Here is a 57,117-nt window from a genome sequence, read left to right as displayed (position 1 = left end):
GGATTTCACTCGTCATCGTGATTGCCCTGTTCTGGTATTTCAACGCGACTATGCACGGCAAGGCTCTGGTCGCCACTTCACACAATCCACTGGCCGCTCAGCTCGTTGGCATCAACACGATGGGAGTGCTGACGCTTTCGTTCGCCCTTTCGGCGGCGCTAGGTGCGATCGGGGGCGTGCTGCTCGCCCCGCTCACTTTCACTAGCTACAGCGCCGGCACCATGCTTGGACTCAAAGGCTTCGTCGCCGCCGCCTTCGGTGGCCTCGGTAGTTCGGTCGGAGCGGTCGTGGGCGGATTAGCCCTCGGAGTGATCGAGGCGATGACGGCCGCGTACATTTCCGCCGCCTATAAGGACGCGGTCGCCTTCGTCCTGATCATCCTGCTTTTCCTTCTCGCACCGCACGGCCTATTCGGTGCCAAGACCTCGGATCGCGTATGAATATCTCACGACGCTTCGCCGGGCTCGGAGTCTTGGTTGCTGGGCTCGCGATCTTTCCCCTGCTGGGACCCAACGCCTTCGTCTACGATATGGCGATCCGAACGATCATCAACGCGGTCGTCGTGATCGGGTTGAACCTGCTGTTCGGCTACACCGGACAGATCAGTCTTGGTCATGCCGGCTTTCTCGGCCTGGGCACATACGCTTCCGCGATCTTGACGACGCATGCCGGCTTGCCGCCGCTTGTCGCGCTTGGAATGGGCGCAGCAGGTACCGGCATCCTGGCCTTCGTGATCGCACGGCCGATCTTGAGCCTGAAGGGTCACCATCTGGCCATGGCAACGCTCGGCATGGGCATCATCGTCTCCATCGTGCTCAACAACGAGATGCAATACACGGGCGGGTCGGACGGCATGTCCGTTCCGGCATTGGCGATCGGCCAATGGCAACTGAGAGGTGACCGCAACTGGTATCTTCTGGTCTCCACGCTGTTGCTGATCGCCGTCTGGGCGGCGACAAACCTCGTGCACTCGCCCGCTGGACGTGCCCTACAGGCGATCCGTGGCTCGGAAGTAGCCGCCCGTGTCGCCGGCGTCGACGTCACCAGCGTGAAGGTAAAGGTATTCGTACTTTCCGCCATTGTAGCGAGCGTCATGGGGAGCCTCGAGGGGCACTATCTGGAATTCGCGACGCCCGATAGCGCGGGCTTCGTGCGTTCGATTACGCTGATGGCGATGGTAATCGTGGGCGGTATGGCATCTATCGCGGGCTCATTGATCGGCGCGGTCATGCTGACCGTGCTTCCGCAAGCTCTTTCAGCCTTCGAGGGCGGCGAGACAGTGGTGTTCGGCATCATACTGGTCGCAACTATGATCTTCATGCCCAATGGCCTCGTGCCGACGGTGCGCGATCTAGTGGCGAGGGTCCAGACATGAACTCGCTCGAGGTCAGAAATCTATCGAAGCGATTCGGCGGTGTTACGGCAGTCGACGATCTGTCGTTCACGGTCGAACCCGGATCCATTTACTCGATCATCGGGCCCAACGGAGCCGGCAAGACGACTGTCGTCAACTTGCTCTCGGGAATCTATCTACCTACTGCGGGCACCATCACCATGATAGGTGAGCCTACCTCGGGTCGATCGCCGGACAAGCTCGCCAGACTGGGTCTTAGCCGCACGTTTCAGAACCTCCAGATATGCATGAACATGGACGCCATCTCCAACGTGATGATCGGCGGTCATATCCGTTTGGATCCAGGCTTCGTGAGCGCGCTGTTGCATTTGCCGCATATCCGCAAGCAAGATGCGGATTTGCGCGCAGAAGCGGACGCACTGATGGCCTTCGTTGGTTTGTCCCAGTACCGGAAAGCGCAGGCATCGCAAATGCCGTATGGGGCGTTGAAACGCATTGAAATAGCGCGGGCGCTGGCTGCGAAGCCGCAGATACTGCTTCTCGACGAGCCGGCCGCCGGGCTCAATCACGTCGAAACGGAAGAAATCTCCGTCTTAATCGAACGAATCGCGGCGACAGGAGTGACCATCGTTCTCGTCGAGCACGACATGAAGCTGGTGATGCGGGTATCGACGCGCATTTTGGTCCTCGACTACGGCAGGAAGCTTGCCGAAGGCCGACCGGAAGACGTGCGGGCTGATCCGCAGGTCATTGCGGCTTATCTCGGAGCTGCCGCATGAGCGTTATTCATCAGTTGGCATCCGCCATGCCCTCCACAGAAGACGAGCCGCTGCTCGAAGTTAGCGGGCTCAAAGCTCGATACGGACCGATCGAAGCGCTTCATGGACTCGATTTCTCCGTGGCGAGGGGACAATTGGTCGCGCTGGTGGGTGCCAACGGCGCCGGCAAGACGACGCTCCTGCGCGTCCTCTCCGGCGTGCATCGTGCGGCAACCGGGACGATCCGCTTCGAGGGCGCCGAGATCTCGCGGCTTGCGTCCCACAAGCGCGTGGCACTCGGAATCTGCCAGGCTCCGGAGGGACGCCAAGTCTTCGGTCCGATGTCCGTCGAGGACAACATCCGTCTCGGTGCCTATCGCCGGCAGAACGGTCAAATCGACCAGCGCATGGAGCAGGCCTATTCGCTCTTCCCTGTGCTGAAGGTGAAGCGCAAGTTGCCGGCCGGAACGCTTTCGGGCGGTCAGCAACAGATGCTTGCGATCGCGCGCGCCCTGATGGGCGAGCCAAAGCTGCTGCTGCTCGATGAACCGTCGCTCGGACTTGCGCCGCTTCTCGCGGCGGAGATCTTACGCGTGGTGGATCGGCTGCGACAGGATGGCATAACTATTCTCCTGGTCGAGCAGAATGCGCGCGCTGCATTAGCGATCGCCGACGTCGGTTACGTCGTGGAGACCGGCCGGATCGTCAAGTCGGGATCCGGATCCGACTTGCTGCAAAGCGATGACGTGAAGCGCGCGTATCTCGGAATGTAGCGTAGAGGCTCAGGTGATAGACATCGACCATCGTATCATCAAAGCGGGACTCAGGTCGTTCTCCAAGCACCAAGGATGATGAAAAAGGGAGAAAATTCGGCGTGACCAGATTGGACAAACAGACACTGGAGAATGTCGGCCGGTCTTGGGTGGAGGGATGGAATAAGCACGACGCCGACGAGTTCGCGCGCCTCTTCAGGGAAGATGGTGAGTACATGGATACGGCCTTCGGCGCGTTGCGTCGCGGCCGCGACTTCATGAGACGTCATCATCAACTCTGGCATCGAGCCATTTCCGGCTTTCGAATGGTCCCCGAGAGAATCATAGCCGGTGATTCTGTCGTGGTGGTTCAAGCAGTCGGTGAGGGGACCTTCGACGGCGAGAGCCTCGGCGGAGGCAAAGTAGTCGCAACGGGCAAGACCTTTCGTGCTCGTCTGTGCGCCGTATTGGCCATCGCAGACGATGGCAAAATAGCCAGGTGCTCGGAATACTACGACAGAAGCCTGATGCCTGACGGTCAGCAGGCCCCATTTCACGATCTCGACCACATCTAGGAACCGAAGGAGCGATAACATGCCGGCTTCGAAGCTAGGAAAGGTCAATCGGAAGGCGCCCGACGTTTCGCGGTTTCCTGTCCTCGATCCGCTGCAACTCGGCCATTTGCGTCATATTCAGAATCTTGCCAGTCAGCCCGACGGCGAATGGTCCAAAATGGGTATCCCGGACCCTGGGCAGGAATGGCTGGACTCCTATCGCTATCAGCTTGCGCAGATGGCTTATGCGATCGGCTTGGCCCATTACCACCGATTGCCGGCGGCGCCCGCAGCATTTCGCGGCACTTTCGACAGGCTGATCCACAAGATGCTGCGCCGCGAGGTCTGGGGCTACTGGAAGGACACGAGCCAGTCGGGGCTGTACGTCAATCCGGACATCAAAGAGCTGCGACAGGGATGGACCGATCCGGTGGTCCGCGAGAACATTATGTATAGCGGACATTTGTCGGCCATGGTGGGCATGTATGGCATGCTGTTCAACGACGACAGCTACGATCAGCCCGCCGCATTGACCTTCGTGCATAACCCGATCTTCTGGGGGATGGGGCCTGAAAAGTTCGAGTATAGTCGCAGCTCACTCACCGAGGTCATCTACTGGCAGATGGTCGAAAACGGCTGGCTGGGCGTAGCCTGCGAACCGAACTGTATCTTCATCGTCTGCAATCAATTTCCCATGCTTGGTTTCCGTTTCTCGGACGTGCGCAAAGGGACCTCGGTGGCCGACGAAGCAACGCGGAGCTACCGCGCGGCTTGGGACAAGAAAGGCATCTTCTCGGCGGAAGGATGGTTTCACGGTTGGTGGCGCGTCGAGCAAGATGATTTCGTGCCGCCGAAAAGCGTCGGTTGGACAGCATGGGGCGGTGCAGTCATGAACACATGGAACCGCGATTTCGTACACGGCATCTATCGGGATCAATTGCGGGGAGTCCTGAAGTACGGTCGTGACGGCCTAGTATCGCTTTACCCGAACTCCGTGGTGCCGCAAGTGCGCAAGGCGCTCGATAACGGTCGTTCGGTCGATGGCATCGAGGATCGCGCCTATCCATGGCCAATGCCGGATTTTGGTTACGTCGCCATGCTGCTCTCCGAAATGGGGGATAGCGACCTGAAAGGTCTGCTCGCGCATGCCGACCGACACATGTCGCCGACCTGGAGCGACGGCGGCCTCTACTATCCGCGCAGCGATCAATCCTATGATGAGGATGGCAACCTCATCCGTATGGATCGGCTCACCGGCAACGCGATGCTGGCCTACGCTCGTCTCAACGTGCCGGACGGGCTTTGGGCTCTTTATAACAAGCCTTGGAACGGTGAGCATTTTGCTCTTCCGGCCCTGCGGCGGATCACGTCCGCTGTCGACGTAACGCGCGCAGTGTACGATCAAGTTGAGAGATGTCTGGTCGCGACGCTTCAACCGAGAGACGCAGGTGCGCTAGATGTTGACCTTGACATTGGACCACTGGCGCCGAATGCGAGTTGGACCCTCTTCATCGACGACGTCGCTGTCTCCGACAGTCGCGACGGGGCGCTCGTGAGTACGGATTCCGTGCACGTCGCAGCGCGCGACCAGACTCTTGCCGTGGGCGTCCGGCTGGAGAAGCCAACCACGCTCATTCTTGAGATTGGCGATGTCTGACTGTTGTATGGGAGAATCGGGCAGCGGTCAGACCGTCCGGGTCGGAGGTTCCTTCGATCTGATCGATCATTACGGCAACCCCGTAACCGATGGTAGCTATCGCGGCCAATTCATGTTGCTGTTCTTCGGTTTCACCCATTGCCGGGCCGTGTGCCCGGCGGCTCTTTTATGTCTATCGCGGGTCATCGACCGGCTCGGGCCGTTGGCCACGCACCTCCGACCGCTCTACATCACGGTCGATCCGGAGCGCGATACTCCGGCTGTCATGAAGGCCTTCCTGGAAGGCAAATTCCCGCATTTCACCGGCTTGACCGGCTCGCGGGACAACATCGAGCACGTCAAAAGGCTCTATAAGGTCTTCGCGAGGCGCGCGGCGGATCCGGATGACGCGGCCGGGTATCAAATGCCCCATACGGCTTTCACGTATCTGGTCGGACCTGACGGCAAGTATATCACGCATTTCACCGATCCGAGCGACGAGGACGAATTGGTTCAACGTATCGGCAGGCACATCCGCTGCACATCTGCTATTTGCGGAAATGTCTAGCGTTCGTGCCGAAGCCAGGTGGAGAGGAGGGCATCGAGCACCTCTTCCGCCATCTTGATCGGGCTGGACCATTCGAGAGTGTGGGTGTGCAGGGTGAAAGCGACGATTCCGTGGGTCGCGGCGATCAGAGTGTCGGTCGCCACGCGTGGCGAGCACGGGGGCGTAGCGTATGGAGCAAACAGGTCGTCTACCAGCTGCCGATAGAGTGAGTAGGACCGGAGCACTACAGCCGAACGTCCGAACGGCGACCGGCCCGGCTTGGCGGACTGTTCAGGACGAATTGAGAACAGGACCCTGAACTCTTCGGGTCGTTTCAGCCAGTGCCGGATGGCAGCGAGGAAGACCGTCCGCAACCGCTCTTTCGGGTCAGCAACCCGCTTCGCTATCCTTTCCAGATTGTCCACCACGCGGGACATGTCCTGTTCGCGTACCGCGATGAATAGCTCGTGCTGATCCCTAAAATACTTGTAGACCGTCCCTGGTGAGTAACCGGCCTTGGCTGCAATCTTGCGCAAAGAGACTGTCGATGGATCCTCGACAGCAAACAAGTGCCGTCCGACAGCGATCAGATTATCTCTGACATCCTTTTTCTGTTCGTCAGTCCGCGCCCGCGCGCCTGGCGCAGGCCGTCTCCCGAGGACAGGTCTATTTTCGTTGGTCGATTGTTCGCGCTTCATGTTTGGGCTCTTGCAGCAGGGTCTCGGCTCGCAATCAGGAACTTGCTCGATTTACCTGTAGAAGCTGTCTTTGCAAATGGCAGTTCGGGGCCGATTTGCCTCGAAGCGCCGACCAAAACAGCCCGCTGGACGCACCGGACCATCGTTCGGCTCCGTTTGACATCACTTGCGAGCGTGGAAGGCGGAATAGGACGATCAAGTATCGCGAGAAGTTCGTCGACGGATTTGAAAAAAAACTTTGCCAAGGCTGTACAATGGGACGATGGCAAGCTGATCGTGAGGGGCGGCTGATGTAGTTGGTGGCTCGGCGAATTCGATCCGCGTTCGATCAGATTGTCTCACAGCGTAATCCCGCGCCCGCTTCGCACCGAGAGCTGAAGGCTGACCGATAAAGCCTTTTTTCGACGGGCATCCGCTCCTCGAAAACAAACCCATGAGCCGACGCCTACTCGGCGCGCTGCCCGTTACGCGTCGAGCAACGCTCCGTTTCCCGTTAGGGCGACCGTCCCTACGCGGCGGTATGGATCGTTCCGCGACGAGCGTCCCTTACCGTCAGCCAGATCGCCGAGATTAGGAAGTAGAAGGCGCCAAAGGCAGCATAGGGTGCGATGTCGGCGATGCTAGGCACGTTCGCGCCGCCCGCTACGTGAATGAAGAACACTCCAGCCAGGGCGGATTGCGCGCCGCTCAGAATCATCGCCCATTGTGCTCCATAGGATTTCCAGCGGCGGACGCCCGTCGCAAGTTGAAATGCGCCGGACAGGACGGCCCACACACCGAAGACGGCCAGAACGGCGTTCATGCTTTGCGTAAGCGCTGCGGCGACACCGAACATCGTGAGTGCACTGACCACGAGATTGAGCGTCTGGCTCGGGTTGCCGACGAGGCCGCCGTTGCTCGCCGCATCCACATAGTTCGCGGCCGCGTCCCAAGCCGGGTAGACAATCAACATGACCGCAGCGACTTGCGGAACGTGGCGTCCAAGGGTGAAGGCAAGAGCTACCCAGATCAGCGAAAAGGCCGCGCGAACATAGTAATATCCCTTCAACCAACCGGACGCCGAGACGGTCGGAACTTGCGATCGTTGACTTTGCATGTTTGATAACTCCGCTATTTGTCTTCCTACTAGTAGGTAGGATGGCGAGTGTCAATAGCCGCAAACCACGACGCTTTCAGCGATTGACACTCTACCAACTAGAAGGTAGCGATGCCAGCATGAGTAACCTATCCACCACCGCAGACGACATCCTTGCTTGCGCGCGGACCCTGATCATAGCCGGTGGCTACAACGGCTTCAGCTACGCCGACATTGCGGAGGTTGTCGGCATTCGCAAGCCAAGCATTCATCATCATTTCCCGACCAAAGCGGATTTGGTGCGTACGCTGATCGCTCAATACCGGGAGGAGGCCGTCGCCGGTATCGCACACCTGGAACGACAGGCTTCCGATCCGCTCGAACTGCTTCGGAGCTATACGGGTTATTGGGCGGCCTGCATCAGAGACGCCAGCGCGCCATTCTGTGTGTGCGCTCTCTTGGCGAGCGAACTTCCTGTTCTCCCGGCGGAAGTGGCCCTCGAAGTAAGAGCCCATTTCCGGGCGCTCTCAGCTTGGCTGACCTCGGTCCTCGCGCGTGGCCAGCGAGAGGGAAGATTTGCGCTGACTGATGCTCCCCGAATTGAAGCGGAGGCCTTCATGGCGACCGTTCACGGAGCAATGCTGTCGGCGCGTGCCTATGACGATCCCAAGATATTCGGCGCTGTCACCGATCGGCTGATCGATCGACTTTGTAACAGACAGTGAGAGCCGGTTTGAGCTCTCGCGACGAAGCGGCTGCTTAGCATTCCCAGGGCGCACTTCGTGGACCGGGGGGTAAAGCCGCCCGATCGCACGCTCTATCCGGCGAATTTCTGACGCTGCGAAGCTGCCCACTCGGCCCCGAGCTTCGCGAACAGTGGTCCGGGATGGCTAATCCGGCGACCGGCCGGAATTCGGGTCAGGTGATCCGTCGAAGGGAACGCTGGCACCGCTTCCAAGTCGCCGATCGCTTCGAGCGCCTTTTCCGCAGCATCCGGAACGATCGGCCAGGCGGCGCGCGCGCAAATGCCGATGAGATTCACGGCGGTTCTAATCACCGAAGCGGCCTCGTCCGGATCTGAAGCGATAAGCGACCAGGGTGCTTTTGCGACGAGGTAGGCGTTCGCCGTCTTCCATATCGTGCGTACGGCATCCGCGGTGCCGCGCAGGGCCAGAGCTTCCTGGCGCTCGCGCAACTGACCGACCAAGGCCTCGATCCGGGCGGAGAGTTCGCCATCGACCGGATCGGAAACGCCGCCGGGGACCACGCCGTCGTATCGCGAGACCACGAAGCTCAAGACGCGCTGCACGAAGTTGCCGAATGTGTCGGCAAGATCGTGATCGACGTCAGTCGCGAACCGGGAGAATGAAAAATCGACATCGGATGTTTCCGGTGCGTTGGCCGTCAGCCACCATCGCCATCGGTCCGCCGGCAGCAATTCAAGTGCCTGATCGAGAAAGATGCCGCGACCCGAACTGGTCGAGAACTTGCCGCCCTCATAGTTGAGCCAGTTCACGCCCTTGATAACGTCGACGGTGGTCCAGGGCTCGCGGGACCCCAGCAGGGTGCAAGGGAAGCTGACGGCGTGAAACGGTATGTTGTCCTTTCCCAGGAATTGCACATATCGAACGTCCGACGCGTCCAGCCACCACGATCTCCAATCCCTCCGCTCGGGGTCGGCGTCCGACCACTCCTGAGTCGCTGCGATGTACGCGATCGGCGCATCGAACCAAACGTAGAAGACCTTCCCGTCGTAGCCCGGTTTCGGAACCGGTATTCCCCATGAAAGGTCCCGGGTGATGCAGCGATCGCGGATGCCTTCGTCCAACCACTTGTTAGCGATCGAAGTCACCAACGGCGGCCAGCCCGAGCGCGAGGATAGCCATTCGCGTAGATCGGCTTCAATGGTGGTTTGTCGGAGAAAAAGATGGCGTGTCTGGCGCACCTCCAGATCGGTGGCGCCGGATATCGCCGAGCGCGGCGCGATCAGATCCGTCGGATCGAGCTGTCGCGCGCAGACTTCGCATTGATCGCCGCGAGCGCGGCTCGATCCGCAATGCGGGCAGGTGCCGACGACGTAACGATCGGGCAGGAAGCGATCATCCGTCGCACTGAACACCTGATTGAGCGTGCGCTCCTCGATGAAGCCGTTCCTATCGAGTTGCGAGAAAAAGTGCTGCGTCAAGGAATGATTGCGGCGCGACGACGACCTTCCGAAGTGGTCGAAGGACAGATGAAGTCGACGATAGAGGTCGCGCTGAACGAAATGCTGACGCTCGCAGTAGGAGGCGACATCGCAGCGTGCTTCCGCCGCGGCGAGTTCCGCCGGCGTGCCGTGTTCGTCGGTGGCGCAGATGAATAGAACATCCGCGCCGGTCTGTCGTCTGAATCTGGCGTGGACGTCCGCGGGAAGCAGCGAACCCGCAAGATTCCCGAGATGCTTGACGCCGTTTATGTAGGGTAACGCGCTGGTTATCAGATACTTCGTCATGACGCACTCCGTGTGGCCGAGAGGACGCGGACACTGAAAAGCCCTCCGCAGGATGGGAGGGCTCGGGTCCGCTTCGTCCGAACGGCGCGTGTGCGCGCTTAATCCCTCCAGCAAATCTCCTGCGGGACGGGCATTCGCATCTCGAATTTCGCGAAGAGGAAGGTCATGTGCCACCTTGTATCTTGGCGACGATATAATTTCGAATCTTTTCCTGCGCAAGCGGCGACGCTTGACCGATCGGCCCGGCATGCCTGCACTGCGTTGGCCTCGATGATCTCGAGTTTCTGCCGGCGGGCGATGCGCTGCTCACGCGGCGCGCGAAGGCGAACAGTGCCCGGTATGCCGTCGTCGTGCGCTTCAGCAGGACGCGCCGCCGCTACGAACGACAGGGCCTGCTGGTCGAGCCTCGGGCCTTAAGCGATTTTCCACGTCCTAAGAACTGCTAGCGGCGAGCCGATTGAACCGGTTCACTCCCGCGTTGTCGCAAAGCTTCAGGGCTCCGGCGCCCGGATGGGAGATCTGCATGTCGGCGAAGCGGCACGAGCCGCTGCGGCGCTGGAAGAGAGAGACGCCCAGCAGCCAGATGTTGACGACGGTTCTGGTAGGGCCGCCGATGTGCTCCTTGTAGTCCGCGTAGATGTCGCGCTCGTCGCTGACCCACTTGCCGAGATCGGCGAAACCGCTGCGGACCGCCATGTGCGACTCGAGCGGTGTCCAGCGCGGAATCGGGCAGCGGAACGCGGTGCCGATCGGCAGGCTCGAACTCCAGAAGTAGGTGAGGTCCTGGCCGTCGTCGAACTCCGCGGCGATGGAGAGGTAGTCGTGCGAGGTGAGCTGGTTTTCCGGCAGCCGAGACGGCAGCTCCTCGACGATCCAGCGTCAGCTCAGTTTGGTCTGCGGCTTCAGTTCGATGCCGACGGGGCGCTGCAGAATGCCGGCGTTCTTCAGCGGCTCGACGGCGATCGCGCCATTGCCGATATCATTGAAGATCACCGGGCCGCCGCCCAGCATGAAGAAGTTGTGCCAGCCCGCGGGCAGCTTGCGGGGCGACTGGAGCCGCGCCAGTTCCGCGGCGAAGACCCGCCGGTAGACCTTCCTTAGCCGTTTGCGGAGGAATTGGTCTAGACAGAGCGTTCAAAATGATGGCGCGATCTTGGTCCGTTGCAGCGTGCTTTTGATCTTGGAGCAGAAGCGCCGCCCGTGCGTCCCGCCGATGATGAGGTTGAAATGAACGATTCGGGACGGCTTGCGCCGCTCACGGTGTCGACTGATGAGTTTCCGGAAGCCAAGCGCCTTGCAATGTGGCGCGAGGTCTATGGCCGCAACATTGCGAATGTCGATATCGAACCGATCGACGACGCTCCGTTCCAGGCGAGCGTGACGTTTCAGGCCTTGCCTGGGGTCGGGATCGTTTCCGGATCCCGCTCCGCAGCCCACTATCACATCACCCGAGAACATCTCGCAAAATCGAAGGATCTCGTCGGCCTCTCCGTTCTGATCAGCGGCAAATCGACCACCTCGCAGTTCGGCCGGGAGATCGTGGGCCGTGCCGGAAGTGGTGTCGTTCTCTCGGCCACCGATCCATCGGTGAGCACCATGCATTGTCACGGCAGCTTTCTCACGATCGCGCTCCCGCGACCAGATCTCGCCGCCCTGGTCCCGGATCTCGGTGCCGCATATGCGCGCCAGATTCCGCCGGACAACGATGCGCTGCGGCTGCTGATCCGGTATGTCGAGGCGCTGCGGCAGGGAGGGCCGGCCGAGGCACCGGGTCTCATGCGAACCGCCGCGACCCACGTTATCGACCTCGCCGCGCTCGCAATCGGTGCGACCCAAGACTTCGCCGAGGCGGCCAGGGGCCGTGGACTGCGCGCCGCGCGGCTCGAGGCCGTCAAAGCAGATATTGAGGACAATCTTGGCCGGCCTGATCTGGATATTGTCGCTATCGCGCAGCGTCAGGGAATCTCGCCGAGCTATATCCGCAAGCTCTTCGAGGCCGAGGGGACATCGTTTTCAGCTTTCGTGCTCGAGCAGCGCCTCGCTCGCGCGTATCGCATGCTCAAAGACCTGCGGTTTGCCGACAGAGCCATCGGCGCAATCGCCTTTCAGGTCGGATTTGGTGATCTGTCCTATTTCAACCGAACCTTCCGCCGGGCCTATGGTCTCACTCCTTCCGATGTGCGTGCCATGGCCGTGCGAGCGGGACTGCGGTAGTTACCGGATCCCCGCGCAACCGCGCCGGATCCGCGCGACGAACCACCGCACGACGCGCGCCTTGACCGCTAGCGACTTATTAATCTCCCGTTGCTTAGGTCCAGACCTTCGCATGTCGAATCCGCAGTTACGAGTGATGCGGTCTCCCAAGCCGCCTGCCAGCCTGCGACTTGGAGAGCTTGATGTTAAATACTGCCGCCTTTTCCCTGGTCCTCTTCAGCTGGGTGAAGGAGATCGGGGAGATCCTGCTTCTGATAGGGTTGAGCGGCGAGGTCGCTCTTCTGGTTCTCGGGATTTCGAAAGGCGCCTGGGAGCGAGGACTGGCGATCACATTTGCCGCTCTCGTCCTGGTCGGCGTCGCTCTGGCATATTGGGCCGACAGCCCGCGGACGTTCGGTCCCGCATCCCAACAGCGGATTGCCGATGCCCTCAAGGAATTTCGTGGCACTCCGTTCGATTTCTCGGTCGAGCTTGACCCCGAAGCTGTTGCCTTGATGGAAGATGTCGGAAAGGCGCTTGATGTCGCTGGTTGGAAGAGACAGGCGGTTGCACAAGGCTCTGGATACATCCCGCCGGGAAAGCCTGCGGCCGGCATCGTCGTGTTCAAGGGCGTCGAGGTGCAGATCGCCGAATCGCGACACTCGGATTGGGGAGCGGCGGGCAAGCCAGCCGCTGTCCTTCTGCACGCCATGCGCAACGAGGGATTGACCGCAATCGTGAAACAGGTCCCGGATCATCAGGAAAGCGCCGACGCGATCCATATCAAGATCGGCGCGAAGCCATAATAAACACCGGCGGTGGTCGGCCCGCGGATCGTTCATCAGGAAGTTCATCCAGAACCTGAGGACCGAGATAGTAAATTGCCATACCTGTAATTGGAACGCGAGGACAGACCCGGGTGGAGGTGGGGCGCGGGATGGATGGTGGAATGATTCGGGTGGCGTCGCTATGATGCGCGGTAAATCCCGGGCATTGCGCATGCGAGAGAGAGCGTGGAGACCGTTACCGTTGCTTTGATTCTGCTGCTGGCGGTGGTCGTCAGCGGCGGAGTTGCCCGCATGTTGCCGATATCGCTTCCCCTGCCGCTCGTTCAGATCGTCATCGGCGTGCTGATTGCTGCCGTGGCCGACCTCGGCGTCCAATTGAAACCGGACATTTTCTTCCTGCTGTTCCTGCCTCCACTGTTGTTTCTGGACGGCTGGCGCATCCCCAAGGAAGGACTATTTCGCGACAAGGGGACGATCCTGGAGTTGGCGTTCGGCCTCGTCGTATTCACGGTCGTCGGTGTCGGATATTTCGTTAATTGGATCATTCCGGCGATGCCTCTCGCCGTCGCTTTCGCGCTCGCCGCAGTCATCTCCCCCACCGATCCGATTGCCGTTTCCGCGATCGCCGCGCGCATACCAATTCCCCGCCGGCTCATGCACATCCTTGAGGGAGAATCGTTGCTCAACGACGCATCGGGCCTGGTCTGTATGCGGTTTGCCGTTGCTGCAGCTCTGACCGGTTCGTTTTCGGCTTTCGCCGCGTTCGGAACGTTCCTTTGGCTTGCGACCGGTGGCATCGCCATCGGCGTCGTTGTGACATGGGCGGTGACCGTCGCGAAGAATTGGGTCTCGCGCCATTTTGGCGAAGAGACGGGCTCGCAGATCCTGATCAGTTTACTGATTCCGTTCGGCGCCTATCTCCTGGCCGAATACGTGCATTGTTCGGGCATTCTTGCAGCCGTCGCCGCCGGGATCACCATGAGCTACGTCGAGCAGAGCGGGCAGGCATTACCTGCGACCCGCATTCGTCGCAGTGCCGTCTGGGACCTGGTGCAGTTCACCGCGAACGGCGTGATCTTCGTCCTGCTTGGCGAGCAGCTCCCGCAGCTCTTCGATGGCGCGGCGAGGGTGGTCCAGGAGACCGGGCATCATGCGCCGCTCTGGCTCCTCGTCTATGTGGTCGCGATCAATCTCGCTCTGGCTGTATTGCGGTTCGCCTGGGTCTGGACGTCACTACGATTTACGTTGTTTCGTGCACATCTGAAGGGCGAGAAGCCCTATATTCCGAGCTGGCGCCTGATCGCGGCGACATCGATTGCCGGGGTGCGCGGCGCCATTACTCTTGCAGGCGTGCTGACACTGCCGTTGACGATGAACGATGGTTCGCCGTTTCCGGCACGCGATCTCGCGATCTTTCTCGCCGCAGGCGTCATCATCGTATCCTTGGTCGCTGCCAGCATGACGCTGCCGTTCTTGCTGAGGGATCTGGAGCTTCCACCCGAGCCATCGCATCAGGCCGAAGAAGATCGCGCGCGCATCGCTGCGGCGGAAGCCGCGATCCGGGCGATCGAGCAGGCGCAACACGATATGGGGGAAGGGCAAATTGACGCCGATCTCTATACCGATGCCGGCGTTCGCATCATGGCGCTATATCGCCAGCGTATCGACGGGCGTTCCAAGGTCGGGCAGGAAGCCGAACTAGCGCAGAAAATCGACGACGTCGAACGCCGCCTCCGTCTTGTCGGACTGCGCGCCGAACGGGCCGAACTGTATCGCATCGCGCGTAGCCGGCAGCTCTCGGACGAGATCGCCCGCAAGTTGGTCAGGGAAGTCGATCTCCTGGAATCCCGCTTCCCGACAGCTTGAGCCCGCTCAGCTCTTGACCATATCCCCCAGCATGTTTGCCGCTACCGTCAGCTTGGCGAGCGTCAGGCCGCTGGCTGCGATTTCTTCGACCGAGCGGCGGATGCGCGTGGCTTCAGGATGAGCGGCGAGCCAGTCGCCCGCGGCTTGCTGGCCGCATTGGCCGGTTGCCAGCATGTCCGCAGCCAGTCTTCTTTCGGCGGCGGCGATCTGGTCGACGGCGCGATCAATGGCGAGACGTTCGTAATTGTCGTTTGCCGACACGCTGCGCGCGGCGGCGATCAGGCGATCGAGGCGGAAATTGGCCTCGGCGGCGAAGAAGGTCGTAGCGGCGTCGCCGATGGTCCGGCCGGTGCGCTCGGCGACGGTTACGATATCCGGTGCGGAGACCAGGGCGTCGAGATCAGCGAGCTCGCCTGCGAGCTCGCCCGGGACGCCGGCATCGATCAGGTCCTGCCGCCGCTTGCTGCGCCCGGCCTGCACGTCGTCCGGCAGGGTCTTATCCAATCCGGCGGCGATTTCGCGGATGCTCGGGCCGAAGCGGGCGATGACCGCGTCCAGACCCGATTTGAAATCGACATTGCGCACGTACCAGAGCATACGCGAGAGGAGTAGATCTTGTATCGCCGCGTAGAGGCCAAGTTGCACTTGCCCGTCGATGCGGGTGTCCAGTCCGTCGATCGCGTCATTGAGCCGCTTCAGGCCGTAGCACTCGTCAACCGCCACGAAGGCCATGACAATCGTCGATACATCGGCATCCGTCTCGTCGATCAGACGCACGACACAGGCCGGGCCGCCGCGATTGACAAAGGCATTGGCGAGATTGGTTGCGATAATCTCCCGACGAAGGCGATGCTGTTCCACCGCAGCGGGGAATTTGTCCCGAACCTCGCGCGGGAAGTATTCGGATAGTTCGCGGGCGAGATATGGATCATCAGGCACGCGGGTGACGAGCAGATCGTCGTAAAGTGTCAGCTTGGCGTAAGCGAGCAGAACGGCCAGCTCTGGCCGAGTCAAGGATTGGCCGCGCCGGGCGCGTTCGGCAATCGCCGCATCGTCTGGCAGGAATTCCACGGCGCGGCTGAGCAGGCCACGCTGCTCGAGCGATTGCATCAGCCGCGTGAGGAAGCCGGTCTCGGCGAGGCCCTTGCGTTCGGCCAGCGAAAGCGCGAGCGACTGCAGATAATTGTTGCGCAACACCAGGGCGCCGACCTCATCGGTCATCGCGGCAAGCAGCATGTTGCGGTCGTTCGGACTGAGACGTCCTTCGCGTTCGGGACGCGCCAGTGCGATCTTGATATTGACCTCGACGTCGGAGGTGTTGACCCCGGCCGAATTGTCGATGGCGTCGGTGTTGAGCTTGACGCCTTTCTGCGCGGCTTCGATGCGGCCACGCTGCGTAACGCCGAGATTGGCCCCTTCGCCGATCACCCGCGCGCGGATATCAGCGCCGGTGACACGGATCGGATCGTTGGCGCGATCGCCGACCTGGTCGTCGCTTTCCCCTGATGCGCGGATATAGGTGCCGATGCCGCCAAACCAGAGAAGGTCGACGCGTGCCTTGAGGATCGCCGTGATCACCTCGAAAGGCGTGGCCTGCGGCTTGTCGAGATCAAGCAAGGTCCGCACTTCCGGCGCCAACGGGATTGCCTTGAGCGAACGCGAGAATACCCCGCCGCCGGGCGAGATCTTTGACTTGTCGTAGTCCTGCCAACTCGACCGCGGCAGGTCGAACAGGCGTTGGCGCTCGGCGTGGCTGGCGGCGAGATCGGGTGAGGGGTCGATGAAAATATCGCGGTGATCGAAAGCCGCAATGAGCCTGGTCGCCGGCGAGAGCAGCATGCCATTGCCGAAGACGTCTCCGGACATGTCGCCGACGCCGACAGCGGTGAAGGGCTTGGTCTGGATATCGGTGCCGAGTTCGCGGAAATGGCGCTTGACCGCTTCCCACGCGCCGCGCGCCGTGATGCCCATTTTCTTGTGATCATAGCCCTGGCTGCCGCCGGAGGCGAAAGCATCGCCGAGCCAATGTCCCTTCTCCGTCGAGATCGCGTTGGCGATGTCGGAAAAGGTCGCGGTGCCCTTGTCGGCTGCGACAACGAGATAGGGGTCGTCGCCATCGTGCCGCACGGTGTCTTCGGGCGGCACGATGGTGTCGCCGTCGAGATTGTCGGTGAGTTCAAGCAGCGAGCGAACGAAGATGCGGTAGGCTTCGGTGCCTTCCGCCATCCAGGCCTCCCGATTGGAAGGCGGTGGCAGACGTTTGGGCACGAAGCCGCCCTTGGCGCCGACCGGCACGATGACGGCGTTCTTGACCTGCTGCGCCTTGACCAGACCGAGGATCTCGGTGCGGAAATCCTGCGGCCGGTCGGACCAGCGTAGTCCGCCGCGCGCGACCTTGCCAAAACGCAGATGAATGCCCTCGACACGCGGCGAATAGACGAAGATCTCGTAGAGCGGCTGGGGTGCAGGCAGCTCCTCAATCTTGCGCGCGTCGAATTTAACGGAGATCACCGGCCGCGGATGCCCGTCCGGACCGAGCTGCCATAGATTGGTGCGGATGGCGGCCTGCACCAGGTTGGTGAAACGGCGCAGAATACGGTCTTCATCCAGTGAGGCGACGGATTTGAGCTGCTCTTCAATCTCGGCGAGCAGGGCCGTCTCGCGCGCCGAGCGCTCGGCATCGGTGGCGGTGAGGCGCGGGTCGAAGCGAGCCTGGAACAGAGCGACGATGCTGGTGGTGATCGCGGTGTTCTTGCGCAGAGTCTCCCACATGTAGTCCTGAGTGAACGGGACGCGGATCTGATGCAGGTAGCGGGAGAGGGCGCGGATGGCCGAGACTTCGCGCCAGCTCAGGACCGTGCGCAGGATCAGCGCGTTGTATCCGTCGGATTCCGCGCGATCGCCCACTACCGCCATGATCGAGGCTTCCAGGCGTCGGGCGAATTCCGCGGTGATGACGATCGGCTTGCCATCATTGGTCTCGATCGTCATGTCGTGCAGCCAAACCGGTGCAGGTGAGGGTGTGGCGCTCGGCCTGATCTCATAGGTGCGCTCGTTCACGACGCGCAGGCCGTGGTTTTCGATCACCGGCACCCGATACGACAGCGACAAGGGCGCGCCGCGCGAAAAGACCTTGAGGCCGAAGCGCGTCGGATCGTCGCCGTCGATCCGGTGAACCGAAAGTGCCACGGAGCGAGCGGCAGTGAGCTTTTCGATGATGGCGATATCGGCAATCGCCTGAGAGGTGTCGAAGACCTCGGTATAGCCGCCGGTAAAGGCTCGTGCATAACGATTGGCGATCAGGCGGGCTCGCATGCCGTCAGCGGTGGTCGCAAGCGCGGCTTTCAGCTTGTCAGCCCATGTTGCGGCGATGGCGCTGATTCCGGATTCGAGCGTGGCGCGCTCGATGACAGGCGTATCGCCCTCAAAGCGCGCAATGATGTAGTGGATGCGGGCAAGCGACCCTTCAGGGAAAGCTGCGTAGGAGGCTGCCACTTGCCCGTTATAGACCCGCGCCAGGAAGCCTGCGACGCGTGTACGGACGTCGGTGTCGTATTTGTCACGCGGAATGAAGGCGAGGATGGAGACGAAACGGTTGAATTTATCCGCGCGCGCCAGCGCGCGCACGCGGGGACGCTCATAGAGCGTCAGGATCTCCATCACGAAATTGTAGAGAGTCTCGACGTCGACCTGGACCAGCTCGTCGCGCGGATATTCTTCAAGGATATGCAGGAGCGCCTTGCCCGAATGGCTGTCCGGCTCGAAGCCGGCGCGTTCGAGTACCTGCGCCACCTTGTGGCGGACATAGGGAATCTGCCGCACCGAACGGGTATAGGCGGCCGAGGTGAACAGGCCGACGAGGCGCAATTCGCCGTCGAGCCGGCCGTCGGTCGTAAAGAGCTTGATGCCCACATAATCCATCCGGACGCGGCGATGGACGCGGCTGCTCACATTGGCCTTGATGACGATGAGCAGGGTAGGCTCTCGCATGAATGCGCGGATCTCCGACGTCATCACCACCATTTCGGCGCCGCGGCGCAGCACCTTCACATCGGGATCGCGCAGGATGCCGAGGCCTTCGCCGGTGGTGATGCCGTCCGGCGCGTCGCTATCCGGCGCGAAGCGGTATTCGCGCAGGCCGAGAAAAGTGAAATTGTCGGCGCACAGCCATTGCAGGAACTGGGTGGCTTCGGCGACCTCGTCGATCGGCATCGGCGGCGGATTGGAGCTGAAGGTCTTGATCGCCTGCTCGACGCGAGCGCGCATGGCGCGCCAGTCGGTGACGCAGGCGCGCACGTCGCTCAGCGTCTTGGTGAGGCCGTCGATCAGCTTCTGGCGGTCAGCCTCGGCGTCCAGGCGTGCGATGTGGAAGTGAATGAGGCTTTCGCGCTCGCCGTTTACCCCCTCGGGGAGCGTCTCGCCGTAGAAATGCAGCAGCTTGCCCTGCTCGTTGCGTTCCACGGCAATGATCGGATGGGCGACCAGCGTGACCTCGACGCCCTGCTCGGCGAGCTCCGCCATCGTGGAATCGAACAGGAAGGGCATGTTGTCGTTGAGTATTTCCAGCACGGAGATCTCGCGCCCGTCTGGCATCATCGGATTGATGACGCGGATGTCGGCACGATCAGCGGTGCGCCGCTGCACATGTTCCCAGGCTTGTTCTGCCAAAAAGGCCAGCGACACGGCATCGTAGTTGGCGAGGTCTTCGATGTTGCTGTGGCCAAACAGAAGCTCGGCAAAGGCTCGTGGCGTCTTGCCCGGCTGCACGCTCCCGCCGGCCTCGTGGATCAGGGTTGCTCGGGCCTTGTCGTCACGCCACGCCATAACGTCCTCCATTTCCCGCGCCGGCTGACCGCGGTCACGATCGCCTGCCTGTTTTCGGAGTGCATCTCTTCGAGCGCCGTCGTCTTGATCGCAGTTGATTGCGTAAGCCAAATCCTTGGTCGCGGAGCCTCGATAGCTCCTGATGTCCGATGTTATATCATCTTCGCGGGAGCAAGGGGTGAGCTGTCGTCAGCGCACCGATAGGCATTGCGGTGCAGCGTGAAGCCGAAATCGGTGCCGTCGACTTTCGCGGGAAGTCTGGAAAGCACAGGAATTTCAATCGCGTATGAATTCGCTGTTGATGGCGACCTGCGGGTCGCAGGCAAGGCGTCGGCTGGCTTCACTGCGCCCGCAGGCCTGGCGCACCGACGCGTCCGTTTTCCGATCGTTGTCACGCGCTACCGCTCGAGGAGGGGCGAACGGATGCTGAAGAACGCGCTGTGTTGTTGTCAGCGGTCGCGACCTGAAGGATTGCGCAGTGAGGCCGTAAGTAATGTCATCATCCACTTCGCGAGAGGGACTTGTTCATGGAGATGAACCGCAGCTAAACGGCCGGGTATTATGTCGCAGCCCGGAACGTGGCGCTCCTTGTGGGATTGAACTTCACACACGAAATGGAGTGCGACCATGAAGAGGTTAGCGATCACGTTGGCGGTCGGTGCTGCAGCGCTGATTGGTAGTTCGGCCGCAAATGCGGCGGATCGGCAGGCGGCGGCAAAGGCGGGCAGCTATGAGAGCCGGTCCACCGATCTGAGCGCACGTGGAAGGGGCCATCACCACCATCACTACGGAATGCACCGTCATCACCACCACTACGGCTACCACCGCTACGGCTATCATCGCTATGGCTACCACCGCCATGGCTACTATCGCCCATACTACAACAGCTATGGATATCAGCGGCCGTACTACGGCGGCGGACCAGGTGTCAGCTTCAGCTTCGGTACCGGCGGTTATCGCGGCTGGTAGCGGAGAAAGAAAGCCCGCGACGCGCGGGCTTTCTTCTTACATCTGGCTGACTTGATAAGCGCGAACCGTATCGGTGATCATCGCCGACCAGCGCAAAGACTAATCGGCGGCCAGAACGCTGTTAGGGGCGCTCCGCGATCGGGCTGGCTCCCGTCGAGCTGCATCACTCCCAGAGGATGCCGAAACGGCCGGTGCAGGTCCGTCCACGAAAGCCATGATCTTCGGCTGCACCCGCGATCCGTCTATCACCTCGAGTTGGCCGCAGCGATTCAGCGTGTGCAGCTTCCTGCCTGGCCATGCAGGCCCTGGCTTAAGGGAGTGCCGAACGACCTGTCTGAACGTGGTCGGCGACAGTTCGAGAACTTCGGCAAGACCGAGCGCTGCGCCATATCCGTCGGAGCAATCCTGGACCGGCCGCCACAGGCTTCCATTGATGGTCACAAAGTTGCCCGCGGGTCGCGCACTTGCGCGGTCCATCAGAACCGGATTGCTCCCATGTGGCAGCCAGGGTCCGAAGAGTTGCTCGGCATAAAAGATAGCCAACGTATCGGAATAGCCTCCAGTGCCGTCGCGCCAGGCGCCGAACAGATAGTACATGCCGTTGTGTCGCGTGATGGTCACGTCGGCCAGTTCAAGCCCTGACAGCAGCGTGCAGTGACGCTCCCATTTGTCCGGAAACCGAACGCATTTGTAAACCGCGACGTCCCGATGCTCTGTGCTCTCCGGGATCATCCAGAGTTCGCCATTGTCCTCGATCAGAAACGGATAGGACAGATGCCATGGCTCTTCCAGTACGGGGACGACGTTTGCGGCCGGACCGGTGCGGTCGAACTCGACCGCGGAAATGATGCCCTTGCCCACCCGGTGATCGAGATCTTCGAAGAACACGAATGTCCTTCCCTTCCATTTTACGGGGAAGGGATCGGCGTAGAAATGATCTCCGGGATCCCCGAGCACTTTCCAGTCGGGCCCGGATAGATCTCCGGTTCGCCACACGTCGGCATTTTCACTGTAGCGCCATCCGATGTGCCAATGAGGCGCATAGCAGCAAAGGCGATATATTTCTTTCGCGATCGATACGGCCAGGCCGCGCAGAACATAGGTGGCCGCCGGTCGTTGGGTGCTTTTGCCCGTCGACGACGCCAGCCCCGGAACTAGTCTTGGCGCTCCTGACAGGATCGCTGTCAGCATGGTCAGGGTTCGCGCCATGACTGTTTCGAGCGCACCGCTCAAGCCGACTGCGATTTCTCCGGACGGATGACCGCGATCGAGCACCCTGCCGTCGAGTTCATTGACGATTTCGATAATCGGCAAGTCGCCCGCGAGTATGGCTGCCAGCGCTGCAGTTTCCCCTGGTATCCCATTGAACTGCGGGCGCAGATAGAGCCGGGCGGAGCAGTCCGGATCGCGGCCGGCGCGTGTAAAGTCGACAATCACGTCGGCCTTGCCGGCCTGGGCCTGCGACCGTTCCGGGATGACTTTCAGTTTGTCGGCGCCGCTGCGCTGGCCCCTCCGCAATACCATCCGTTCAAGTTCGAACAGCGCCTCCAAGCCAGCAGGCCGAGATTCCGAAGTTGTTGTCCACGCGATTTGAACCGGGACGTCCCGGCCGCCGACGGACAGCGCTTCGCGGGACATCCACCGCCGTGCATGCTCGCGTTCGCAGCGAAATTCGATAATCATGTCCGGCCCATCTGCGCTCATGTGCCTAATGCGTGCCGATCAAACAGCCTGGCTGAGAATTTGGACGTATTCCTCCACCATGCTGTCTACCGAATAGCGCGACCTCAGGCCCTTGGCGTTTTGCCGCAGTTCGTCGCGCAACGTTCTGTTTGTTAAAATTGCGGAAACGGCGGCGGATAATTCCGCATTGTCCGAGGCGTCGACAAAGAGCGCCGTGGGTTTTCCTTCAAACGACAGCACCTCTCGCAAAACGGGGAGATCGTTCACGACCGAAGGAACACCTGCGTTTGCGGCTTCAACCGCGGCGAGGCCAAAGGTTTCAGCTTGCGTCGGGAACACGAACACGTCGAGGCAGGCAAGAAAGTCGGCCATCCGCCGCGGCGGAATCTCGCCGACAAGATGCAATCTGTCGGATACTTTCAACTCGTCTGCCAACAGCCTTAGCCGTTCCTCGTCGGCGCCTTGGCCGGCCAGCGCGAGATGCCAGGACGGTTCACTGCCTAAGAGACGTATCGCCGCATCGAGCCGTTTGTGGGGGTGCAGTCTTGCAGCGCAACCGAGCAGCACACGATCCGGCGGCAGTTTGAACTGGTGCCGCGCGACATCCTTCGGCAGATCAAGCGATTTGTCGTCGAAGCCGTGTGGGACATGCTTCATGCGCGATCGATAAGGGGCGGGGTAGCGCGCGTACTCACGCTCCATCTCCCGCGAGTTGAGCGTTATGCAATTGTAGAAGCCGACGCTGCCCATGACGATGTCGGCGGCGCGGACCGGCCAGCTCATCGACATCGCCGATGAAACCTGGTTGGCAATAACCGGAGCGCGACTGACGAGGCGCGATACGCCTCCGCCGATCACATTGCCAAAATGCTGGAACGTGAGGACGACATCGGGTCTGATGGCCCTGATATGGCCGCCGAGCGTCCACAGCATGCGGAGCAGCGCCACCGGATTTCCTGGCCGGTTCTGCGCGCAATAGAACGTGTTCGGCGGCTCGTCGAAGGAATCTGACTTGCGGAAGAAGAAGAGATTGAAGACCTCATAGCCGCGCGCCGTCAGGCCGGCACCAAGCAGCCTTGTGATCTCCTGAGCACCGGCGTTCTCCGCCTGGGTCTGCACCAGAACGACACGTCGCTTTGGCTTGATGCTGTTTGACCGATCGCGTGACGCTGCCGACGATCGTATCGGTGCCTCGCGCAATTCTGTGCTTGGCTGGTAACGGAACACGGATTCCTCAACGGTTGAGGGAGTGGGGATTCTTCCCCGATTTTCGCAATGCCTATCACGCGATGCTCGGTCCTACACCGGCCAGCGCACAATGGGGTTAATGCAGCGCATCTCGCTCACAGGGGAGGTGTCGTTGCATCCGCGCAGAACATAGAGCCAGTTCGTTAACTAATTGGTTACGGCGTTGGCGAGAGAGGGTAACCGCCGATTAACCATAGATATTTACGTTGGGGGCAGGGCCACTGAACAGTGTCTGCCAGTTGAATTCGAGTCAAAACCCATGATGTTCGGTAGCCGCGCAGGCCCGAGACGTTCCGGTCAGACGGAGCCCACGGCGGCGTCGTGGGAGGCTCCGCGTCAGCCGCCTGGCACCGGACCCGCGGAACGCGTTAAGGGATTGCTAACCTTCTCCGGCATGCTTTCCTTTCTGCGGGGAAACGGCCGACGCATCTTGATGCTCGCGCTGGCCATCTTCGCCATTGGTGTCATCGCTCTGTTGCTGATTCCGCTTCGGTATGCGGCCACAGCGCTGGTCGTTGTCGATCCCCGAGAGCAGCGCGTGACCACGGATCAGGACGTGTTGCCGGGTATCGGCCAGGATGCCGCCGCGCTTCAGAGCCTGGTTGAAATCGCCAAGTCCGATGGCTTCCTCCGCCCGCTTATCGAGCAGCTCAAGGTTCGAGAGGATGAAGACATCGCCGGCGGTCAATCCGACACCACGCGTCTGCTCGAAAGATTCCGCAACCGGCTCGATATTTCCCGCCGTGGGCTCACCTACGTTATCGGCTTCAAATTCACTTCGAACCGTCCGGAGCGAGCGGCTTACTACGCCAACGCCATAGCTGAGGCGTTCGTCGCTAACCAGGGCCGTGTCCGCACTGAGGCGACCGACGAAGCAGCCGATTGGCTCAGTGGCCGGCTCAAGACGTTGAATGACCGGCTGAGGACATCAGAGGATGCCGTTGCCGCCTTCAAGCTCGAGCACAGGATCGTCAATGCCGGCAAGGACGCCACGACCCAGCAATTGCGCGTTACCGATCTGACGCAGCAGGTTTCGGCCGCTCGCGCTCGTACCGAAGAAGCAAGGGCTCGCTACGAGCAGGCGCAACGCGACCTCAAAGCGAATGTCGATGGGCCGGTTCGACAAGACCTGCTGAGTGCCCTGCGAGCTCAGAGGTCGGCGCTCAACGACCAGATCGCGCAGAAACGCGCGGTGTTCGGCGATCGCCATCCTGACCTCGTCATATCATACAGCCAGTTGAACGATCTCAACAGGCAGATCGAGATCGAGCGGAAGAAGAACATCGAAACTGCAAAGTCCGAATATGAAGCGCAACGCGAGCAGCAGAGATCGCTGGAAGATCAGTTGAAGGCGGTCGAATCGCAGATACTGGTCGACGGTCAGGCGCTCGTCAGACTGCAGGAGCTGCAGCGCGACGCGGAAGCCAACAGGAATATCTACGAGCAATTTCTGTCGCGGTCCAAGACCACCAACGAGCAGCGCCTGCTGCAGAGCTCGCAGACCAAGATCGCTTCGCTTGCCATTCCACCGCTTCGTCCGACCCGGCCGCCGCTCGCATTGCTCCTCGCCGTGCTTGCGATTGCCTCGATATTGATATCGACGGCGGCAGTTGCCGTACCGGACATCAAGAACATTCTAGAGAAGCCCACTCCGAAGGTTCGCCGGGCAAATTCACCTTCGCTCCAGCCCGAATTGCCCCAGGCGGCATCACCATCCCAGCCCGAATTGCCGCCGAAGCTGCCGGTCTGGGCCCGCATTCCCGACCTGCCGGCACGGGAATTCACCAGAAGCGTCTGGCAGAAGCCGATTGCGGCAGCCGCCGAGCTCGATCTGAGTGCCTACCTGCGCTCGCTGATCGGGAAAATCGACGAGTTGCCGGGATCCGGTGGCAAGGTAGCCCTCGTGATGTCGATCGAGAACGGCGCGGGAGGCAGCACTGTCGCACGATCGCTCAATCGGTCGGCCGTGAACAAGGGCATGCTCAGTGTTCTGATCGAGCTGCAATCGGATCTGTCCGCTGCAAAGCCGGTCGCGGCCGACCGGCAGGAGCAGGGCATCACCAAGACAGATCTTCGCTCTGTCAGTGTGCTCTTGAGTGCCGGCACGCAAACAGGCGCGCTCCCTGCCGACGACATTCGCAAGGAGTTCGATCTGATCGTCGTTGACGCATCGTCTCTTGCTGCACAACCCGACGTGAGGACGCTGGCGGCCCATGCCGATCTGATCGTCGTGGTCGTTCGCGACGGAGCTGCCGCTCCGGCGGCAATTCAGCGGGCTGCGGCTGGCTTGTCGAAGTCCGGCGCGGTGCCGATGGGGCTTGTCGTCAATCGCGTCTCCATCAGTTCCGTCATTGCTCAATCTCAGCGCGAGACCTTGGGACTGGCGGGCTGAGTTACCTCTAATCCTTCTAATCCTTCGAGTCTGCGACACGAACCGGATACGGTTCGGCTTTCGAGGACAAGCGGCGAGAAAGCACCAGGATCGAAGGATCAACGCCGGTGCGGCGGCGGCACAGAACGTTGAGGGCGATGGTGGCGACCGCCAGCGAAACAGTGGCCGAAATCGCGGCGCCGAGCACGCCGAGCCAGGGAATTAGAACGAGGAATCCGATCAGCCGCAGCACGACGTTCCCGGCGATGACGGGAACATAGTCACCCTCATGGCCGGTCACCTGCAGGATGGCTGCGGACGGACCACCAGCTGCCTGAAAAGCCGTTCCGAACGCAAGCACGATCAGTACCCATTGCTGGGCTGCGAAATGAGGTCCGAACAGGCCGAGAAGATGGGGTGCGCCGATCCAGACAAGGACGAGCCCGGCGATGACGCAAAGCGCGGTCACCTCCGCCATGAGCTGCAGCGTGTGGCTGAACTCTTGATGATTTTTACTGAAGTAGAGCGAGGGCAGGCGGCGCGCTCCGAAACTATAAAGTGCGGCAGAGAGCATGGCGAAGATGTTCGCCAGACGGGAGGCGGCAAAATAGATGCCGGCCGTGGCCGGATCCAGCATCCAGTAAATCAGGATCACGTCGAAGTACTGGTTGGCCGCTTCAAGAATGGAAGAAACCCAGTAGCGAAGCGCGCTCGATCTCCAGCGTGAGTTCTCCGAGCGCGGCGGCACATTGCGCAAATTCGGCAGAGCGCGTGCGATCGAAAGGACCTGAACGACGAGCCCCATGGCCATGGCGACCGCCATCACGGTAAGCAACTGTGCGGGATCGAGTCGCGCATGGCCGAACAATATCGCTACTAAAAACAGCACGACGACGACCCGCCAGAAAAACTCCCGATTGCCTTCCCCCATCAGAATGCTGATGAGCGATCGTGCAATCTGGCTGCCGAGCATCAGCCCTGCATTCACGGCCGTAAAGGCGGATACGGCCAGGATCAGCAGCCACGTATCGCCCCGCACGTTCGCGGCCGCCGCGATCGCGGCAATGACGACCATCATCCCAATGGAGGAGATCTTCAGGCTCGATAGCAGCACACCTTTGGCGAGATCGGCCTGTTCGCGCACCTGGTACTCGTTCAAGAAACGAACCAGGAGCAGTTCCTGGCCGACAAGCCCTACGACGGATGCGATCTGAGCGACAGAAAGCCACATCGCGAAAGCGCCGAACGCATCCGGCGACATGGTTCGTGCTGCCAGGGAGAACAGCGCAAACGCAAGGCCGCCGCTGCCAACCTTCAGAAGGATGGTCCCGGCAACACCGCGCGTCACGTCGCGTCGCATCAGTTGGAGAATGGATTCGATCATGCGAAGTACAAGGCATCTTTCCTTTCAAGATGCTCGTAGTAGACAATGGCCCAGTGCCTAACACGCACGCGAACCGAGAGTGTTAATGTTCGGCACCTAAGATTTCGTTCTCCCCACCCGGTAAATGCACCGGCGCAAACTTGCTCTCTCCGGCGGACCTGCGGCCTTGCTCCATTGTGGAACGCCGCTGTCCCGGCTGTCTTCAGACAGGGCAAACGATGGTTTCCCAGGATCGCCGCTGCGCCGGCACGAAGATGATTGCCGAAGCCAAATCTGCACAGCCACCGGCCGTTTGCACGTAAATGACCTGCTGACCTGACGATAAACAATGGTTCACCCTAGTGCTGAGTAAGCGGGGAATAGATTCCACGATACTCTTTGAGCAAGGCGCGTGCCGGGACGTCGCCAGATCTGGACCAGGCCGCGGGCGTTAACTGCGATGCTCAGAAATGATCGTGCCGGTTCGGCGAAGTGGATATCAGGCGAGAAAATTGCGGTTCGGCCGGCATCAATCGTCACAGCCGGCAAACATGATGGTGAATAAGGTGATACAACCGATCGCGGACGAGGGACGTGAAACCATCACCACGGACGTAGCGATTGTCGGCGGCGGGCTGGCGGGATCGCTCGCGGCGGCAGTCCTCGCCAGGGCTGGCTACCAGGTCGTCCTGATCGACAAAGCGAGCGGTTTATCCGGAAGAATTCCGCGTCGAGAAGATCGCCGGACGACAAGTCGATGTCTTTCGCAGGCTGGGTTTCATCCGCGAACTCGAGGCGGTCGCGTGCGCATACGACCGCGTGATCAATATCAGAGAAGGCCGGGTGGTCGACGTCAGTGCCGGCCAAACCTACGGCCTTCCCTATGCCGATCTCGTTGGCCTGGCACGACGTCTGATGCCGGGTCATTCCGGCTTCATTGTCGACCAAGTGACCGCTGTGAGCTGCAGCGATGACGTTCAGCACCTCGTTTTGGCCTCCGGAGCGCGCGTCACTGCGCGTCTCGTTGTCCTGGCGACGGGCATGGCCGGAGCTCTTGGATACGGTCTCGGAATCACGCGGCGCATTCTCGCCGAGCGTCATTCGGTTTCGTTCGGCTTCACGATTGCGCGTCCGGACAATTTGCCGTTCGAATTCGAGGCGCTCACCTGCTATGGCGAACGGGCCATCGATGGCGTCGACTATCTCAGCCTGTTTCCGGTGCGGGGTGGCATGCGGGCAAACCTGTTCATGTTTCGCGATCCGACCGATCCGATCATGCGCGAGCTGAGGCGGCAGACCGGATCAACGTTGCTGCGGCTCATGCCGGGATTGCAGTTCTATCTCGGAGATTTCAGCGTCATCGGTCAGGTGCAGAATTGGGTGATGGACCTGTCTGTCGCCGAAGGCCATCTGCAGCCGGGCGTCGTGCTGATTGGCGACGCGTTTCAAACCAACTGTCCTGCAGCCGGCACCGGAGTGAGCCGTCTTCTGGTGGATGTCGAGCGTCTTTGCATGGAATATGTGCCGCGCTGGCTCGAAACCGGCGGCATGGGCAAGGACAAGATATCGGAGTTCTACTCCGATCCGGACAAAGTGGCTGCCGACCAACACTCCCTGCAAATGGCGCGTTTTCGGCAGGCACTGACGTCGAGCAGCGACATAAGATGGAACGTGCGACGCAGGGTGCATTTTCTTCGTCGCAATATCACCTATCGGGTCGACGGTATCAGGCCGGGATGGATCGCACGTGTCCGTGGCGCGCTTCGTGCCTAGTGATGGGGTTTAAGCTCAGGTACGGACCGGCCGCAGCTTGAATTCGGCCATCCGCTTGGCGGCCAGTTTGATCCAGGGCGCCTGTCGTAACGCGAACAGAGCAAGGGAGCCGGCGACGCTACCCGCCTGAGTCACGCTCCACAACGGCGAGGGCCGGCCGCCAAACATCTTCTTGTACGGTTCGTCGCCAATGGTGAAGTCCAGGATCTGATCCCCGCGCTCGATGCAATCCCTGGCGACTTGTTCGAACATCAGCGCGCCAATGGATTGGCTCTTGTATCCCGCGATGTCGAACGCGCTCATAATGACGAGGAAACTGCCGCGGTGGCACAATCCCAGCACTGCCGCGATCAGTTTGCCGTCCATTTTCATAGTGTAGAGACGAACAAAGGCCCTGAGGCCGCGGAGCGCCACGGTGGAATAGAAGTCGAAATATTCGGGATGCTGCAACAGGTCGCCATCGCCCTGGGCTCGAAACCGCGGGCCTCGAAAGTTCTTCATCATCTCCATCGCGGCCATGATGGATGCATCGTCGTCGCAGCATGAAAAGCTCAACGCGCCCTTCTTTTGTAGCTGACGCAGCTTCTTTGCGAGTTCTTTCTGATAGGAGCGGCTCAGCGCGCTCGCCCGCCATCGCTCGAACGGGGCGACTAGCGCTGTCGCGTAGGCATTCATCTCCATGACCGTACGGCGAGGCGCTGCAAGAAGGTTCTCGATCGGCATTCTTCCATCAGGAAGCTTGCACATACGCAAGAAGTCGAACGGCCTGACAAGCCTGCGGAGCGTCAGGCAGGCATCCTCGTCCTGGAGCAGTTCGGAAAATATCTCGGCCGTGCACACAGGGGTCAGATAATCGGACACGCGGAGGTCAGCGAATTCAACCGTCCGCATCGGCCCACGCGGCACCCGCATCAAAGGCAGCACCATCGCCAGTTTTCCGGTCGCGCGACGGCGGACCGTGACGATCAGGGGTTTTGCTGCCGCGACCGGCGCGAGCTTGCGATATAGCGTGTCCAGCCACACCGGATGCTGGAACGCCGTGGCGTCCGAGCCAGCAAACAGCTCGGCGTATTCTTGAGACAAAAAATCAAATGCGTTTTCGATGCAGACATCGAACGCGTCGTTATTATTCTTGTTCATACGTGCGACAGACAAACCGGACTTTTTCGAAAATGCCGGCCGAGCCGGAGCTGCGACCTTCTAGCACACGCAGATTGGCGGAGACACGGGCCGAGTGCGATCTGTATTAATGTATCGTGGTTGCCGCCCGCTGCGCGGACTCCTACCAAATGTCTTGATAGCGGGCCGACCTTGCCACCGCCGCGCAACGTGTAACGTTTCGTTATGGTTAGCGAGCGCTCCACCTTTGCGAATAGTTAACCAGTTCGCGCAGCGTCGAACCGTCGCGCGGACTCGGGGTCGCCGATGGACTGCATATTGCAGTTGGAGTGGACAACAATAGAGATCTCCAACTGAAGTGCTTGAATCATGATGAAAGAGCTGATTTCCGGCCCGATTTCGATGTCAGGGGACGCGGACGAACGCAATTGGCGTGTCGGTTTCGGTCGGACTGTCTCAACTGTCCGGATTTGCGACACCTCGCGGGGAGCGCCGATGCAGTCGTCGACGGGCGCAGCTTCACGCCGTGAAGCGTCAGAGAAAGACAATGTGCGCGAGCGTCGCGCGAACCTCATCGGCAGGGCGGCCACCGCCGAGATCCCCCGCGTCACGGTCGGAGGGCTTCGGCTCGCCGTACTCGATCTCGAGCAGACCGCCGATTTCATGATCGAACAGGTTTCGCCAAAACGCCGCGCGGGCCGTCCGCTCTATCTGACGTCGGCGAATGGCGAGGTGGTGGCACGCTGCTCGACCGAGCCGATGACGGACCGCCTGTTCCGCGCCGCCGACCTCATCAATGCCGACGGACAGCCGCTGGTCACGGTGTCACGGTTCAAGTCATCGCAGCCGCTGCCGGAGCGGGTTGCCACAACCGACCTGTTCCACGTCGTCGCGCGCAAGGCCGAGGCGGCCGGGCTCTCCTTCTACATGTTCGGCGCCGACGAGGCGGAGAATGCCGCCGCTGTCGCCAATGTCCGCAGGATGTATCCGAAGCTGAAGATCGTCGGCCATTCGCATGGCTATCTGCGCGGCGACGCGCTACGTGCCAAGGTCGACGAGATCAATGCGTTGGCGCCCGACTATCTCTGGGTCGCGCTCGGCGTGCCCTATGAGCAGGCCTTTGTCGAGGAGTTCACGCCACGGCTCTCCAACGTCGGTGTCATCAAGACCTCAGGCGGGCTGTTCAACTTCCTCTCCGGCAGCCGCCGCCGCGCGCCGCAATGGATGCAGAATGTCGGGCTGGAATGGGCCTGGCGGATCTGGCTCGAGCCGCGCCGGCTGTTCTGGCGCTATCTGACTACCAATCCGCGCGCGCTCTATCTGCTATTTAACCGGAGCCATTCCACGCCAACCGAGCGCGACTGACGCTGCGTGCCGTGCCGAGCGGTTGCAATAGCAAATAATTAACCGCGCTTCACGAAGCTCATTCCATGACCGGAGCACAAATTCAGGTGGATGCGGGCGCGCTTGACGGCGCGATCCCGCACATGCGCGGTGTCGACATCGAGCGGGCCGCAAAGGCCATCATGAATTGGTCCATCACCATCAATGTGGTGGCATCGATGGGGACCCTCAACACTGCCCTATTGGCGGTGGAACAGACCTATCTGCAGCAGTTCGCTGCGCTGTCGATGTGGATTGTGCTGATTTATGCAAGCGCGTTTGTGCGACCTAATCTGCGGCTCGGGTTCAACCCCGACTTGATCGGGATCGTTTCATTCTATGTCCTTGCCGCCATTTCCGTGTTTTGGACGAACCTGAGCCTCGCGGCCATCATGAAAAGCGCGGCTCTTGCAATAACGACCCTCGGCGCATTCTGTCTTATCACGCGACTGGATATTGACGACATTGTCAAATCGGTCACTCGGGGCCTCCTAGTACTGGTTGCGGCATCCGCTTTGTTCGCCGTGTTCGTGCCGGACATAGGAGTTGACAGCAGTTGGATGCACAACGGCCAATGGCAAGGTGTTTATGAGTCAAAGCAAACACTAGGCTTCGTTGGAGCCTATCTCATGTTCTTTGCCTATTATCGAAAGACGACAGGGCAAAGATGGCTACCCTTCCTTGTCACGTTCTTGCTCGCTTCAACGTGCGTCCTGGCTTCGGGCTCGCGAGGCGCCGGTGCGGTGGCGTTGGCGGCCTGCGGATTGCTGTTCACCTCCTTGCGGTCGGTGAATTGCATGAAAGTCTACGCGGTGTTGCCCTTTGTCATGTGCATCATGGCGGGCTTGCTGATCCTGTATTTCTACGTGACCGGATACGACTCCATCCATTTGTTTGACACGACGATCGACTTCACGGAGAGAACCTTCATTTGGCAGTACGCGATAAGCCACTTCGACGATGCGCCCTTGCTTGGCTTTGGAATAAACGGATTTTGGACGACCCAATCGATCTATGATTATTTCGAGCAGAACCACGGTTGGGTGCTCGACAACTACCACAGCGGCTACATCACCATTCTCATGGAAACGGGGCTTTTGGGTTATTTGCTTTTTGCGGCAAGCGTCTTCCTATTTTCGAACAAGGTGCTCCATCTGATTTCATCCCGATCGATCGATCGGTTTCATTGTGCCCTGATCATAGGGTTCTCCGTCCTCAGTTTTCAGACCAATTTTACCGAGACGATATTCCTCCGTTCCACGATGTTTACATCGGTGCTGTTGCTGGTCTTCTTCCTCGCAACCTGTCGGCCGGTGCTGCCGGAAGATCACGGCGATCGTGAGTTGGCGGAGCAATGATCGCCACACTTGCCCGCCGGCCAGCGGCCCTCAAGTTCCTCCTGCTGGCTTTCGTCTTGGCAATGTGGATCCCGCGAGCCTGCGGATCCGAGCAGATCGCGTTTCGTGACGTCGCGGGCTTGGGACGCGGCATCAATATCCTGGGATATGACGGCATCTGGGAGGGCGCCGAAAATGCCCCATTCCGTTTGGAGAACCTGACCGCAATTCAAAGGGCCGGCTTCTCACATGTCAGAATCAATTTCTTCGGCTTCAAGCATATGGATTCGGATAACATCCTTGATGAAGCCGTCTTGAAGCGCCTCGATAGAGTTATCGAAGAGGTTCTTGCAAGGAAGCTCATTCCCATTCTGGATGAGCACGACACCGATTTTTGCCAGCGTTATATCTCACGATGCGCCGACAAGCTCAAATCATTCTGGAAGCAGATCGCGTCGCGCTATGCAGGGAAGTATCCTGCGCTTGTATTCGAAATTCTGAACGAGCCCGGGGGACATATGGCCTCGGCCGAATGGAACTCACTTCTCAATGAATGTCTCGGCATTATCAGGGTTGCGAACCCTGAACGAACTGTCATTGTCGCTGTTCTCAACACCGACGATGCGCCTATTCACGAGTTGACTCTGCCGGCTGACGACAGAAAACTGATCGTGACTTTTCACTATTACGCGCCGATAAGGTTTACCCATCAAGGCGCGCCATGGTCGCGAACATTTTCGACGATCGGCCCGCTGGATTGGGGAACCTCTGAGGACGAAGCAAGAGTTGTCGCTGATTTCACCAGAATCAATCTCTGGTCACACCGAGAGAAACGTCCGATCTATCTCGGTGAGTTCGGGGTTTATGAGCGCGCGCCATCTGAAAGCCGCCAGAGATACTTGTCGTTCGTGGCGCGAAACGCTGACCGATTTGGCTGGGCATGGGCCTACTGGCAATTCGACCACGATTTCGCTGCGTTCGATAGCGCCCGTCAAATGTGGAATCGGGACATTTTGCGCGCTCTCATTCCGTCGGGGCAGTGAAGCATAGTCGCAGGTTTGGAGAAGAACAATTGAGCGGAAGCGGGGAGAGCCGAGCCAAGGATGACGTCGCCTATCGGGCCGTCGAACTGATCTACCATTCCTATCTGACGGGCCTCATCCTGATGCTGTCGTCGCGCGCCGGCGCCGCGCGAGCGGCGGAGGTGGTGTTTCGGACCTTCCGACGCCAGCAACTGGCCCGCTTTGTTCCGGGATTGAAAAAGCTCGGGCTCGACAAGCTTCCGCACGCGGTCGCGTGCGCGCAATACCATTATCTTTCAAACCAAGTCGGCGGCGTTAAGGTCGAATATGTTTACGAGAGCGACCAAAAGGCCTGGGTACGCTATCCGCCGCCGCGGTGGATCTGGTCGGGCACCGCGATCTGCGGCATTCCGTCGGAAGTGTCGCGCGCGATGCTGCGCGGATGGCACGCCAATAATGGCGTCGTCCTCGGTAATCCGCGGCTGGGCTTCGTCTGTACGGGCCAAACGGTCGACGGACAGCCCGGCCTGGAAGGCTACTACAAGGAGTGGGATCACGACCTCACGCCCGATGAACGGCTGCAGTTCTCGCCCGGCGAGCAATGTCCCCCGTTTCGGGTCGATCTTGCGCCACGGCTTGCCGAAAACACCTGGCCCGAAGGGCGCCTTCAAAAGGTCCTGCGCAACTACGCGATGGAATACATCACGTCGATCGTGCCGGAAACCATCGCGGTGCTCGGTCCCGAGGAGGGCGGCCATCTTGCCGGCGCTGCGGCGCGGCTGGTCGGGATGCACACCTTTGACGACGTTGCATCGCTGCTCGGTGGTGTCGGTCCCGGCGCCGAGGGCTTCGCCAGCGCCTTCGCGCGCATTGCCCGTGGGCAGGGCGACGACGCCGAGTTGCGCGTGCAGGGCGCGACCGCGATGGTACGGCAGACCTCATGGCGCCTGATGGCAGAACGCGGGCCGATGTCTCCCGCGGTGTTCGATGCCTGGAACGAGCTCTGGGTCGGCGCCGCGCTCGCGCATGATCGTTTCATGCGCGTCGACATGACGGAGCGCCGCGATCGCGGCGATCCGTCCTGGTGCTGGCAATTCCGGTGACGAGGTGGCGGGCGCCCAGCCTGACGATCGGCGGCCTAACTTCGCTTCCTTGATACTCTATCGAACGCGAGGCTCGTTGCGACGCCGAGCAGGCTCCAGAACAGGAGTCCGGTGAGCACGACGGTCACCACGAACTGGTGCGAAAGGGACGCTGGCACTTCGGCATGAGACTCGGGTGCAACAGGGGCGCCGACGAGATGCGGGATGACAATGAGTATGACCCCGAGAACCGCAGCCCACGGCTCCGAGCGCAGGATCAGGAGGTAGAGCGCTGATGCTGTCAGAGCGGCGGTTGCGATCCACCAGATTTGCCGCGCGGTGAGATCGGCGACCGGCAGGCCCGGCAACTCGGGAGGGAGGCCAAGACCAGGCGCCGCGACAAAAACGGCGAACCCGGCAAGGCCCCAAAACAGACCTTCGCGCCAATGGACCGGTCGTTGCCGAAGCGCATAGATGCCGGTGAGCAGGAGGCCGAAGCCGATCGCGGTAAGGACGTTGGCGGCGACGGTGAGGGCGCTGCGCTGGAAGCCCTCGTCGGGCTCCCATTCCGCATCGTGATGATGATCCGCTTCACCGCTGCCGGCGTGAGAAGCCTTGTGGTGTGCATCGGCCGCAGCCTTCTCGAAGACCTCGCTCTTCTGGATCATCGGCACCGTTCCGAAGAACTGAACCACCGATATCAGCGCGCCGACGATCAATCCGGCAAGCGATGCCGCAAACACGATCGATCTGAAGACGTGCATCTGTCGTCAGTGACAGGGGAAAGCGTTGGCATGGCGCACGTCGTGGGCGGCGTTATGGACGGCGCTGATGTGCGAAAAGCCGACCATGCCGACGACGAACAAACCAAGAGCCATCGCCAGAACGGCCTGAACGATGACATTCGTTCCGGTGGCAACGGTGGTAAAATTGGCTGATTGCGTCTGCTGCATGATGATCCTCGTTCGGCAAGTCATTCTAGCCCACGGCATCATCAGATGCGACCGAATTTTTTAGCCGGCGACGGACGTCGCGGCTGGTGAGATGAAAGTTGTCCGTTTCCCGGATGCTTCTCGCGGCCAGTTTGGCGCGGGCCGCCGCTTCGAACGAATCCCGGTGTATCAGGTAGAAATCGATGCACTGCTGTGACGAAGGCATGCAGCCCAGCAGCGTCCGGAATGCGCGCCGGTGCATGACGCATATGCCCATGTGTCCGGAGGGACGGAATGCCAATGAATCGATGTCGCTGCGCCAGATCGGTTCGCCTTCGTCAGACATCGACGATTCACTCGAACATAGGCGCAGATCACATGGCCGACCGGATGACGGCAGCAACGCCGAGCAGGAAGCCAACCTCGAACACCTGCTCGATGGCCCCGAGTACGTCGCCGGTATAGCCGCCGATCGATCGTCGCGACCACAGCGTGACCGCAACTGCCAGTGCGATGCCGCAAGCGATGCCGCCAATAAGCGCGATCGGGGCATGCGTGCCGGAGGTCGCGGCGAGCGGTGCCAGCGCGAGCAGCGCGACGATCGTCGCGAAACCGATTTCGCCTGCCCGGAGCGGAGAGGGCGCATAGGCCACCTTCATCGCGGAGGTGTTACCCGCATATTTCATCCAGCCGATGATCGGCAAGCCCACGGCGCGACCGCCGGCTCCACTTGCAATCAGCGCCGCCGCACCAATCCATGCCGGCATCTCAGCAAGCGCAGCGACCCGCAATGCGACCGCGAAGATCAGCGCGAGCGTGCCATAGGTTCCGATCCGGCTATCCTTCATGATGGTGAGACGCTGTTCGACCGTCCAGCCGCCGCCCAAGCCATCAGCGGTGTCAGCCAGGCCATCCTCGTGGAACCCACTGGTGAGAAGGACGCTTGCCAACACTGCCATGAGCGCCGCGATCACTGGTCCTAATACGAGCGAGCTCAGCAGAAAAGCCGCCGCCGAAACGAAACCGACGATCGCACCGACCAGCGGGAAAAACTGCGCCGAGCGGACCAGCCACTCGGAATCAGGCGCATCGTTCGAAGCGCCGACAGGAATGATGGTGAGGAATCGGACCGCGTCGCGAAGACGATCCAGGCTCATCTAGATCCTTCCTTCCAGCACATCGCTGAGGTCGGCGACGTCGGTCAGCAGGCGGGACGCGGCCCGCACCAGCGGGACCGCCAGTAGTGCGCCGGTGCCCTCGCCAAGTCTCATGTCGAGAGCGAGCAACGGCTGTGCCCGAAGTGCCGCCAATACGATGTCGTGACCTTTCTCGGCCGACCGGTGCGCGAAAACGCAATAGTCGCGCGTCGCCGGCGCCAGCCTGACGGCGACGAGGGCGGCGGCAGACGAAATGAAGCCGTCGATGACGACCGGACGGCGATGTGCCGCTGCACCAAGCGCGGCGCCCGCCATCATCGCGATCTCGAGGCCGCCGAATTCCCGGAGTACCTCGAACGGCGCGGTCGCATCGCTGCGATTGGCTGCCTTGTGGATGGCGGCGCGCTTGCGGGCCATGCCTGGCTCGTCCTGGCCTGCGCCGACGCCGATGCAGTCATCGAGGGGAGCGGGCGCCAGCCGATGCACCAGGAGCGCGGAAGATGCGGTGTTGCCTATTCCCATCTCGCCGAGCGCAATGATGTCGGCGCCATCATCGATTTCGCTGGAAGCTATGGCAAAGCCGGCCGCGAGCGCCTTGTGCGCGTCCTGGGCCGACATCGCTGCCTCACGCGCAGAATTCGCGGTGCCGGTCCGAATCTTGATGCTGAGGAGATCGGGATGGGAAGGCAGCTCGCTGGCGACGCCGGCATCCACGACGCGGATCCCGACATCTGACGCGGCCGCAAAGGCGTTGGCGCTCGCTCGGCCTGCGAGATAAGTCCTCACCATCGCGGCCGTGACGGCGGACGGATATTGCGAAACGCCTTCTTCCGTCAATCCGTGATCACCGGCGAAAACGAGCAGAACGGCCTTTTGCAGCGCTGCGGCGGATGGATGCGCGATCATGCCGAGTTGCACCGCCAGGTCTTCGATTCGTCCCAGTGAGCCCGGCGGCTTGGCTTTGCCGTCGATTCGCGCGCGCATCGTTGCGGCAAGCGTCCGATCGAGCGGAGCGATTGCGGGAATTTGCCAATCGGATGGGATTTGGAAGGTCATGGGCTCCTCGTGCGCGCCTTAAGTGACCGAAGCAAACGGGCGGGTCAACTGCGGTTGACCGCCGTCGCGGGGACAGCTAGCGTGGCGGCGATGGTCCTTCCTTCGGGAAGGTGAAAAAGGGAAGTCGGTGCAATGCCGGCGCTGCCCCCGCAACTGTAAGCGGCGAGCCAAAGCCGAGGCCACTGGGATGACCGGGAAGGCGGCGAAAGGCGACGACCCGCGAGCCAGGAGACCTGCCATCGCGCATTGTGCTTTGGAGGTTCGTCGGGCGGGGTGCACCGGACGGAATGAGTTCGATGGTCTTCCCCCGTCGAACGCGATCCAACAAAGCTCGCGGCCGTCGTGGCCCTGACTTGAGCATCGTGATGGATCGCAACGACGTCGATCAGCAAGATACTGATTCTCGCCCGGGCGAATATTTGCCGCCGACTGCGCCCGGCGGTCCCGTCGTCGTGAGCGTATGCGTCACCTGCAAGACGTCCGAGGGCGTGTTGGCCGGGCCCGCCATGTTCGACGCGATCCGGGTCGCTACAGGCAAACGCGACGCGGCCGTTCAGGTCCGGCGCGTGCAGTGCTTGAGCGTGTGCAAGCGGCCGACCACGGTCGCGGTTTCGAGCTCGGATGGTTACACCTTCCTCTTCGGCGATCTCGAGCCCGAGGGCGCTGGTGCCGTCGCGTCTTTCGTCGATTCCTATCGCAAATCGACCTACGGCCTGGTGCCGTGGCGCGAGCGCGCCGAGATCCTGCGCAAGGGGATGGTGGCGCGGCTGCCGCCCGTTCGCTGGTCGCCCGAAGATGGCAGCGCTCCGAAATGACTGATCTCTCGACCACGCTGGTACTGGGCGGCGCACGCTCAGGCAAATCGGCTTTTGCCGAGCGAATGATTGCCGAAAGCGGCCTTGCTCGCGTGTATCTGGCAACAGCTACCGCAGGCGATGAGGAGATGCAGGACAGGATCGCGCATCATCGCAGCAGGCGCGGTTCGGATTGGACGACCGTGGAGGAGCCGTTGGCGCTCATCGATGTCCTGACGCAGGTATCGCGACCCGGCTGCGCGGTCCTGGTCGATTGCCTGACACTCTGGCTCTCCAACTTGATGCTCGCCGGGCGTGACCTTGATGTCGAGGCGAATCGGCTCGCGGAATTTCTGGGCGTCGCCGCAAACCCCGTTGTCCTGGTGTCGAACGAGGTTGGTCTCGGCATCGTGCCCGAAACCAGGCTCGGCCGCGATTTCCGCGATGCGCAGGGCCGTCTCAATCAGATGGTCGCCTCAAGCGTTCCCAACGTCATGTTCGTCGCGGCCGGCCTTCCGCTGTGGCTCAAACGTTCCTCTTAAGGAGTCCTGAAATATGTCCCGTGTTCCAGTCACCGTGCTCACTGGTTTTCTCGGTGCCGGCAAGACGACACTGTTGCGCTCGCTTCTGACGCAAGCCGACGGCCGCCGCATCGCCGTCATCGTCAACGAGTTCGGAGATGCCGGTTTCGACGGCGGTCTTGTCGAGGAATGCGCGGCCAAGGCCTGTGCGCCCGGCGACATCGTCGAGCTGACCAATGGCTGCATCTGCTGCACGGTCGCCGACGATTTCATTCCGACCATGGACAAGCTGCTCACGCGCGACGAGCCGCTGGACGCGATCGTGATCGAGACCTCAGGCCTCGCGCTGCCGCAGCCACTCTTGAAAGCGTTCGCGTGGCCTGCGATCCGCACGCGCGCAACCGTCGATGGCGTGGTGACGGTCGTCGACGCGTTGGCGCTATCAGAGGGACGCGTCGTGCTCGACGAACATGCGGTCGCGGCCCAGCGCGCCGCGGACGAGGAAATCGATCACGACGACCCGATCGAGGAAGTGTTCGAGGATCAGCTCGCCTGTGCCGACCTCGTGGTCCTTTCCAAGAGCGATCTGGTGTCGCCGGATGTGCTCAGCGGCATCGAAAACCGGCTTGCTGCACAATTGAGGCAAGGTGTCCGTGTCGTACGCTCCCATGGAGCGCTTGCGCCCGACGTCCTCATCGGGATGAAGGCCGATGCCGAGAACGACCTCGCTGCGCGGGCCGGGCATCACGGAGAGGAAGAGGAGCACGATCACGACGATTTCGACAGTATCGTCGTAAGGCCTGCGGCGGCCGAGAGCGTCGAGGCGATGCGCGCACGGGTCAGCGATGTCCTCAGCCTCGCGGGGGTGCTGCGCGTCAAGGGCCATGCGCGCATCTCCGAAAAGCCTGCGCCGATCGTGGTGCAGGCGGTCGGCAGCCGTGTTGAGCTGGCGTTCGCCCGGCCCGACGCCAGGCAGGCCGAGCATCTTGTCGTGATCGGCCTGAAGGGCTTCGACGCCGATGCCGCACGTCGGGCGCTTGCGGGGTAGCCTTTCGAAGGGCGATCAATGCATCTGAAACTCGACAGCGGTGGCAGCATCGACGACGGAGATGTCGCTCGCGACCTCGGCCAGGAAACCGCCGACATCGTGATATTGTCCGCCGCGGACAGTGATCTCGCGGCCTTCGGCGCTGCGCATGCGGCATTGCCTGCGGACTTCCCGAGTGTCCGTCTGACCAATCTGCTGGCTCTTGGTCATCCCGCTTCTGTCGATCTCTATGTCGAACGTACGCTCAGCGAAGCCAAGATCGTCGTTCTTCGGATGCTCGGCGGCGAAAGCTATTGGCCGCACGGTGTCGAAAGCCTTCGGCGCGATGCGATCCAGCGCGGGACGTTGTTCGCCTGCATTCCCGGAGAAACCGACTGGAACGCCGCATTGGCTGCGCGCGGCACGCTGGGCGCCGACGAGACCTATGAACTGTGGCGCTATTGTACCGAAGGCGGCATCGACAACGCGCAGTTGGCGCTTTGCTTCGCTGCGAATCTGATCGGCTACGGCAGCAGGCCGCCCTCGGCGCGGCCAATGCCGGCCGCCGGCTTCTGGAACGGCGAACCTGCCACGGACCAACGGCCCAACGCTGTCGTGATCTTCTACCGCGCCCTCGTCGCGGGCGGCGATACCGCTGCGATCAATGCGCTGTGCTCGGCGCTGGGGGCGCGCGATCTCAATGCAGTCGGGCTCTATGTCACGAGCCTCAAGGACGAGCGTTCGATCGCGTTCCTGCGCACGGCGCTCGCCGCGCACCCACCTGACATCATCGTGAACGCAACAGCCTTTGCGACGGCGACCGCGCGCGAGAATGCGGGGATATTGTCCGAGACCGATTGTCCCGTGCTGCAGGTCGCTCAGGCTGGCATGTCCCACAAGAGCTGGGAAAGCTCGACCCGCGGCCTCAATCCGCGCGACCTTGCTATGCATGTGGTCCTGCCGGAGGTCGATGGGCGCATCTTCGCCAATGCCATCGCATTCAAGGAAGCCGGCCAGAGCATTGGCTCCTTCACGCCGACGGCCTTTCGGCCGGTCGAAGATCGCGTGGCGGCGACGGCCGATCTTGCCGCTGCGTGGGTGCGGCTACGCCGTACGCCCGCGAGCCAGCGACGGGTCGCCATTGTCCTCGCCAATTATCCCAACCGCGACGGCCGTCTTGCCAATGGCGTCGGTCTGGATACGCCGCAAAGCCTGATCGGAGTCCTCGCTGCGATGAGGAACGAGGGGTACGAGATTTCCGGCGCACCCGATGATGCGGCCGACATGATGCGGTTGTTGCAGGAAGGTCCGACCAATGCGCTCGGAGACCGCGGCTTGCGGCGTGGTGGCGCATCATGGCCGCTTGCGGAATACGGCGCGGCATTTAGTGCACTCTCTCCCAATGTTCAGCGTGCGGTCACGGAGCGTTGGAATGATCCCGTCCATGATCCGCATGTCGCCAATGGCGTGTTTCGTCTCGGCCTGCATCGCTTCGGTAACGTCGTCGTCGGCGTACAGCCGGCGCGAGGTTACAACATCGATCCCAAGAGCTCCTATCACGATCCGGACCTCGTTCCGCCTCATCACTATCTGGCATTCTATCTTTGGCTGCGCCGCGTGTTCGATGCCCACGCGATCGTGCATCTCGGCAAGCATGGCAATCTGGAATGGCTGCCGGGCAAGAGCACCGGGCTTTCCGCCGATTGCCTGCCGGGCGCGGTGCTCGGCCCGTTGCCGCATCTGTATCCATTCATCGTGAACGATCCCGGCGAGGGCATCCAGGCCAAGCGCCGGACATCCGCAGTTATAATCGATCATCTGACGCCGCCGGTGACCCGCGCCGGATTGCATGACGATCTGGCGCGGCTGGAATCGATGGTGGACGAATATTCGGTTGCGACCGACCTCGATCCGAAGCGCGCGGCTGTGATCGCCGAGGACATTCTTTCGACGGCGCGGGCCAAGCAGCTCGATGCAGACGTCAACCTGACGCGCGACATGCCAGTCGGCGAGGCGCTGCGCGCTCTCGATGCGCATTTGTGCGACATCAAGGAAATGCAGATCCGCGACGGACTCCACGTGTTCGGGCGCGCGCCCGATTCGAGACAATGCGCCGATCTGCTCGTGTCGATCGCGCGCGTGCCACGCTCGGACCGCAAGGCTGAAGACGCCTCGCTGCATCGCTCGCTGGCTCTCGATCTCGGCCTTGTCGATTTCGACCCGTTGACCCGCGACCTCGCTGGCACATTCAGAGGGCCACGGCCGGCGGTCCTGGCCGGGCTCGGCTCGGGCTTGTGGCGGACGACGGGCGACACAGTCGAGCGGATCGAAGAACTGGCGTTGCGGCTGGTCTTGGGTGAGATGAAGCCAGACCCATCATGGGTACGCACAGAAGCAGCGCTGAATTGGGTCGAGACGAGATTGCGGCCGGCCATCGACGCGAGCCCGCCGCGGGAGATGATGGCGTTGCTGCGCGGCCTTGACGGTCGCTTCGTGCCTCCCGGTGCCTCGGGCGCGCCGACGCGCGGCAGGGCCGATGTGCTGCCGACGGGCCGCAACTTCTTCGCTGTCGACGTGCGCGCGGTGCCAACGCCCTCGGCATGGCGGATCGGGCAATCGGCGGCCGAACGGCTCGTCGAATCCTTCTGGCAGGAAACCGGCGAATGGCCGCGGACGATTGCGCTGTCAGCCTGGGGGACCGCCAACATGCGCACCGGCGGCGATGACGTTGCGCAGGCGCTCGCCTTGATCGGCGTTCGGCCAACGTGGGAGGAGACCTCCGGACGGGTGACCGGCTTTGCGATCACGTCCCTGTCTGAACTGAAGCGTCCGCGCATCGATGTCACGTTCCGTGTGTCAGGCCTGTTTCGGGATGCGTTCCCGACCCAGATGGACATCATCGCGAGCGCAGTTGCGGCGATCGCGGCACTCGACGAACCTGATGACGCCAATCCCATCGCGGCGAATGTTCGCCGACGGCGGCAGGCGCTGGAGGCAAGCGGCATCAGCCGCGACATCGCTGAGCGACGCGCCGCTCATCGCGTGTTCGGCTCAAAGCCCGGCGCTTATGGCGCGGGGCTGCAAGCCTTCATCGACGAAGGCGGCTGGAACGATCGCGCCGATCTGGCCGACGTCTATCTGGATTGGGGCGGCTATTCCTATGGCGCGGGGGCTGAGGGGAACGCGGCCCGCGACGATCTCGTCGCGCGGCTGGCCGACGTCGACCTGATCGCGCAGGCCCAGGACAACCGCGAGCACGATATCCTGGACTCCGACGACTACTATCAGTTCATGGGCGGACTGGCTGCAACAGTATCGACATTGCGCGGGCAGGCACCGCGCATCGCGCATATCGATACGTCGCGGCCGGAGATGCCGGCGGTGCGACCGCTGGCGCATGAGATATCGCGCGTGGTGCGGGGCCGCGCCGCTAACCCGAAATGGATCGCCGGCGTCATGCGACACGGCTACAAAGGCGCGTTCGAGATGGCCGCGACCGTTGATTACCTGTTCGGTTTTGCCGCCTCGACCGACGCGGTCTCAAATCATCACTTCGATCAATTGTTCGCAGCCTATCTCGAGGACGACCGGGTGCGAGATTTCATCGAGCAGTCCAACCCGGCCGCGCTCCGCGAGATGGCTGCCCGGTTCGCGGAAGCCATCAGGCGCGGATTGTGGACACCACGCTCCAATCGCGCCGGGGATCTGATCGCCGAAAGCCTGCACGAAGCAAAGAGAGAAATCGCATGATGAATCCATCGCACGAAGCCGACGATGAGAATGCCCGCCATCGCGAGAAGGCCCGGAAGCACAAGGCCGCGCGCGACAAGATCATGGCGACCAAGACCGGCGAAAAGGGGCTCTTGATCGTCCATACCGGAACCGGCAAGGGTAAGACATCGGCCGCGCTCGGCATGGTGTTTCGGCATATCGGTCACGGCTATCCTGTTGCTGTCGTGCAATTCACCAAGTCGCCGAAGTGGGATACCGGAGAAGCGCGGGTATTGGCCAGGTTTCCGGAGCTCGTGACATTGCATGTGATGGGCGAAGGGTTCACTTGGGAAACGCAGGATCGCGAGCGCGACATTGCAGCCGCCCGGAAGGGTTGGGAGCGCGCCAAGGAACTGATCCGCGACGACCGCCATCGCATGGTGCTCTTGGATGAACTCAATATTGTCCTCCGTTACGACTACCTTCCGATCGACGAGATTCTTGCCTTTCTCCGTGACGAGAAGCCGGCGGACAAGCACGTCGTCATCACCGGACGCAACGCGCACGCTTCGCTGATCGAGATGGCCGATCTGGTCACCGAGATGACGCTGGTCAAGCATCCGTTCCGATCTGGGGTGAAGGGTCAGAAAGGGATAGAATTCTGATGGCGCGGCCGACGCCGGCGCTGATGATCCAGGCCACCGGCTCGAACGCCGGGAAGTCGACTGTTGTCGCGGGCCTGGCGCGCGCGCTGGTGAGGCGCGGCCTCACGGTCGCGCCGTTCAAGCCGCAGAACATGTCGAACAATGCGGCGGTGGCGGTCGATGGCGGCGAGATCGGCCGCGCGCAGGCGGTGCAGGCCCGCGCCGCGCGGATGGCACCAAGCGTCCATATGAACCCGGTGCTCTTAAAGCCCGAGACCGACACCGGTGCGCAGGTGATCGTGCAGGGCCAGCGACGCAGCACGCTTCGGGCGGCCGATTATCTCGGAAAGAAGGCGGCGCTGATGCCCGCTGTGCTCGACAGTTTCGCACATCTCGCCCGGGCGGCGGACATCGTGCTGGTCGAAGGCGCGGGCAGTCCGGCCGAGATCAATCTGCGCGCCGGCGATATCGCCAACATGGGTTTCGCCACGGCAGCCGACGTACCCGTGGTGCTGCTCGGCGACATCGATCGCGGCGGTGTCATCGCCAGCCTCGTGGGGACGCATCTCGTGCTGGAAGCCGAGGAGCGCGCGCGCATTCATGGCTTTCTGATCAACAAATTCCGCGGCGATCCCAGGCTGTTCGACCAGGGACTTGAAGCAGTGACGCGCATGACCGGTTGGCCCTCGCTCGGCGCGGTGCCGTGGCTGCCTGAGGCTGCCTGGCTGCCTGCCGAGGACGCCGTCGATCTCGATCGTGTGCAGACGTCATCCGCGCGGAGGGTCATCGCCGTTCCCGTGCTCGCGCGCATCGCCAATTTCGACGATCTGGACCCGCTGGGCATGGAGCCCGGTGTCAGGCTGGTATTCGTGCGGCCGGGCGAACCGATCCTGGCCAATGCCGATGTCGTGATCCTGCCCGGCAGCAAATCGACGATCGGCGATCTCGCCTTCCTGCGCGCGCAAGGCTGGGATATCGACATCAAGGCGCATGTTCGGCGCGGCGGTCAGGTGCTCGGGCTGTGCGGCGGCTACCAGATGCTTGGCCGGACGATCGCTGATCCCGTTGGCATCGATGGCCCGGCGGGCACGGTCGAGGGACTCGGGCTGCTCGATATCGCCACGACGATGGATGCCCATAAATCGACGACGCTTGTGCGGGGCGTTTATTGCGCCACAGGCAGCCCGGTCGAGGGCTACGAGATCCATCTCGGCCGCACCAGCGGTGCAGATTGCGAGCGCCCGGTGGTCATGATCGACAGTCGTCCCGATGGGGCCTGCTCAGCCGATGGTCGCGTGCAGGGGACGTATCTGCACGGGCTGTTCGTCAATGACAGCTTTCGAAAGGCGTGGCTCGCCAATCTCGGCATTGCGTCGTCTGTCGCTTATGAAGCTCGGATCGAATCGGCGCTCGATGCGTTGGCCGACCATCTGGAAGCGCATCTCGACATCGATCGCATGCTCGAGATCGCGCGGAGCCGTCAAACCACCAACGCCAGCGCGGCATAGATGACTGCTTCGAGCGAGCAGGCGGCCATCAGCAGCTTGAGTGCGCGGCGGATATCGGCAGAACCGGCATTCATCCGGGCGCCGGCGTTGAGGAAGGGGTCATCGACGAGGCGGTCGCCATAGCGGCGAGGCCCGGCCAGGGCGAGACCGAGCGCGCCTGCCATGGCGCTTTCCGGCCAGCCCGCATTCGGCGATCTGTGCTTTGAAGCGTCGCGCCACATGACTTTGAATGCCTGCGCGACGGAGCCACCTGCAATCGGCGCAGCGAGTGCGATCAGTACCGCAGCCAGTCTTGCTGGGACGAGGTTGAGCAGATCGTCAAGCCGCGCCGCCGCCCAGCCAAAGGATTCGTACCGTGAACTGCGATGGCCGATCATCGAATCCGCGGTGTTGACGACCTTGTAGACGAACAATCCCGGCAACCCGAGCAGCGCCAGCCAGAACAGCGGCGCGACGACGCCGTCGGAAAAATTCTCTGCGCAGGATTCGATCGCCGCGCGCGAGACGCCGCTGGTGTCGAGCTGTTCGGGATCGCGGCCGACGATCATGGACACCGCGCGCCTTGCCTCGGCAAGTCCGCCGCCGGTGAAGCCGGAGGCGACCCTGTTGACATGTTGATAGAGGCTCCGCTGCGCGATCAGGATGGAGGCCACAAGCCCTTGGGCTGCTTGCCCGAGCAGCGTCCACCCGAGCGTGGCTTCCAGCAGCAGGCCAAGGCCGCCGCAGATCGCGACCAGCAGGCCCGTGGTCAGGCATCCCGCGGCCCTGCGCTGTGTGGCCGACCATTGCTCGCGGTTCAGCGCGCGATCGAGTTGGTGGATCGCCGAGCCCATCAGCGTCACCGGATGAGGGAGACGCCGCCACAGCAAATCCGGATCGCCAATAAGCGCGTCGAATGCGATCGCCAGCACAACGATCAGGATCGTCTCGCTTCCCGCCAGCATGTCATCGCGCCACGCGGCTTAGTTCGGAGACGAGGCGTCCCAGCGCCTCCGAAAGCATCGGCCCGCCACAGACCGTCAGTTTCTCGGGGATCACCAGGCGTTTCGACGATGGATAGAAGCGCTCCAATGCAGGATGCAGCAGGAATGCCTCGCCTTCGTCTTCCGCGAAGTCGCCGCCGTCAGATACAAGGAGCAGATCGGGCCGCAGTTTCACGATCGCCTCCAGCGACGCAAAGCCTCCAAGCTTGTAGCCGAGATCACTCGCCGCGTTCTTGAGGCCGATCGTGGCCAGCATGGAATTGATCAAGCCGCCGCCACCCGAGACCCAGCCGCGCCGCGACACAGCCAGCACGCGATAGGATCGCCGCGATACCGCCTCCGTCGCGTGCTGGATTGCGGTATCGAGCCGCCGTATTTCGGATGCGGCGCGATCGGTCTGATGCAGGAGTTCGCCCATTTGCCGGATCTGGCTCTTCACGTCCTCCAGCGAACGCGCAGCGTCGAATTCGATCACGCGGACGCCCTTGTCCTTCAGCAACTCCCGTGTTGCACGCTTGGTGAACTTGCCGGCGACCACGGCGTCCGGTTGCAGGACCAGCACATCTTCTGCTTCGCCCGATAATCGAGGGTAGGCTGCGGCCTTTTCCGCGTTCCAGGAGCGGGCGGGGTCACGCGAATAGGGACTGAGGCCGAGAATTTGGCCCGGATCGGCCAGCGCCAGCAGCAGTTGGTCCGTGCACACATTGATGGAAGCGATGCGTGGCAGATCGGCTGCATGGGCTGCATGTGCTCCGAACAGTGCTGCGAGTAACAAGAACGTTGCGCCGATCGCCGGCCGCGTTAGGCCAACAAGGGTCTCGCGCAGGAGCGCGATTGATGGCATGAAGCGATTATGAAGCACGGCGGTGATCTGACGGAAGCTATTGCGCACCACGGCGGCGAGCCTGCGGACTGGCTCGACCTGTCGACCGGAATCAATCCCTGGCCGTGGACGATTCCGGATTCCCTTCCAGGCAGTGCGTGGACGCGCCTGCCATCGCGGGCCGACGAACAGGACCTCCTCGCCGCCGCACGCGAAGCTTACGGCGTACCCGACGATGCAGGCATCGCAGCCGCCGCCGGCACGCAGACCCTCATTCAATGGATTCCGCATCTCGCCGGGCCCGGAGCGGTCGCGATCGTCACTCCGACCTATGGCGAGCATTCGGCTGCGTGGAGCAGCGGAGGCCGAGAGATTATTGCATTGAATGATCTCTCCGCGCTGCCTGACCGCGCCATTCACGCTGTCGTCGTCAACCCCAACAATCCGGATGGACGTATCGCGGACCGCAGGGCGCTTCGGCAGGTTGCCGAACGGCTCGATCGTCGCGGAGGCTGGCTGGTTATCGATGAGGCCTTTGCCGATGTCGATCCCGGCATCAGTGCTGCCGCGATGAGCGCCGATCTCCCCATTCTCGTACTGCGCTCCTTCGGCAAATTCTATGGGCTCGCCGGACTTCGCCTTGGCTTCGTGATCGGCCGACGCGACATCGTCGAACGTATCTCCGCGGCGCTGGGTCCATGGTCGGTCTCCGGGCCGGCGCTTTGCGTGGGCACGGCCGCTCTGCGGGATCGATCCTGGGCTGATGCGATGCGTGCGAAGCTCGCTCGGCAGTCGAGCAAGCTGGATCAGGTCCTGACAGCGGCGGGCCTTCAGTTCGTCCGAGGGACGACGCTCTTTCGCCTTGCCTCCCATCCCGATGCCCCGACGTTGCACACCGAATTGGCCCGACGCCACATCTGGTGCCGGAGCTTTAACGGCGCACGCGAATGGCTGCGATTTGGCCTTGCGTCGGACGATGGTCTCGATCGCCTGGCCAGCGCGCTTGGTTCGGTCAAATAGCGCACCCCGCGCGCGCATCATCACATCCGCTTCACCAGTGGGCACTGAACCCGGCGTAAGCCGCAGGTCCGGTCGTGCCATAGTTGTACACTTCCTGATAGTGCTCATTGAAAATGTTCTCGCCGCGCAAGTACACCTTCCAGGTCTCATCGATCTTGTATTCGGTGTAGAGGTCGACGCGGACGTAAGGGGCGAGTGGTAGCGTCTCGTTTGAACCGCTGTAGCGCGTGGATACCGCGAGCACGCGTGGCTCGATCAGCCAGCCCTCGATCGGTGTGATCGGGAACGAGAATCTCGCCAGGTTTTCCGGCCGGCGCGCCAGCGTCAGGCCGGTCGAGAGATCCTTAGCCTGCAGATAGGTATAGGCGGCGTTGAATTTCAGGTAGCCCGGCAGGATATCGACGTTGACCCCTAGTTCCAGTCCGTCGGTTTCGGCACGCGAGACGTTGACGTAGTGCCCGAGCGGGTGCGCCGGATCGGTCACAAAGTCGATCAGGTTGCTGAACCTGTTGCCGAAGCCTGTCAGCGAAACCACAACGCGGCCTCCGAACAGGCTTTGGTCGATGCCGGCATCGTAGCCGAAGCTCTCCTCGGGACTGAGCGCGGAATTGCCATAGGTCGGCGCATAGAGCTGATAGAGCGTCGGGGCCTTGGCGCCTGTCCCGGCGCTCGCATGCAGCTTGGTGCCGGTCTCGGCGATCGTGTAAGCCGCGGTGGTTCGCCATGTCTCGAACCGTGCCACATCGACGACGTCGTCAACCCGGCCGCCCATCGTGATGTTGAGCCGCTCGCCGATCGGCAGTTGCCAGAGCGCAAACACTGAATTGGTGTCTTGCGTGCCTGCGAGCTGTGGCGTCGACGCTCCAGGAATCGGCAATAGGTTGGTGGTGGAGGTGCTCGCCGTTTCATGCTGCACACGGGATCCGACGATGAGCGATCCCAGCGGGCCGACCTTCAGGTTGCCCTGATATTCCAGGCCCGTGCTGTCGCCGACGAAATTGGAGAGGATGGATGTCGTGTTCTGCGGCAGCTTGTTGATCTTGTAGGTGACGTCGTCGAACGAGCGGTCGATATGCGTCTCAAATGCGCTCACGCTATGGGTGAGAATGCCGCCGAACGTGTCGAACGACGCACGTCCCCAGACCTGTTCGAGCAGGCGCGTCGCGCTCGACGGCGTGTCCGGGAACGTTCCGGAGGCCTGATCATAGGCGGACCGCGTGAATGAGGCCAGCATGCCCGTCTCCAGGCGTACGCCTTCGCCGGAATCGTAGCCGACGCGTGCCGAACCGCCGACGCGGTCGAAGCCATCGCGCTCGAGCGGGCCATACTTGGCTTCGAGCGCGGGGATGCGATAGCCGTAGCGTGAAAAGCCGTTGCTGTGCTGCCCGCTTCCCGTGAACGCGTAGGACCACGGCCCAGAGGTTCCGGTCAGCGCTGCGCTGGTGCTCGCCGTGCCGTAGCTTCCGCCCTCGGTGCTGACGTCGAGTTGTGCCGGACCGGTGCCCTTCTTGGTGATGATGTTGACGACGCCGCCGATCGCGTCAGATCCGTAGAGCGCGCTCTGCGGTCCTTTCAGCACCTCGATCCGCTGGATCGCGCCCGGGGCGAACATCGCGAAATCGAAGTCGCCGCTGGCGGCGGTCGGATCGTTGACCCTGATGCCATCGATCATGACCAGCGCCTGGCCGGTATTGGCGCCGCGCAAGCGCACATTGGTCGTCGCGCCTGGTCCGCCGCTTTCGGTGATATCGAGTCCCGGCACGGTCCGCAGCGCATCGACGAGCGAGGTCGGATTGCTGGTCGCGAGCATTTCGTGCGTGACCACGCTGACCGAGCTTCCGGTCCGGCTCGCCGGCTCCAGTGTACGGTCGGGAGTCACGACCACTTCGGGAGTCGCGGCCGGCGCCTCGTTACCGGGCGCCGGGCGCGCAGGATGGGTCGTTGAAGACCTTTGCCTATTCCTCGGGGCCGGCTTGGACCGGACCTCCGGATTGATGACAACAGCAGGAAGCTGTTCGGGACCCGATTGGGCCATGGCGCCAGTGTGACCGCACGCAGCAACGGCCGCACACCCGGCAAGAAAACGCCGCAAGTTCATTAATGCCCTTCCGCCGACCCACCGTCGAACGAGTTGATACCCGTCAACGGCCGGTCTCCTGGCTTGCGGTCGTCTCGCGATCCGCCTTCCCAAACCTGCTTGGCAGGCCCAGTGGCATCCGGATCGCAAATAGTCCGCTTACAGTTGCGGGGGCAGCCGCGGCATTGGGGAAGATTCCCGCACCGCGTTCCCGTTTCACCCTACAAAGGGCACCGATGACGCGTGCAAAGAAGCACAAGGCGGAGCAAAACTCAAATCGATAACGATCAGAACCCAACAGCATTTTTGCGGATCGCTGATAGCGGCGACCTGAATGACGAACACAGAAAGTTGCTGACAGGCGAAGGGACGGCAGATGGCAAATCCTACAGCCTTATGCGAGCATCACATGCCACCCACACGCGTCGCTAAACTTGGATGATACCGTTCATGTGAGCATCGACAGATTCAACGGAGGAACAGGAAATGTCGGTCCCATGCAAACTCGAACGCAGCCTCCTCAGTCACGACGAATACGAGACGATCCGCCTCACGCATCATCCCGCCATCTATGACGTCGAGCCGGCTGATCTTGCGGACATGCGATCCCGCTTGCGCAAGATGCGCGACAAGGAGCGAACGCTCGGCCGACAAAAGCGGCGAGAGACGCGCGGGAAAGGCCAGCCTCGCGGCGCGAACTTCCCCGGAACTGCCGATCGTCCATCACAACGCAAGCAGGTCTTTGCCGCGGCACTGAAGCGGGTGAACAGCGAGCTCAGGCGTCTTCACAATTTGGCAGCTCGCACCGCCAATGTCGAAGCGGCTCGAAAGGCTCTCGCGCTGCGTCGGGCCGCGGACTTCATTCCCTATCCCTCCGCCGGATCGACCGCCAACGAAGGCATGGTGCCGCGCTTGAGCACGCGCCGAAAAAAGATCGTCACGGGCGCGCGAATCGGACGGGTGTCGCAGGCGACGAAAGTCGCCCAGGCAATCCGCGATGCACGAGGGGCGTGAATCTGCGCTGATCGAGTTGGTGACAGCTTCGCTGCCATCGAGATCTTTGAAAAGCATGGGACTCCACCCATCCTACGGAAGGTCTGGACCCGTAATGCCTGTTCTCGACACCCGCGTCGTGGCTTCAGAATTCGGTGGCGCGATCGTGATCGGCGCGCTCTAGGGAATCTTGTCAAGCTCGCCCCCGGGGAATCATGTATTTTCAGGCGCGTCCTCCTTCGGCACTATGGAGATATCCTCAATGAGCGAGGTGATCTCATGCGCTACCTGATGGCACTCTTATCTGCGGCCGGCTTGATCTGGATTGCCGAAGCTGGTCCCGCTACGGCACGGGACTATCCCTATTGCCTGCAATCTCGAACCACTGGGATTCCGGGAGATTGCTCCTTCCGCACGCGGGCGGCATGTATGGCCGCGGCGTCGGGGCGAGGGGCCATATGCGCCGTCAATCCGCGCGTGGCATTCGGGCGATATCACCGGCGGGGCCGTGTGAACTCCAGCCAATGATCCAATACTCGCTGCGTAACCCGGCGCGACGACTGCCGCTCGAATTGTCTGCGCCTCAGGGCGCAACCAGCTTCTTGCGAATCGCATAGCGAACCAGCTCGGCTGTGGATGACATGCCAAGCTTGCGCATGGCGGACGCCCGATGGGTTTCGACAGTCTTCACGCTAAGCTTCAAGATGGAACTGATGGCCTTGTTGGTATGCCCCTCTGCAATCAACTGCACGACGTTCTGCTCCCGCGATGTGAGGAGCGCACTGGACTTGTTCTGTTTGTTGAGCTGGTAGTCGGTCAGCAATTTCTCCAACACGACGCTGGTAAAGTAAGGTCGGCCGTCGAGCAGAGCTTCGATTGCTGAAATGAGATGCTTCCTGGCGTCCGATTTGAGCAGGAAGCCACGTACCCCGGTCAGAAGAGCCTCGGTCAAAATCTCCTCACTTTCATGCATGGTGAGGATCAACACTTCCGAACGCAGACGAAGCGTCTTGATGCGGCGGCTGACTTCCAGTCCGTTTACGAGGGGCATGGAATAGTCGGCGATGATGACGTCCGGTCTCGTTTCCAACGCCAATGCGATCGCCTGCTCACCGTCGGGAGCTTCTGCAGTTACAATCCAATTGGAGCGCGTTTCAACGATCGCGCGAAGCCCGGAACGTACGACTTCATGATCATCCGCAATCAGGATGCGTTTCATGGCGTCGTTCCCTTGCGCTGGAACGGTCGATAGCGATAGCCGACAGCGAGGTCAGAATCATACCGATTGGCTTTCCGGCAGTTATCCCGCAAAACCCTCGGATTTCGCGGGAAATATACTGAGGTCAGCTTAGCCTCCCGGGCTCATGGCAGAACAAGCCGGAACATCAAGCGCCGGATCATGCTTTGGCGTGTCATGCTTCCAGCAGGCGGGCGCGAACCGCGTAGCGGACCAGATCCGCCGTCGAGTGGATATCCAGCTTGCGCATCGCGGCCGCCCGGTGCGCTTCGGCGGTTTTGACGCTGAGGTTCAGGATGGCGCCAATGCCTTTGTTGCTGTAGCCCTCCGCAATCAGCTTGACGACCAATCGCTCCCGCGGCGAGAGCCTGTCCCGATCTCCGGTCGAGACCTCGTTCGATTCAGGCGAACAGCTCTCGGTGCAAAATGGTTTATGCGCCAGAAGCGACTCAACCGCCGCCAACAACAGCCTGTTGGCATCCGATTTCAATACGAATGCCCGGGCGCCTGCCTCGAATGCCTCCTGGGCCAGCAGGCTGGAATTGTGGACCGTGAAGATCAATACTTCGGTTGGCAGGCGATACTCCCTGATCCGCCGCGCGACCTCCACTCCCGTCATGCGCGGCATGGAGAAATCGACGATTGCGACATGGGGTTGGTTTGCGATCGCCTCGGCAAGGGCCTTGCTGCCGTCGTTCGCCTCAGCAACGACTTCCCAGTCGGCACGTTGCTCCAGAACCGCGCGTAGTCCCGACCGCACCGCTTCATGATCGTCGGCGATAAGAAAGCGCTTCATGGCGGGTTAGCTCCCACTCGTGTTGCGTCGCAGGCTCGACCGGCACCAGTGACGCGAGTTCGGCTGTACGATCAGTGAACCCGTTTGCGCGGACCATGATGGCGGGGGCGGCCCTTGGCCGGCGGCGATTTTTCGGTCGCCGGACCGCGCGGGAACACCGCGGATAATGTCGTGCCGGGCTGCCCCGGTCCCGGCTCGGAGCGGATTTCGAGGGTACCTCCGATCTGCTGCAGTCTCACCTTCATTGCGGGAATTCCGACGCCGGGCGGCCCTGCCATCGCGCCGCCGAGTGCCTGGTCGAGCGGCATGCCGCGCCCATTATCGCTGACCCTCAGCCGGAAATGGTCATCGGTCGTCTCGATCGCGATCTCGACTCTCGTTGCTCTTGCATGACGAAAGACATTCGTCAGCGCCTCCTGGACCACCCGCAGCAGGGAGCGCTGCGTGTCGTAAGGTACGCGATCGATCTCGGGCGAGATGCTGGCATCGACTCTCAACGATGTGCGCGCCGCGAACCCTTCCGCATATCTCTCGATTGCTGCCTTCAGCCCGGCAACCGTCAGATTTTGCGGGTGCAGCAGGTAGGCAAAGGCCCGAATTTCCTTGATTGCCTGATCGATCGACGCATCGATATCGTCGCAAAGCCGCTCGGCATTGGTCGGCTCACTCAAGCTGTTCCGCATCCGCATGAGCCCGAGGCTTGCGGCGATCAAATGCTGGCAGGTCGAATCGTGGAGGTCGGAGGCAATGCGCTGCTGCATGTCTTCCTGAATGGAAACCAGCGTGGCGCCCATGCTTGCACGACCGTCCGAGATGGCTGCAAGGTCGTGGGAGGACGCTCCGTCCATGATCCGATGGCTACCGATAAAGGTGGCAATGCAGCCGGTCATGGGACCGCAGATTGGGGCAACGATTGTCTCGACAGTTCGTGGGGATCCCCCGAGCGCGAGCCGATGCCGGATCCGAACCTCGGCACCTCCGGCGCGACAAGCATCAAGCGCCTCGTGAACGGACCTGGCATCCTGCTTCCCCATGCAGTCGCAAACGGCCATCCCCCGGATGTCTTCCGACGCGATCCCAACAAGAGATTCGAACGCCGGGTTTATATCTTCATAAACAAAGCGCCCTTCACATGAAGGGCGCACCACAAAGAGAAGGTCGGAGGCTAGTTTCCAGTACAGCCGATCGCTCGCGCTTGCTGCGCCAATGCCTGGCCATCCCTGTGCATTGGTTCGATCCGATCCGCACGTAGGAGCATTATGTTGCTTCACGGTACGCATTCGCCTTCCACGCGGCTCTCGATGCTGAGAGCCGCCCTTGCCTCGACCAATCTCCCTGACCCGATCGGATACCCAGTCCGCACCATACACCGTCAGGTAGCAAAGCGCCATTGACGTGGAGCAATCTTTGGATTGGAACTTGCGAATTCTTGCGCTGCACCAGTCGCGAGTGGGACGGCGGCGAATGAGGCGCTGCCATTCGTGATTGGCACTAACCGCATATCGCCTTCGCGTCTCGTGCATCTTGCGGTTCTGATTGAATCAGAGCCGAAGCTCTGGAGAAACGCTTTAACGCCGAGTGCCCGCAAGGCGCAGCATCATCATGAACAGGTTGATGAAATTGAGGTAGAGCGACAACGCGGCAAGTACCGACTTGCGGCCTGCGGAAGTTTCATCGTCCCCAGAGTCGTACATCGCCTTGATGCGCTGCGTATCATAGGCAGTCAGGCCGGCAAAGATGCCGACGCCCACGATCGAGATCAGCCAGTCAAGTCCGGTCGAGCGCAGGAACAGGTTGACCACGCTTGCGATGATGACGCCAATCAAGCCCATGAACAGGAAGGTGCCCAGTCCGGACAGGTCGCGCCTGGTGGTGTACCCAAGGATGCTGAGCGCTCCGAACGTTGCGGCGGCGATGAAGAACACGCGTGTGATCGAGGAACTTGTGTAGATGTGGAGCAAGGTCGAGAGCGACACGCCGACCAGGGCTGCATAGACAAAGAACAACCAACGTGCCGTTGTCGCCGATAGCGTATGGATGCGTGAACTGATGAAGAACACCAGGGCCAGCGGCGCCAGGATGAAGATCCACATCAGCGGATTCTGCAGTAATGCCGGGCCGGTGAGCTGATAAGTCAGCCAGGCGACAAGAGCAGTGAGGCCGACACCTGCGGCCATGTAGTTGTAGATGCGCAGCATGTAGTTGCGGAGGCCGACATCGACCGCGATGGCATCGCTGCTAATCGCACCGGAGGTGACTGTATCCTGGTCATAGTTTGACATGGCTTGCCTCCTCTCGACCGCGCCCAGCACGGGATAGCCAAGCCTATGGTGATGGCCCGATGCAGGATATCAGATAATCACCCGATATTCGGGGGCGGGAACTACGCTGTTTCGGTGCAGGGCGTTGTCGCTGGAGGAGATGCCTTATTCACTGGGGTCGCCGCTCGTCGCCACTTGTCGAAGCGGATGCGATATTGCTTTCGGGCGGCTCGCCTCCTGATATCGGACGTCGCGCAGCATGGCCGCGATCCGCAGTTTCTGCCGCCCGCTCCTACATAGAATCCCGGATGTGCGCGCGGCAAAGTCGACGATAGGATCGTAGTCATCGGCTGCCGGCATCCCGCATTCCTTGCCGCCCTTAGCGCTTGCACTATCGCCGATGGGAAATATGGAGGCGTGCATGAACATCCGACTCGTGGTCGGCGCTCTGATCGTCGGCGTAGTTGCAGCCATCGCAGCGCCGCCAAGCCTGTCCGTGGCCCAATCGACTGACCAAGGCGCGGCTGCGCAAAAGAGCGCAACACCGAATACAAATATGAACCCACACAAGCATCGCCATTGGCGCCACCGCGGCGGACGGCATCCGCATTTCGGCAGCAGGCGGGTTCGCACCTATGCCCCTGCAGGGCGGTCGTCGGCCAACTGAACCGCTAGCCGGCCGATTGTGTGG

The 57,117-nt window shown here is 61.5% G+C and carries 49 protein-coding genes, 1 pseudogene and 2 riboswitches (1 of these 52 cut by a window edge); of the genes and pseudogenes, 27 read left to right on the top strand and 23 right to left on the bottom strand.

What is annotated here, in order from left to right; all coding sequences use genetic code 11:
- From ACZIRK_RS23460 to ACZIRK_RS23430, 7 genes are all read left to right on the top strand, one after another.
- Positions 1-440, top strand: the 3' portion of a protein-coding gene (locus tag ACZIRK_RS23460) for a branched-chain amino acid ABC transporter permease (RefSeq protein WP_463328195.1). The gene continues 436 nt to the left of window position 1, outside the view; 440 of the gene's 876 nt are visible here — the last part of the coding sequence; the start codon falls outside the window, past its left edge; it ends in the stop codon at positions 438-440.
- Positions 437-1,375 (top strand): branched-chain amino acid ABC transporter permease, encoded by a 939-nt coding sequence (locus ACZIRK_RS23455; RefSeq protein WP_130222964.1) that lies wholly within the window; start codon positions 437-439, stop codon positions 1,373-1,375. Before ACZIRK_RS23460 ends, ACZIRK_RS23455 begins: the two co-directional genes overlap by 4 nt.
- Positions 1,372-2,133, top strand: coding sequence for an ABC transporter ATP-binding protein (locus ACZIRK_RS23450; RefSeq protein WP_130222962.1), 762 nt, complete (start codon positions 1,372-1,374; stop codon positions 2,131-2,133). Before ACZIRK_RS23455 ends, ACZIRK_RS23450 begins: the two co-directional genes overlap by 4 nt.
- A 50-nt stretch (positions 2,134-2,183) precedes the next feature.
- Complete coding sequence (locus ACZIRK_RS23445; RefSeq protein ID WP_207230923.1) at positions 2,184-2,885, top strand: ABC transporter ATP-binding protein; 702 nt, start codon at positions 2,184-2,186, stop codon at positions 2,883-2,885.
- A 101-nt stretch (positions 2,886-2,986) separates the two neighbouring features.
- Positions 2,987-3,439: a nuclear transport factor 2 family protein gene (locus tag ACZIRK_RS23440; RefSeq protein WP_463328168.1), complete on the top strand. Its 453-nt coding sequence runs from the start codon at positions 2,987-2,989 to the stop codon at positions 3,437-3,439.
- A 19-nt stretch (positions 3,440-3,458) separates the two neighbouring features.
- Entirely contained in the window at positions 3,459-5,075 is a 1,617-nt protein-coding gene (locus ACZIRK_RS23435) for a linalool dehydratase/isomerase domain-containing protein (protein WP_130222960.1), read from the top strand.
- Positions 5,076-5,082: 7 nt separating this feature from the next.
- Positions 5,083-5,622 carry an SCO family protein gene (locus ACZIRK_RS23430; protein WP_130222958.1) on the top strand — a complete coding sequence of 180 codons (540 nt, stop codon included), beginning with the start codon at positions 5,083-5,085 and terminating at the stop codon, positions 5,620-5,622.
- Here ACZIRK_RS23430 and ACZIRK_RS23425 read toward each other — a convergent pair.
- Positions 5,619-6,299, bottom strand: a complete 681-nt coding sequence (locus tag ACZIRK_RS23425; protein WP_130222956.1) for a TetR/AcrR family transcriptional regulator — start codon at positions 6,297-6,299, stop codon at positions 5,619-5,621. The two genes, ACZIRK_RS23430 and ACZIRK_RS23425, sit on opposite strands and share 4 nt — an antisense overlap.
- 508 nt (positions 6,300-6,807) lie before the next feature.
- Positions 6,808-7,395: a DUF308 domain-containing protein gene (locus ACZIRK_RS23420; RefSeq protein ID WP_130222954.1), complete on the bottom strand. Its 588-nt coding sequence runs from the start codon at positions 7,393-7,395 to the stop codon at positions 6,808-6,810.
- A gap of 119 nt (positions 7,396-7,514) precedes the next feature.
- Here ACZIRK_RS23420 and ACZIRK_RS23415 point away from each other — a divergent pair, with 119 nt between their 5' ends.
- Positions 7,515-8,099, top strand: coding sequence for a TetR/AcrR family transcriptional regulator (locus ACZIRK_RS23415; protein WP_130223065.1), 585 nt, complete (start codon positions 7,515-7,517; stop codon positions 8,097-8,099).
- A gap of 92 nt (positions 8,100-8,191) precedes the next feature.
- Here ACZIRK_RS23415 and metG read toward each other — a convergent pair whose 3' ends face one another.
- The 3 genes from metG to ACZIRK_RS23400 all read right to left on the bottom strand — a co-directional run bounded on the left by metG (position 8,192) and on the right by ACZIRK_RS23400 (position 10,876).
- The gene (gene metG / locus ACZIRK_RS23410) at positions 8,192-9,865 is read right to left on the bottom strand and encodes a methionine--tRNA ligase (RefSeq protein ID WP_130222952.1); all 1,674 of its coding nucleotides are present in this window, start codon (positions 9,863-9,865) and stop codon (positions 8,192-8,194) included.
- Between the two features lie 432 nt (positions 9,866-10,297).
- Complete coding sequence (locus tag ACZIRK_RS23405) at positions 10,298-10,738, bottom strand: DUF3047 domain-containing protein (protein WP_463328193.1); 441 nt, start codon at positions 10,736-10,738, stop codon at positions 10,298-10,300.
- 6 nt (positions 10,739-10,744) lie between these two features.
- On the bottom strand, positions 10,745-10,876 hold the full coding sequence (locus ACZIRK_RS23400) for a hypothetical protein (protein WP_463328166.1): 132 nt from the start codon (positions 10,874-10,876) through the stop codon (positions 10,745-10,747).
- 216 nt (positions 10,877-11,092) lie between these two features.
- Here ACZIRK_RS23400 and ACZIRK_RS23395 point away from each other — a divergent pair, with 216 nt between their 5' ends.
- The 3 genes from ACZIRK_RS23395 to ACZIRK_RS23385 all read left to right on the top strand — a co-directional run bounded on the left by ACZIRK_RS23395 (position 11,093) and on the right by ACZIRK_RS23385 (position 14,712).
- On the top strand, positions 11,093-12,079 hold the full coding sequence (locus ACZIRK_RS23395; protein WP_130222950.1) for an AraC family transcriptional regulator: 987 nt from the start codon (positions 11,093-11,095) through the stop codon (positions 12,077-12,079).
- Between the two features lie 182 nt (positions 12,080-12,261).
- Entirely contained in the window at positions 12,262-12,864 is a 603-nt protein-coding gene (locus ACZIRK_RS23390; protein ID WP_130222948.1) for a hypothetical protein, read from the top strand.
- Positions 12,865-13,071: 207 nt separating this feature from the next.
- A complete protein-coding gene (locus ACZIRK_RS23385; protein WP_130222946.1) occupies positions 13,072-14,712 on the top strand; it encodes a Na+/H+ antiporter in 1,641 nt (546 codons plus the stop codon).
- Between the two features lie 6 nt (positions 14,713-14,718).
- Here the strand turns inward: ACZIRK_RS23385 and ACZIRK_RS23380 are convergent, their stop codons facing one another.
- Entirely contained in the window at positions 14,719-19,548 is a 4,830-nt protein-coding gene (locus ACZIRK_RS23380; RefSeq protein ID WP_130222945.1) for an NAD-glutamate dehydrogenase, read from the bottom strand.
- Between the two features lie 615 nt (positions 19,549-20,163).
- On the opposite strand from ACZIRK_RS23380, the gene ACZIRK_RS23375 reads away from it, so the two are divergent.
- A complete protein-coding gene (locus ACZIRK_RS23375) occupies positions 20,164-20,505 on the top strand; it encodes a hypothetical protein (protein WP_130222943.1) in 342 nt (113 codons plus the stop codon).
- A 99-nt stretch (positions 20,506-20,604) separates the two neighbouring features.
- On the opposite strand, the gene ACZIRK_RS23370 is transcribed toward ACZIRK_RS23375, so the two are convergent.
- A complete protein-coding gene (locus ACZIRK_RS23370) occupies positions 20,605-22,188 on the bottom strand; it encodes a glucosamine inositolphosphorylceramide transferase family protein (RefSeq protein WP_463328164.1) in 1,584 nt (527 codons plus the stop codon).
- Positions 22,189-22,227: 39 nt separating this feature from the next.
- Positions 22,228-23,415 (bottom strand): glycosyltransferase family 4 protein, encoded by a 1,188-nt coding sequence (locus tag ACZIRK_RS23365; RefSeq protein ID WP_130222941.1) that lies wholly within the window; start codon positions 23,413-23,415, stop codon positions 22,228-22,230.
- Positions 23,416-23,695: 280 nt separating this feature from the next.
- Here ACZIRK_RS23365 and ACZIRK_RS23360 point away from each other — a divergent pair, with 280 nt between their 5' ends.
- Entirely contained in the window at positions 23,696-25,828 is a 2,133-nt protein-coding gene (locus ACZIRK_RS23360; protein WP_130222939.1) for a GumC family protein, read from the top strand.
- Positions 25,829-25,844: 16 nt separating this feature from the next.
- On the opposite strand, the gene ACZIRK_RS23355 is transcribed toward ACZIRK_RS23360, so the two are convergent.
- Positions 25,845-27,191: a lipopolysaccharide biosynthesis protein gene (locus tag ACZIRK_RS23355; RefSeq protein WP_463328163.1), complete on the bottom strand. Its 1,347-nt coding sequence runs from the start codon at positions 27,189-27,191 to the stop codon at positions 25,845-25,847.
- A 530-nt stretch (positions 27,192-27,721) separates the two neighbouring features.
- Here ACZIRK_RS23355 and ACZIRK_RS23350 point away from each other — a divergent pair.
- Positions 27,722-28,943 (top strand): annotated as a pseudogene (locus ACZIRK_RS23350) (FAD-dependent oxidoreductase).
- A gap of 15 nt (positions 28,944-28,958) precedes the next feature.
- Here ACZIRK_RS23350 and ACZIRK_RS23345 read toward each other — a convergent pair.
- The gene (locus ACZIRK_RS23345; RefSeq protein ID WP_130222935.1) at positions 28,959-30,083 is read right to left on the bottom strand and encodes a GNAT family N-acetyltransferase; all 1,125 of its coding nucleotides are present in this window, start codon (positions 30,081-30,083) and stop codon (positions 28,959-28,961) included.
- 474 nt (positions 30,084-30,557) lie between these two features.
- Between ACZIRK_RS23345 and ACZIRK_RS23340 the strand changes: the two genes are divergently transcribed.
- The 4 genes from ACZIRK_RS23340 to ACZIRK_RS23325 all read left to right on the top strand — a co-directional run bounded on the left by ACZIRK_RS23340 (position 30,558) and on the right by ACZIRK_RS23325 (position 34,907).
- On the top strand, positions 30,558-31,427 hold the full coding sequence (locus tag ACZIRK_RS23340) for a WecB/TagA/CpsF family glycosyltransferase (RefSeq protein WP_456643687.1): 870 nt from the start codon (positions 30,558-30,560) through the stop codon (positions 31,425-31,427).
- A gap of 65 nt (positions 31,428-31,492) precedes the next feature.
- Positions 31,493-32,803, top strand: coding sequence for an O-antigen ligase family protein (locus ACZIRK_RS23335; protein WP_130222933.1), 1,311 nt, complete (start codon positions 31,493-31,495; stop codon positions 32,801-32,803).
- Complete coding sequence (locus ACZIRK_RS23330) at positions 32,800-33,825, top strand: glycoside hydrolase family 5 protein (RefSeq protein ID WP_130222931.1); 1,026 nt, start codon at positions 32,800-32,802, stop codon at positions 33,823-33,825. Before ACZIRK_RS23335 ends, ACZIRK_RS23330 begins: the two co-directional genes overlap by 4 nt.
- A gap of 29 nt (positions 33,826-33,854) precedes the next feature.
- A complete protein-coding gene (locus ACZIRK_RS23325) occupies positions 33,855-34,907 on the top strand; it encodes a hypothetical protein (RefSeq protein WP_130222930.1) in 1,053 nt (350 codons plus the stop codon).
- Between the two features lie 35 nt (positions 34,908-34,942).
- On the opposite strand, the gene ACZIRK_RS23320 is transcribed toward ACZIRK_RS23325, so the two are convergent.
- From ACZIRK_RS23320 to cobT, 5 genes are read right to left on the bottom strand one after another with little or no spacing between them, the layout of a single operon-like run.
- Positions 34,943-35,650 (bottom strand): CbtA family protein, encoded by a 708-nt coding sequence (locus ACZIRK_RS23320; protein WP_130222928.1) that lies wholly within the window; start codon positions 35,648-35,650, stop codon positions 34,943-34,945.
- A gap of 6 nt (positions 35,651-35,656) precedes the next feature.
- Positions 35,657-35,839 (bottom strand): CbtB domain-containing protein, encoded by a 183-nt coding sequence (locus ACZIRK_RS23315; RefSeq protein ID WP_028161697.1) that lies wholly within the window; start codon positions 35,837-35,839, stop codon positions 35,657-35,659.
- A gap of 25 nt (positions 35,840-35,864) precedes the next feature.
- Positions 35,865-36,164 (bottom strand): hypothetical protein, encoded by a 300-nt coding sequence (locus ACZIRK_RS23310; RefSeq protein WP_130222926.1) that lies wholly within the window; start codon positions 36,162-36,164, stop codon positions 35,865-35,867.
- A gap of 28 nt (positions 36,165-36,192) precedes the next feature.
- On the bottom strand, positions 36,193-36,975 hold the full coding sequence (gene cobS / locus ACZIRK_RS23305) for an adenosylcobinamide-GDP ribazoletransferase (RefSeq protein WP_463328162.1): 783 nt from the start codon (positions 36,973-36,975) through the stop codon (positions 36,193-36,195).
- Positions 36,976-38,031 carry a nicotinate-nucleotide--dimethylbenzimidazole phosphoribosyltransferase gene (gene cobT, locus ACZIRK_RS23300; RefSeq protein ID WP_463328161.1) on the bottom strand — a complete coding sequence of 352 codons (1,056 nt, stop codon included), beginning with the start codon at positions 38,029-38,031 and terminating at the stop codon, positions 36,976-36,978.
- 74 nt (positions 38,032-38,105) lie between these two features.
- A riboswitch (cobalamin riboswitch) is annotated at positions 38,106-38,286 on the top strand.
- 110 nt (positions 38,287-38,396) lie between these two features.
- Between cobT and ACZIRK_RS23295 the strand changes: the two genes are divergently transcribed.
- Genes ACZIRK_RS23295 through ACZIRK_RS23270 form a run of 6 tightly spaced genes read left to right on the top strand, consistent with a single transcriptional unit; the run spans position 38,397 to position 46,236 of the window.
- Positions 38,397-38,846 carry a DUF1636 domain-containing protein gene (locus tag ACZIRK_RS23295; RefSeq protein WP_080663539.1) on the top strand — a complete coding sequence of 150 codons (450 nt, stop codon included), beginning with the start codon at positions 38,397-38,399 and terminating at the stop codon, positions 38,844-38,846.
- On the top strand, positions 38,843-39,367 hold the full coding sequence (gene cobU / locus ACZIRK_RS23290; RefSeq protein ID WP_130222922.1) for a bifunctional adenosylcobinamide kinase/adenosylcobinamide-phosphate guanylyltransferase: 525 nt from the start codon (positions 38,843-38,845) through the stop codon (positions 39,365-39,367). Before ACZIRK_RS23295 ends, cobU begins: the two co-directional genes overlap by 4 nt.
- A gap of 13 nt (positions 39,368-39,380) precedes the next feature.
- Positions 39,381-40,394 carry a cobalamin biosynthesis protein CobW gene (cobW, locus tag ACZIRK_RS23285; protein WP_130222920.1) on the top strand — a complete coding sequence of 338 codons (1,014 nt, stop codon included), beginning with the start codon at positions 39,381-39,383 and terminating at the stop codon, positions 40,392-40,394.
- A gap of 18 nt (positions 40,395-40,412) precedes the next feature.
- Positions 40,413-44,123, top strand: coding sequence for a cobaltochelatase subunit CobN (cobN, locus tag ACZIRK_RS23280; RefSeq protein ID WP_463328160.1), 3,711 nt, complete (start codon positions 40,413-40,415; stop codon positions 44,121-44,123).
- Entirely contained in the window at positions 44,120-44,749 is a 630-nt protein-coding gene (gene cobO, locus ACZIRK_RS23275) for a cob(I)yrinic acid a,c-diamide adenosyltransferase (RefSeq protein WP_130222916.1), read from the top strand. The genes cobN and cobO overlap by 4 nt, the downstream gene beginning before the upstream one ends.
- The gene (locus ACZIRK_RS23270) at positions 44,749-46,236 is read left to right on the top strand and encodes a cobyric acid synthase (RefSeq protein WP_463328159.1); all 1,488 of its coding nucleotides are present in this window, start codon (positions 44,749-44,751) and stop codon (positions 46,234-46,236) included. Before cobO ends, ACZIRK_RS23270 begins: the two co-directional genes overlap by 1 nt.
- Here ACZIRK_RS23270 and cbiB read toward each other — a convergent pair.
- Both cbiB and ACZIRK_RS23260 read right to left on the bottom strand, forming a co-directional pair.
- Positions 46,209-47,180 (bottom strand): adenosylcobinamide-phosphate synthase CbiB, encoded by a 972-nt coding sequence (cbiB, locus tag ACZIRK_RS23265; protein WP_130222912.1) that lies wholly within the window; start codon positions 47,178-47,180, stop codon positions 46,209-46,211. The two genes, ACZIRK_RS23270 and cbiB, sit on opposite strands and share 28 nt — an antisense overlap.
- A gap of 1 nt (position 47,181) precedes the next feature.
- Complete coding sequence (locus ACZIRK_RS23260; protein WP_130222910.1) at positions 47,182-48,063, bottom strand: ABC transporter substrate-binding protein; 882 nt, start codon at positions 48,061-48,063, stop codon at positions 47,182-47,184.
- A gap of 9 nt (positions 48,064-48,072) precedes the next feature.
- Between ACZIRK_RS23260 and cobD the strand changes: the two genes are divergently transcribed.
- Positions 48,073-49,062: a threonine-phosphate decarboxylase CobD gene (gene cobD / locus ACZIRK_RS23255; protein WP_130222908.1), complete on the top strand. Its 990-nt coding sequence runs from the start codon at positions 48,073-48,075 to the stop codon at positions 49,060-49,062.
- A gap of 31 nt (positions 49,063-49,093) precedes the next feature.
- Here cobD and ACZIRK_RS23250 read toward each other — a convergent pair whose 3' ends face one another.
- Positions 49,094-50,941, bottom strand: a complete 1,848-nt coding sequence (locus ACZIRK_RS23250) for a TonB-dependent receptor plug domain-containing protein (protein ID WP_463328158.1) — start codon at positions 50,939-50,941, stop codon at positions 49,094-49,096.
- 250 nt (positions 50,942-51,191) lie between these two features.
- Positions 51,192-51,392, bottom strand: a riboswitch (cobalamin riboswitch).
- Positions 51,393-51,625: 233 nt separating this feature from the next.
- Here ACZIRK_RS23250 and ACZIRK_RS23245 point away from each other — a divergent pair.
- A complete protein-coding gene (locus ACZIRK_RS23245; protein ID WP_130222904.1) occupies positions 51,626-52,153 on the top strand; it encodes a hypothetical protein in 528 nt (175 codons plus the stop codon).
- Between the two features lie 258 nt (positions 52,154-52,411).
- Positions 52,412-52,660, top strand: a complete 249-nt coding sequence (locus ACZIRK_RS23240; RefSeq protein WP_130222902.1) for a DUF3551 domain-containing protein — start codon at positions 52,412-52,414, stop codon at positions 52,658-52,660.
- A gap of 55 nt (positions 52,661-52,715) precedes the next feature.
- Here the strand turns inward: ACZIRK_RS23240 and ACZIRK_RS23235 are convergent, their stop codons facing one another.
- The 5 genes from ACZIRK_RS23235 to ACZIRK_RS23215 all read right to left on the bottom strand — a co-directional run bounded on the left by ACZIRK_RS23235 (position 52,716) and on the right by ACZIRK_RS23215 (position 56,900).
- Positions 52,716-53,351 (bottom strand): response regulator transcription factor, encoded by a 636-nt coding sequence (locus tag ACZIRK_RS23235; RefSeq protein ID WP_130222900.1) that lies wholly within the window; start codon positions 53,349-53,351, stop codon positions 52,716-52,718.
- Positions 53,352-53,544: 193 nt separating this feature from the next.
- Complete coding sequence (locus ACZIRK_RS23230; RefSeq protein ID WP_130222898.1) at positions 53,545-54,165, bottom strand: response regulator; 621 nt, start codon at positions 54,163-54,165, stop codon at positions 53,545-53,547.
- A 71-nt stretch (positions 54,166-54,236) separates the two neighbouring features.
- The gene (locus ACZIRK_RS23225; protein ID WP_474418531.1) at positions 54,237-55,445 is read right to left on the bottom strand and encodes a sensor histidine kinase; all 1,209 of its coding nucleotides are present in this window, start codon (positions 55,443-55,445) and stop codon (positions 54,237-54,239) included.
- A gap of 288 nt (positions 55,446-55,733) precedes the next feature.
- Positions 55,734-56,447: a Bax inhibitor-1/YccA family protein gene (locus tag ACZIRK_RS23220; protein WP_130222894.1), complete on the bottom strand. Its 714-nt coding sequence runs from the start codon at positions 56,445-56,447 to the stop codon at positions 55,734-55,736.
- A 144-nt stretch (positions 56,448-56,591) separates the two neighbouring features.
- Complete coding sequence (locus tag ACZIRK_RS23215; RefSeq protein WP_165435031.1) at positions 56,592-56,900, bottom strand: hypothetical protein; 309 nt, start codon at positions 56,898-56,900, stop codon at positions 56,592-56,594.
- Positions 56,901-57,117 lie beyond the last annotated feature (217 nt).

It is taken from the genome of Bradyrhizobium sp. Leo114 (assembly GCF_055229415.2).
Note: the sequence above shows the minus strand (reverse complement) of the source record. Positions and strands in the feature narration are given on the sequence as shown.

What these genes read in the sequence shown, in the direction of transcription:
- ACZIRK_RS23455 (WP_130222964.1), top strand. Translation starts at nt 437, where the DNA reads ATGAATATCTCACGACGCTTCGCCGGGCTCGGAGTCTTGGTTGCTGGG.
- ACZIRK_RS23450 (WP_130222962.1), top strand. Translation starts at nt 1,372, where the DNA reads ATGAACTCGCTCGAGGTCAGAAATCTATCGAAGCGATTCGGCGGTGTT.
- ACZIRK_RS23435 (WP_130222960.1), top strand. Translation starts at nt 3,459, where the DNA reads ATGCCGGCTTCGAAGCTAGGAAAGGTCAATCGGAAGGCGCCCGACGTT.
- ACZIRK_RS23430 (WP_130222958.1), top strand. Translation starts at nt 5,083, where the DNA reads ATGGGAGAATCGGGCAGCGGTCAGACCGTCCGGGTCGGAGGTTCCTTC.
- ACZIRK_RS23425 (WP_130222956.1), bottom strand. Translation starts at nt 6,299, where the DNA reads ATGAAGCGCGAACAATCGACCAACGAAAATAGACCTGTCCTCGGGAGA.
- ACZIRK_RS23420 (WP_130222954.1), bottom strand. Translation starts at nt 7,395, where the DNA reads ATGCAAAGTCAACGATCGCAAGTTCCGACCGTCTCGGCGTCCGGTTGG.
- ACZIRK_RS23415 (WP_130223065.1), top strand. Translation starts at nt 7,515, where the DNA reads ATGAGTAACCTATCCACCACCGCAGACGACATCCTTGCTTGCGCGCGG.
- metG (WP_130222952.1), bottom strand. Translation starts at nt 9,865, where the DNA reads ATGACGAAGTATCTGATAACCAGCGCGTTACCCTACATAAACGGCGTC.
- ACZIRK_RS23400 (WP_463328166.1), bottom strand. Translation starts at nt 10,876, where the DNA reads ATGCTGGGCGGCGGCCCGGTGATCTTCAATGATATCGGCAATGGCGCG.
- ACZIRK_RS23395 (WP_130222950.1), top strand. Translation starts at nt 11,093, where the DNA reads ATGAACGATTCGGGACGGCTTGCGCCGCTCACGGTGTCGACTGATGAG.
- ACZIRK_RS23390 (WP_130222948.1), top strand. Translation starts at nt 12,262, where the DNA reads ATGTTAAATACTGCCGCCTTTTCCCTGGTCCTCTTCAGCTGGGTGAAG.
- ACZIRK_RS23380 (WP_130222945.1), bottom strand. Translation starts at nt 19,548, where the DNA reads ATGGAGGACGTTATGGCGTGGCGTGACGACAAGGCCCGAGCAACCCTG.
- ACZIRK_RS23375 (WP_130222943.1), top strand. Translation starts at nt 20,164, where the DNA reads ATGAAGAGGTTAGCGATCACGTTGGCGGTCGGTGCTGCAGCGCTGATT.
- ACZIRK_RS23370 (WP_463328164.1), bottom strand. Translation starts at nt 22,188, where the DNA reads ATGATTATCGAATTTCGCTGCGAACGCGAGCATGCACGGCGGTGGATG.
- ACZIRK_RS23360 (WP_130222939.1), top strand. Translation starts at nt 23,696, where the DNA reads ATGATGTTCGGTAGCCGCGCAGGCCCGAGACGTTCCGGTCAGACGGAG.
- ACZIRK_RS23355 (WP_463328163.1), bottom strand. Translation starts at nt 27,191, where the DNA reads ATGATCGAATCCATTCTCCAACTGATGCGACGCGACGTGACGCGCGGT.
- ACZIRK_RS23345 (WP_130222935.1), bottom strand. Translation starts at nt 30,083, where the DNA reads ATGAACAAGAATAATAACGACGCGTTCGATGTCTGCATCGAAAACGCA.
- ACZIRK_RS23340 (WP_456643687.1), top strand. Translation starts at nt 30,558, where the DNA reads ATGCAGTCGTCGACGGGCGCAGCTTCACGCCGTGAAGCGTCAGAGAAA.
- ACZIRK_RS23335 (WP_130222933.1), top strand. Translation starts at nt 31,493, where the DNA reads ATGACCGGAGCACAAATTCAGGTGGATGCGGGCGCGCTTGACGGCGCG.
- ACZIRK_RS23330 (WP_130222931.1), top strand. Translation starts at nt 32,800, where the DNA reads ATGATCGCCACACTTGCCCGCCGGCCAGCGGCCCTCAAGTTCCTCCTG.
- ACZIRK_RS23320 (WP_130222928.1), bottom strand. Translation starts at nt 35,650, where the DNA reads ATGCACGTCTTCAGATCGATCGTGTTTGCGGCATCGCTTGCCGGATTG.
- ACZIRK_RS23315 (WP_028161697.1), bottom strand. Translation starts at nt 35,839, where the DNA reads ATGCAGCAGACGCAATCAGCCAATTTTACCACCGTTGCCACCGGAACG.
- ACZIRK_RS23310 (WP_130222926.1), bottom strand. Translation starts at nt 36,164, where the DNA reads ATGTCTGACGAAGGCGAACCGATCTGGCGCAGCGACATCGATTCATTG.
- cobS (WP_463328162.1), bottom strand. Translation starts at nt 36,975, where the DNA reads ATGAGCCTGGATCGTCTTCGCGACGCGGTCCGATTCCTCACCATCATT.
- cobT (WP_463328161.1), bottom strand. Translation starts at nt 38,031, where the DNA reads ATGACCTTCCAAATCCCATCCGATTGGCAAATTCCCGCAATCGCTCCG.
- ACZIRK_RS23295 (WP_080663539.1), top strand. Translation starts at nt 38,397, where the DNA reads ATGGATCGCAACGACGTCGATCAGCAAGATACTGATTCTCGCCCGGGC.
- cobU (WP_130222922.1), top strand. Translation starts at nt 38,843, where the DNA reads ATGACTGATCTCTCGACCACGCTGGTACTGGGCGGCGCACGCTCAGGC.
- cobW (WP_130222920.1), top strand. Translation starts at nt 39,381, where the DNA reads ATGTCCCGTGTTCCAGTCACCGTGCTCACTGGTTTTCTCGGTGCCGGC.
- cobN (WP_463328160.1), top strand. Translation starts at nt 40,413, where the DNA reads ATGCATCTGAAACTCGACAGCGGTGGCAGCATCGACGACGGAGATGTC.
- cobO (WP_130222916.1), top strand. Translation starts at nt 44,120, where the DNA reads ATGATGAATCCATCGCACGAAGCCGACGATGAGAATGCCCGCCATCGC.
- ACZIRK_RS23270 (WP_463328159.1), top strand. Translation starts at nt 44,749, where the DNA reads ATGGCGCGGCCGACGCCGGCGCTGATGATCCAGGCCACCGGCTCGAAC.
- cbiB (WP_130222912.1), bottom strand. Translation starts at nt 47,180, where the DNA reads ATGCTGGCGGGAAGCGAGACGATCCTGATCGTTGTGCTGGCGATCGCA.
- ACZIRK_RS23260 (WP_130222910.1), bottom strand. Translation starts at nt 48,063, where the DNA reads ATGCCATCAATCGCGCTCCTGCGCGAGACCCTTGTTGGCCTAACGCGG.
- cobD (WP_130222908.1), top strand. Translation starts at nt 48,073, where the DNA reads ATGAAGCACGGCGGTGATCTGACGGAAGCTATTGCGCACCACGGCGGC.
- ACZIRK_RS23245 (WP_130222904.1), top strand. Translation starts at nt 51,626, where the DNA reads ATGTCGGTCCCATGCAAACTCGAACGCAGCCTCCTCAGTCACGACGAA.
- ACZIRK_RS23240 (WP_130222902.1), top strand. Translation starts at nt 52,412, where the DNA reads ATGCGCTACCTGATGGCACTCTTATCTGCGGCCGGCTTGATCTGGATT.
- ACZIRK_RS23235 (WP_130222900.1), bottom strand. Translation starts at nt 53,351, where the DNA reads ATGAAACGCATCCTGATTGCGGATGATCATGAAGTCGTACGTTCCGGG.
- ACZIRK_RS23230 (WP_130222898.1), bottom strand. Translation starts at nt 54,165, where the DNA reads ATGAAGCGCTTTCTTATCGCCGACGATCATGAAGCGGTGCGGTCGGGA.
- ACZIRK_RS23225 (WP_474418531.1), bottom strand. Translation starts at nt 55,445, where the DNA reads ATGCGTACCGTGAAGCAACATAATGCTCCTACGTGCGGATCGGATCGA.
- ACZIRK_RS23220 (WP_130222894.1), bottom strand. Translation starts at nt 56,447, where the DNA reads ATGTCAAACTATGACCAGGATACAGTCACCTCCGGTGCGATTAGCAGC.
- ACZIRK_RS23215 (WP_165435031.1), bottom strand. Translation starts at nt 56,900, where the DNA reads ATGGCTGCAACTACGCCGACGATCAGAGCGCCGACCACGAGTCGGATG.